Raw genomic sequence first — 56,308 nt, 5'->3', positions numbered from 1 at the left:
CGCGGATCCCGATGAGCTCCCGGGAACGTGCGACCGCATCGTCCGACTGTGCGCGGACCGCTTCGAGGAAGAACGTCAGCCAGCCCTCCACGTCGCCGGTCTCTCGGACGGCCTGCAAGCGCTCGTAGTACTCCTCGCGGTGGGTCTCGAAGAAGTGGGAGAGGTACAGGAGGGGCTGGGGAAGTCTCCTCCGTTCCATGAGGAGCAGGTTGATGAGCAGACGCCCGATCCGCCCGTTGCCGTCGAGAAAGGGGTGGATCGTCTCGAACTGATAATGCATGAGGCCCGCTTGGATCAAGGCAGGAAGGTGCCGTCCGTCGTCATTCACGAAACGCTCCCAGTCGCCAAGTAGATCACCCAGGTGGACAGGCAGTGGAGGAACGAAGGTCGCGATATCCGGCGTTGCGCCGGCGTGCCCGACCCAGACCGGGGACGTCCGGAACTCGCCCGGGTTCTTCTCCTCGCCTCGCACTCCTGTGAGGAGCGTCGCGTGTACGGCGAGGATCAGCCGCTGGGTGAGGGGAAGGGTCTTCGCCAGCTTGTACGCCTGGTGCGTCGCTTCGAGGTAGCGGTGGACCTCGGCCGTGTCGTCGTTCCGCGAGTCCTCATCGATTTCGGACTGGAAGACGTCCGAGAGGGACGCCTGGGTCCCCTCGATGCGGGAGCTCGCCAGGGCCTCCCTCCTCAGGTAGGGCCCGATGAGTTGCCCCGGATCGGTGATGAGCATCCCGAGGCCCTGAAGATGGCCCAGGGCTGCGTCAGCCTCCGAGAGGGCTGACACAACCTCCGCGGAGAGATCCATGGCGCGGGGCAGATGCTTCGGCAGGTAGTAGGTGAACGCCCACTTGTTCCCTGGTTCCTGAGTCGGGCTCCCGAAGGGCGAGTCGGCGAAACGATGCTGATCCATACGTCGACGCTACAACAGAACGGGCCCCGGAGTTGGAATTCTGGGGGACCGACCTAACCCAGTTGGACCGTCGGCGGCGCCCTCCAACTCAGCCCCTTGATCGTGGGACCGTCAGACCGCCGGGATGTCGGCGAAGCGGGAGAAGTGGCCGTGGAAGCCGACCGTCACCGTTCGGGTCGGACCGTTGCGGTGCTTCGCGACGATGAGGTCGGCCTCGCCCGCCCGCGGATTGTCCTTCTCGTACGCGCTCTCGCGGTGCAGGAGGATCACCATGTCGGCGTCCTGCTCGATCGAGCCCGACTCGCGCAGATCCGAGATCGCGGGCAGCTTGTCGGCGCGCTGCTCGGGGCCTCGGTTCAGCTGCGAGAGTGCGATGACCGGCACCTGCAGCTCCTTCGCGAGCAGCTTGAGCGCACGCGAGAACTCCGAGACCTCCTGCTGGCGACTCTCGACCTTCTTGCCGGAGGTCATCAGCTGGAGGTAATCGATGACGACCATCTTGAGGCCGACGCGCTGCTTGAGCCGGCGGCACTTCGCGCGGATCTCCACCAATGTCATGTTGGGCGAGTCGTCGATGTAGAGGGGCGCGTCGTTGATCCTTCCGCGGGTGGAGGCGATGGTCGTCCAGTCGCGCTGGTCGACCGTGCCCTTGCGCATGTGCTGCAACGGCACCGAGGCCTCGGCCGAGAGGAGGCGCATCGCGATCTCGCTGCGCCCCATCTCGAGCGAGAAGAAGATCGTGGCCATGTTGTGCTTGATCGCGGCGGCGCGGGCGAAGTCGAGCGCGAGAGTCGACTTTCCGAGCGCGGGTCGCGCGGCGACGATGATCATCTGCCCGGGGTGGAAGCCGTTGGTCAGGTCGTCGAGGTCGGCGAAGCCCGTGGGCACACCCGTGAAGGCACCGTCCTTGTGCGCGGCCGCCTCAATCTCATCGATCGCGACCGTCACGGCGTCGGTCAGCGGGACGTAGTCCTCCGCCGTCTCGGACCCCGTGACGTTGTAAATCTCGGCCTGCGCTGAATTGACGAGATCGAGCACCTCGCCCTCGCCCTGGTAGCCCATCTGCGCGATCCGGGTGCCCGCCTCGACGAGACGACGCAGCAGCGCCCGCTCGGCGACGATGGAGGCGTAGTAGCCCGCGTTCGCGGCGGTCGGCACCATCGAGGTGAGCGTGTGCAGGTAGTCGGCTCCGCCGGCCCGCTGAAGCTCGCCCTGCTTGGTGAGCTCGTCAGTGACCGCGATGACGTCGGTCGGCTCGCCGTGCGAGTAGAGGGCGAGGATCGCGTCGAACACGATCTCGTGCTTGGGGATGTAGAAGTCCGTGCCCTTGACGCTCTCGACGACGTCGGCGACCGCATCCTTCGAGAGCAGCATTCCGCCGAGAGCCGATTGCTCGGCGAGGAGGTCGTGTGGAGGAGTCCGCTCGTTGCCGCGGGACTCGCCGCGTCCGTCCGAGCCGGGTACCGCCAGGTGCGCGATCGTCATGCCTTCGCCTCCTCCTGTCGGTGCTGCGCATCCGGATGAACCGGTGTCGGGTCCGGTCTACCAGCGACCTCCGACAGCGGCGCACGGGCGCCTGCCCGCACCCCTCGCGGGGCGCTGCGCCACCCTACGGACCGCTACCCGCAGCACGCAAACCGCCCTGTGGAGAGAGCTGTGCAGAACCGAGGAGAAACGCCGTGCCCACTGTGGGCAACATGTGCACAACCCTGTGGGATTCGGCGCTGCCGGGAAGTATTTTCTCAGACCTGACCAGGCTTTTTCCGCTTTCCACAGCTGTGTGGGGAAAAGAGTCTCAAGACCACCGTGAAGGTTGGTCCCGCCGGAGGGTGTATGTGGATGGAGCTGTGGACAACGGTTACGACGGAGGGCGGTGCGAGGGGACCCGTGAGTCCTCTCGCACCGCCCTCCGCGGCGTTCTCGCGGCCTTACTTGGCCGCGACCACCTGCAGCTTCACGGTGGCCTGGATGTCGTCGCGCAGACGCACCACGGCCTCGTGCTCGCCGACATGCTTGATCGCGTTCGCGATCACGATCTTGCGCTTGTCGAGCTCACCGAATCCGGCTGCCGCCACCGCGTTCGCGATGTCGGAGGTCTTCACCGAGCCGAACAGGCGGCCGTCCTTGCCGGCCTTGACCGTCAGCTTCACGCGGTTGGCCTCGAGGACCTGCTTGGTGTGCTGAGCCTCTTCGATGGTCTTGTGCTCACGAGCGGCTCGCGCCGACTTGATCTGCTCGACCTGCTTCTCGCCACCGCGGGTCCACGCGACGCCGAAGCCCTGCGGGATGAGGTAGTTGCGGGCGAACCCGTTTTTCACGTCGACGACGTCGCCGGCGGAACCGAGCCCGTCGACCTCGTGGGTCAGGATGACCTTGGACATACCGTTACCTACCTTCCGCTGCCGGCGTAGGGCAGGAGCGCCATCTCGCGGGCGTTCTTGACGGCGCGGGCGATGAGGCGCTGCTCCTGGACGGAGACGCCGGTGATACGACGGGCGCGGATCTTCCCGCGCTCCGAGATGAACTTGCGGAGGGTCGCGACGTCTTTGTAGTCGATGACACCCACGCGGACCGACTTCGCGGGGGCCGCGTTCTTCGCGCCCTTGCCGCGGATCGGCTTGCGGCGGTCGCCGCTGCTCTTTCCAGCCATAGTGGTTTCCTTAGATTCTGGTTCGCCCCTGCCCCGTCGCGAGCGATCGCGGTGCGGGTGGGGCGGGATTCAGGTGAGGAGAGCGTCCAAGCCGAGGCTCAGAACGGCGTCTCGTCGTTGTAGCTGCCCGGCGTGCTCCACACGTCGCCACCGGCAGGAGCGCTCGGCGCCCACGGCTCCTCAGCCTGGCCGCCACGGTTGCCGCCGGTGGTGCCGGAGCCGCCCTGGTTGCCGCCGCCGAAGCCGCCCTGGCCACCGCCGATCTGACCGCCGTTGCCCTGGCCGCCACCGGCCTGGCCGCGTCCGCCTCCACCGGAGGCGCGCGTGACCTGCGCGGTCGCGTAGCGAAGCGACGGCCCGATCTCGTCGATCTCGAGCTCGATGCTGGTGCGCTTCTCGCCTTCCTTCGTCTCGTAGGAGCGCTGCTTCAGGCGGCCGGTCGCGACGACACGGCTCCCCTTGGTCAGCGTCCCCGCGACGTTCTCGGCGAACTCGCGCCAGACGGAGGCGCGGAGGAACAGCGCTTCGCCGTCCTTCCAGTCGTTCGCCTGACGGTCGAAGGTGCGCGGCGTGGAGGCGATGGTGAAGTTCGCGACCGCGAGCCCGCCCTGCGTGTAGCGCAGCTCGGGGTCAGCGGTGAGGTTCCCCACCACGGTGATGATCGTCTCGCCAGCCATGAGCGCTACGCCTTGGGAGCGGCCGAGGCCTTGGCCGCCTTGCGGGCGGCCTTCTCGTCGGCGAGCTTCGCGGCGGCCGCGACCTGGGCGATGCCCTCTTCGGCCCGCAGCACCTTGGTGCGCATGACGGCCTCGGACAGCTTCAGCTGACGGTCGAGCTCGTTCGCGGCGGCGGAGGTCGACGTGAAGTCGACGACGGCGTAGATGCCCTCGGACTTCTTGTTGATCTCGTACGCCAGACGACGGCGGCCCCAGACGTCGACCTTGTCGATGGATCCACCATCGGTGCGGATGACGTTGAGGAACTTGTCGAGACTCGGAGCGACGGTGCGCTCATCGATCTCGGGGTCCAGGATGACCATGATTTCGTACTGATGCGTCACTAACCCACCTCCTTCGGACTGAACGGCCACGGTATTTCCGTGACAGGAGGGTATGTAGCATCTGCCCACTCCCGCGGACGCGAGTGCGTCTGGTCGTGAACAACCTGGATAGACTACAGCAGGACCACCGCGACGCGCCGGGCAGGTCGCGGGCGGGCGGTGTCAGCGCCTCAGCGCGACGCCCACCACTCGCGGAGCCGCTGCGTCGCGATCTCCTCGCCGAGCGGACCCTCCTCCAGCCGCAGCTCGAGCAGGAACCGGTACGCCTGCCCCACCTCGGGCCCCGGAGCCAGGCCGAGGATCTCCATGATTCGGGTGCCGTCCAGGTCGGGCCGCTTCGAGGCCAGCTCCTCCTTCTCGGCGAGCTCGGCAATGCGCGCCTCGAGGTCGTCGTAGGCGTGTGAGAGTCGGTCGGCCTTGCGTCGGTTGCGCGTGGTCACGTCAGCGCGAGTGAGGATGTGCAGCCGCTCCAGCAGGGGCCCCGCGTCGGTCACGTAGCGGCGCACCGCGGAGTCGGTCCACGCGCCGTCCGTGTACCCGAAGAACCGCAGGTGCAGCTCGATCAGCCGGGCGACCTCGGTCATGGACTGCTTGTCGAACTTCAGCGCGCGCATCCGCTTGATCGCGAGCTTGGCGCCGACCAGGTCGTGGTGGTGGAAGCTCACCGCGCCGCCGGCCTCGAGACGTCGAGTGGCCGGCTTGCCGATGTCGTGCAGGAGTGCCGCGAGCCGCAGAACGACGTCAGGAGCGGCTCCGGGGTTCCGGGACTGCTCCAGCGAGATCGCCTGCTCCAGGACGGTGAGGCTGTGCGTGTAGACGTCCTTGTGGTGGTGGTGTTCGTCCTGCTCCAGGCGCAGGGCGGGCAGCTCCGGGAGGACGTGACCGGCTAGACCGGTGTCGACCAGCAGCTCCAGCCCGGCTCGCGGCGAGGGTGTCGCGAGGAGCTTGCGCAGCTCCTCCTGCACACGCTCCGCCGAGACGTCGCGGATCCGGCCGGCGAGCTCCGCCATCGCCCACTCCACCTCGTCGGTGGTGCGGAAGCCGAGCTGCGAGGTGAAGCGCGCCCCGCGGAGCATTCGGAGCGGGTCGTCGCCGAAGGAGAGGTCGGCCGGGGCGGGGGTGCGCAGCCGCTCGGCGAGCAGGTCCTCGACACCCCCGGACGGATCGATGAGGACCACCTCGGGGAGCCGGAGCGCCATCGCGTTCACCGTGAAGTCGCGCCGCACGAGATCCCCCTCGAGCGAATCGCCGAACTCGACCTCGGGCTTGCGGCTCACACCGTCATAGCTGTCGCTGCGATAGGTCGTGATCTCGACCGTCTCCCCCGACACGCGCGCGCCGATCGTGCCGAAGGCCCGACCGATGTCCCAGTGCGCCTCGGCGATCGGAGCGACGATCCGCACGATGTCGTCGGGACGAGCGGAGGTGGTGAAGTCCAGGTCGTGCACGCCGTGTCCGAGGAAGGCGTCACGGACCGGTCCCCCGACGAGGGCGAGCTCGTGCCCCTCCGCCGAGAACGCCTCCGCCAGCCGCGCCACGGTCGGCGTCTGCGCGAGTGCGCGGAGAGTCTCGAGAGCGGTCTGGACGCTGTGCATTCGCACGATCCTAGTCGTGGGGGGTGTCGCGACAGCGGATAACCGTGTCATACGGTTACCAGTCAGCACCGGGCACTCCGGGCGCGCGTCGCCTGCCCGGAGGAGGCCTGCCCGTAGAATCACCCGCATGGAGGCCGAGTGAGACCGATGCATCGGCGCGACCCCTCCCTCCGCTCGCGGGCGGCGCTTCTCCTTCTCCGTTCCACAGCTGCCGCCGCCCTCGCGCTCGGCCTCTCCGGCGTCGCCTCCCCCGCGCTCGCGGCCCCGAACGGCTCGACCGCCGTCACCGCGCCCGCCTCCGGCAGGGTCACCACGACGGCCGGAGCCGGCCAGGACGGAGTCCTGCGCCCCGGTGGAGACCTCCAGCTCTCGATCGCCGTACGTAACGACACCACCGAGGCGATCGACACCGCCGACGTCACCGTCGCCCTCTCCTACGCCACCCTCGATACCCGCGCCGAGCTGCACGACTGGCTCGACGCCGAGGCCGACAACGACACCGACCCCGTGCAGGCGGGCGCACAGCTCCGCCTCGCGCCCTCGAGTACCGCCGAGGTCGGTCTCACCGTTCCGGTCGATCAGATCCCCTTCTCGAAGGACCGCACCGCCCTCGGCACTCACGCCGTCCTGGTCACTGTCACCGGACCGGGCGGTGTCGTCTCGACCGCCCGGACGGCGGTGGAGCTCGCCGACGAGGCGGCCCCCGAGCGCGAGACCGGCGTCAGCGTCCTCGTGCCTCTCACCGTCCCGGACACCGCGGACGGCCTGCTCTCGGCCGAGACACTTGCCGACGACACGAACAGCACGGGAACCCTGACCCGCCAGCTCGACGAGGTCATCGGGAAAGGAGTGACGATCGGGGTCGACCCGCGCATCCTCGCCTCGATCCGGATCCTCGGCCGCTCCGCTCCGAAGTCGGCCCTCGACTGGCTCGACCGCCTGCAGACCGCGCCGAACGAGCGCTTCGCCCTGCCGTACGCCGATGCCGACGTCTCGGCGCAGGCGCAGGCCGGCCTCGCGACGCTCCTCTCTCCCGTCTCCTTCGAGTACGCGATCGACAACAAGCGGTTCGCCGCGGCGCCCGGCACCGCTACTCCCGCCCCCACCACAGCCGCCGACGCCGGCCAGCCCGCCGAGGATCTGCCGGCGCGACCGAGCGCCGAGTCGCTGGTCGCCTCGGACTGGAGCACCTCGCTCGGGAACGTCGCCTGGCCGGACGAGGGCACCCTCCGCGGCTCCGACCTCGACGTCTACGCGGCCAGCGGCGTGAACCGCACCATCGTCGCCTCCGACGGGCTCCTACTCCCGCAGGACGTCACCACGACCGCGCGGGCGAGCGTCGGCGCCTCCGACCTCGTCGTGGCCGACTCCCGGCTGACCGATGCCTTCAACGCGGCCGCGACCGCCACCGACGACACCGAGTGGCGTGCTCGTGTGTCCGTCATCGCCACCGATCTCGCCGAGGTGCAGGAGGAGGGCGAGGCACCAAGCGTGGTGCTCACCCTCGGCCGCGACTCCGCGCTCAGCGCCGAGCGCCTGTCCGAGACCCTCGACGCGATCGACTCGCTGCCGTGGTCCCGCGCCACCACCCTCTCCTCGGCCCTCGCCGTCCCCGCCACCCAGGGCGCGAGCGTCGTCGACTCGCCCGAGTCGACGCTCCGGGTCAATCAGGTTCGCGGCCTACTCGGCTCCGGCTCCAGGGTCGAGGCTTTCTCGTCAGTGCTGCAGAAGCCTGAACTGCTAACGGGCAAGAGCCGCAACGACGTCCTCGCGCTGCTCTCCGTGGGCTGGCGCGGCGACGGCAGCGCCTGGCGCGATGCCGTGACTACGGCTCGCGAGCAGGCCGACACTACGCTCTCGCTGGTCTCGATCGACGCGACCGACAGCATCCTGCAGGTCTCCCGAGACTCGAGCATCCCCGTTTACGTCCGCAATCAGCTCCCGTGGCCCGTCGCCGTCCGGATCCAGGCCTCCACCTCGAACGCCGTCCTCGACATCGATGAGGGCGCCATCGAGACCACCGCGATCGACGCCCGCTCACAGGGCCGCGTCCTCATTCCGGTGAAGGCCCGCGTCGGCAACGGCGAAACGAGCCTGGGCCTGCAACTCACCTCGTCCGACGGCGCTCCGATCGGCACTGCGACCGGGATGACAACCAGCGTTCGCGCCGACTGGGAGACGGTGGGCACGCTCGTCATCGGGATCGTGCTCGTCATCGTCTTCGGGCTCGGCATCATCCGCAACATCCTCCGTCGCCGTCGAGGCGACACCCCCGAGGAGGAGGACCCGAACGCCGTGCTCGCGGTCCAGCCCGGCCTCGACGACCAACGATCGGACCCGCGTGGCTAGCTTCTCCCTCGGACGCGCGAGCGCCGTCCTCGCCTCCGGCACGATGGTCTCGCGGATCCTCGGCTTCGTGATGTCGATCGTGATGGCGAACACGATCGGAGCCGCGGTGGCACCGGGCGCGGACGCCTTCACCACCGCGAACCTCCTGCCGAACACGATCTACTCGATCATCGCCGGCGGTGCGCTGAACGCTGTGCTCGTCCCGCAGATCGTCCGAGCGGGACTGGATGCGGACGGCGGACGCGGGTACATCAACCGACTGCTCACCCTGGCACTCGGACTCCTGCTGGTGACCACGGTCGCGGCGACCCTGCTCGCACCCCTGCTCGCGCGCCTCTACGCGCCCGGCTACGGGCCGGAGCAGTACCAGCTAGCCGTCGCCTTCGCCTTCTGGTGCCTGCCGCAGGTCTTCTTCTACGGTCTCTTCACGATCCTCGGCGAGGTCCTCAACGCGCGCGGCTCGTTCGGCCCCTTCACCTGGGCGCCGGTGCTGAACAATGTCGTCGTGATCGCCGGGCTCCTGGCGTTCATGCTGCTGTTCGGCGCCGATCCGGACGGAGATCGACCGGTCGAATCGTGGACGTCGGCGATGGTCTCCCTGCTCGCCGGCAGCGCGACGCTGGGCATCGTCGTGCAGTCGCTGTTCCTGATGCTCTTCTGGCGGAAAGTCGGCCTCAGCTATCGGCCGGACTTCCGCTTCCGCGGTGTCGGTCTCGGCACAGCGGGGCGGATGTCGCTGTGGTCGTTCGCGACGGTGCTGCTGACGATCGGCGCCGGGATCGTCGAGAGCCGGGTCTCCTCCATCGCCTCCGGTGAGGGCCCCTCGGCGGCGGCGCTGCAGAAGGCGTGGCTGATCTTCATGCTCCCGCACTCGGTGATCGCGATCTCGATCGCGATGGCGTACTTCACCAAGATGAGTGGGCACACCGCCCGGGGAGAAATGAAGGAATTCCGCTCCGACGTCTCCACCTCGCTCCGGCTCGTGCTGATGATGCTGGTCTTCGCCGCCGCAGCCATCGTCGTCGTCGCCGTGCCGTTCGGCTCCGTTTTCACTGACCGCTTCGCCGACGCGCAGGCCATCGGTGCCATCGCCACGGCCTACGTGATCGCCCTGCCGCTGTTCTCCTCTATCGCTATCGTGCAGCGCGCCTTCTATGCGTTGAGCGACGGACTGCGACCGTTCCTGTTCACTCTGGTGCAGGTCGTCGTCGCGGTCATCGGCTACCTCGTGGTGCTCCGCCTCCCCGTCGACCAGGTGGCTATCGGCATCGCCGCGGCCACCTCACTCGGCATCTGCGTGCAGGCCGTGGTGGCTGCCCTCCTCCTGCGGCGCCGGCTCGGGGGGACGGGAGGCAGGCGGATCCTGGTCCGGCTCGTGCAGTTCACCATCGCTGCGGTGCCCTCGGCGGCTGTCGGCTACGGCGTTCTCGTCGCTCTCGGAGGGACGCGGCCGGACGGTTTCGCCGTCTCGAACTACGTCGAACCGCTGCTCTCGATGGCGGTGATCGGTACGGCGATGGCGCTCGTCTACGTCGCGGTCCTCTGGTTCCTGCGGGTACCGGAGTTGCGTGCTCTGCTCGCGCCGGTCCTCCGCCGTCTGGGCCGCTGACTCGTCTCGCGATAATACCTGGTCAGGCGCGGTTTCCGAGGCGAGCCCCTGCCGGTTCAGAGAGCGGAGCCGCCGCCCTCAGCCCCGAGGAATAGCGCCCGCCTAGGATGTGTTGTAGCCCACGGAGCCGCGGAACGTTCGAGCGACCGGCTTCCGGTGCTCGGCCTTCGCCCCACCCGTCACCGCTCGACCACACCCGAGGAGTTGCCGTGCGCGACATCGTCATCATCGGATCCGGTCCAGCCGGCTGGACCGCCGCCATGTACGCGGCGCGCGCCGAACTGCACCCGGTGGTCGTGGCCTCGTCGGTCGAGATAGGCGGGGATCTGATGAACACCACCGACGTCGAAAATTTCCCCGGCTTCCCCGACGGCATCCTCGGCCCCGAGCTGATGACTGCGATGCAGGCGCAGGCCGAGAAGTTCGGCGCCGAGACGTTCTACGACGACGTCACCTCCCTCGATCTCGACGGTGAGGTGAAGACGGTCCACCTCGGCTCCGGCGAGAGCATCGAAGCGAAGACCGTCGTCGTCGCAACCGGCTCGGCCTACCGCAAGCTCGGACTCCACGACGAGGACCGCCTATCGGGACACGGTGTCTCGTGGTGCGCCACCTGCGACGGCTTTTTCTTCAAGGGGAAGACCATCGCGGTCGTCGGTGGAGGCGACTCCGCGATGGAGGAGGCGACCTTCCTCACCAAGCACGCGGCGAAGGTCTACCTCATCCACCGCAAGAACTCGCTCCGCGCATCGAAGGTCATGCAGAAACGCGCCTTCGACAACGACAAGATCGAGTTCATTTGGAACGCCGAGGTAACCGGGATCTCCGGCGAGAACCATGTCGACGGCGTACAGCTGCGCGACACGGTCGACGGCACCGAGTCCCACCTCGACCTCGACGGCCTGTTCATCGCGATCGGCAACGACCCGCGCACCCACATCGTGCACGGCAAGCTCGACCTCACCACCGAGGGCACCATTTCGGTGGTCGGCCGCTCTTCCCAGACCTCCGTTCCCGGCGTCTTCGCCGCTGGCGACGTGATCGACCCGACCTACCGTCAGGCCGTCACCGCCGCCGCATCCGGAACGGTCGCCGCGCTCGACGCGGAGCACTACCTTGCTTCGCTCGCCGACGGCGTCGCCCACACCGACGGCTCACCCCGGGCCGAGCTCATCACCCGCTGACCGTTCGGTCAGCTCACACCGGAGCCGGCGGCCGCCGACTCGTGAAGGAGAGAACACCATGTCCACCGCGAAGAGCGTCACCGACGCATCGTTCCAGTCCGACGTCCTCGACTCCGACAAGACCGTCCTGGTCGACTTCTGGGCCGAGTGGTGCGGCCCGTGCCGCATGGTCTCGCCGATCCTCGACCAGATCTCGGCCGAGCACGGCGACAAGATCGAGATCGTCAAGCTGAATGTCGACGAGAACCCGCAGACCGCTGCGAAGTACCAGATCACGTCCATCCCGGCGATGAAGGTCTACCAAAAGGGCGAGGTCGTCAAGACCGTCATCGGCGCCAAGCCGAAGCCCGCTCTTGAAGCCGATCTGGCCGCGTTCCTCTGAGTTCACGTCCCACTCGGCCCGTGTGGCCGCCGGAGAACCCTCGTCACGCTGTGGCGGGGGTTCTCCGTCTTTCACCGCTGTTTCACGTGAAACGGGGCAGGCCACGGTTCCCTCGGTGGCGCCCGACCTCCACGGCACAGCACAGGAGCGGCCGGTACTGTGGATCCACCCGGCCTCGGCACGGGCGACCCTGTCCACCGATCGAAGCGGAACAACCATCGTGACCAACCGCGGCACCAACCTCGACCCCTGGTATAACTCCTACGCGGAGCGCACGGCCGGTCTGGCCGCCAGCGAGGTCCGGGCTCTGTTCGCCGTCGCGTCGCGCCCCGAAGTGGTCTCGCTTGCCGGGGGAATGCCGTTCGTGTCCGCGCTCCCCCAGGATCTGGTGTCCGGCGCCATCGACACAGTGATGCGCGAACAAGGTCCCGTCGCGCTGCAGTACGGATCCGGTCAGGGTGTCCCCGTCCTCCGGGAGCAGATCCTGGACGTGATGGCCCTCGAAGGTATTTCCGCGAGCGCAGACGACATCGTCGTCACCACGGGCTCGCAACACGCCCTGGAGCTCGTCTCCAAGCTGTTCCTCGACCCCGGTGATGTCGTCCTCTCCGAGGGCCCCAGCTATGTCACGGCGATGGTTATCTTTCGCTCGTACCAGGCCGAGGTCGAGCACGTCCCGATGGACGAGCACGGTCTGATCCCTGCGGCACTGCGGGAACACATCGCCCGGGTCCGCGCCGCCGGAAAAAGGATCAAGTTCCTCTACACGATCCCCACCTTCCACAACCCGGCCGGAGTGACGCTGAGCTGGGAGCGCCGGGTCGAGATCCTCGAGATCTGCACGTCCGAGGGAATCCTCGTCCTGGAGGACAACCCGTACGGACTCCTCTACTTCGAGGACGTGCCGCCGAAGGCGATGCGCTCGCTCGAGGAAGACGGTGTCATCTATCTCGGCACCTTCTCCAAGACGCTCGCGCCCGGATTTCGGGTCGGTTGGGCGCTCGCGCCGCACGCGATTCGCGAGCGCCTCATCCTCGCCAATGAGGCGGCCGTCCTCAGTCCTTCGTCGTTCAGTCAGCTCGTGATCTCCCAGTACCTCACGACTGCCGACTGGAAGGCCCAGATCGACACCTTCCGCGGCGTCTACCGAGAGCGCAAGGAGGCCATGCTCCGGGGTTTGCAGAATCACCTCCCCGATCTGCGCTGGACGAACCCGAACGGCGGGTTCTACGTCTGGGTGACCTTGCCGGACGAGCTCGACTCGAAGGCGATGCTGCCGAGGGCAGTGAAAGAGCTGGTCGCCTATACGCCGGGCACCGCTTTTTACAGCAACGGAGACGGTCGGCAGAACATCCGCCTGTCCTTCTGCTATCCGACTCCAGAGCGGATCGGAGACGGGATCCGGCGGCTCGCGACGGTGATCAACGGCGAACTCGATCTACTCTCGACCTTCGCCGGTACCGGTCGGTTGACCAGCGCCGAGACGAGCAGGCGCGACGCCGGGCTGCCGCCCAACATCTCCTGACGCCGCTCCGACGATAAGAAAGGCCTGGTCATGACCGGTTTCTCTGTGCTCGACCGTCCGCTCGACATTGTCGTCATCAGTGGCGGCATCAGCCACGAACGCGACGTCTCGCTCCGCTCCGGCCGAAGGGTCGCTGACCGACTGTCGGCGATGGGCCACCGCATCACCCTGCACGAGCCTGACGGAAACCTCCTCACAACGCTTCTCCAGATGCGCCCGGACGTCGTCTGGCCGGCCGTGCACGGTGCCAGCGGCGAGGACGGTGCGCTCCTCGGTCTCCTCGAGGCCGCGGGTTTCGCTTACGTCGGTTCTCGGACGGATGCTGCGCGGCTCGCCTGGTTCAAGCCGACGGCCAAGACCCTCGTCGCTCGCGCCGGCTTCTCGACTCCCCGCTCCGTGACCCTCCCCCGCGAGACGTTCCGTGAACTTGGCGCCGCCGGCATCCTCGAGCAGGTCGAAGCACACCTTCCCGGTCCGCTCGTCGTGAAGCCCGCCCAGGGCGGATCCGCTCAGGGCGTCAGCATTGTCTCGGACTCGTCCCAGCTGCCCCGCGCGATGGTCGAGGCGTACACCTACGGCGACGTCGTCCTCATCGAGCAGCAGATCCTCGGCACGGAGGTCTCCGTCGGAGTCCTCGACCTCGGCGACGGCCCATTCGCTCTGCCGCCGGTCGAGATCGCACCCGTCGCCGGCCGCTACACCTTCGAGGCCCGCTACAACGCGGGGGAGACCCGCTTCTACACGCCGGCTCGCATTGCACCGGAGGTATCGGACGACGTTTCCCGCGCGGCCGTCGCCATCCACGAAATCCTCGGGCTCCGGCATCTCTCCCGCCTCGACTTTATTCTCGACGAAACAGGCTCCCCCTGGTTCTTCGACGCCAACGTCCTCCCCGGCATGACGGAGACCTCACTCGTCCCCCAGGCCATCGAGGCCTCTGGTCGCTACCTCGGCGACGTCTACTCGACACTCGCCAGGCTTGCCGCCTCCGCGTAGGCCGTTTCACGTGAAACGGCGGTCCTCCTCCTCGTGCTAACGTTCCCCTCGTCCGAACGACCTCACTGCTGGCAGCCTTCGTCTTTCGTACCTCTCTAGGAAGGCCAGAAGGACAGCCACCCGGCGCGGGGCATGACGCTCTGCGGCGGGCATCTGACACTCCTTGAGGATCCGCCTCAGCGGCGTGTCGAGACCTAGCTACTTAGACCATCTGAGGACGAACGTCACCGCCGCTGGGATCGCCAGCAGAGATCTGGCGGCTCAGCATTCTGACGAGGGACGCGGTCCCTACACAGCGCGCCGCGCCTCTTTGACCACCGAGAACCTGCCGAGCCGCAGCCACCGTTTCACGTGAAACGCTCTACGGTGCGAGCGACACCTCAGACGGCTCGCCGATCTCCGCGAGGATCCGATTGAGGTCCTGAATCGTCGCGAAATCGATGACCATCTGTCCCTTGCGGGCCCCCAACGTCACCTTCACCCGTGTGTTCAACCGATCACCGAGGTGATCCGCAATCGACGCGAGGTGACCGGAGTGTCCACCCTGCTCCTGTGCTGCAACACGGGTGGTCGCTCGTGGTGCCTTCAGCTGGGCAGCCGCTGCTTCCGCAGCTCGAACCGACAGATCCTCCCTGACGATCTTGTCCGCGAGCCGACGCATGAGCTCGACATCGTCGAGAGACAGGACCGCGCGAGCGTGTCCAGCCGACAGAACGCCGGCCGCCACCCGGGCCTGCACCTCCGCGGGCAGGCGCAGGAGCCGCAACGTATTCGATATCTGCGGTCGGGACCGACCGAGCCGAGTAGCGAGCGCCTCCTGGGTAATACCGAAGTCGCTCAAGAGCTGCTGGTAGGCGGATGCCTCCTCGAGCGGATTGAGATCAGCCCTATGCAGGTTCTCCAGCAGCGCGTCCCGCAGCATATTCTCGTCTGCGGTGTCCTTCACCACGGCCGGAATGGTCGTGAGGCCGGCCGCCTTGGACGCGCGGAACCGGCGTTCCCCCATCACGAGTTCGTACGTCGACTTTCCGCGGGCCGTGATCGGACGGACGACGATCGGCTGCAGGACGCCGAATTCCCGGATGCTGTGCACCAGTTCGGCGAGATCGTCCTCATCGAAGACAGACCGCGGCTGTGCCGTGTTCGGCACGATGTCGGCCAGGGGGAGTCGTGCCAGCCGAGCGCCTGGCACCTCGAGCAGCTCCTCGGCCCGAGCCGAATCGCCGACCTGATCAGGGAAGAAGACATCGACCGGTCGCGATCGCGTCTCGTCGCTGGTCGGGATGAGCGAGCCGATCCCCCGGCCGAGTCCTGTGCGCTTGGTCGCCATCAGCGTGCCTCTCCTTCGTCTGCCATCTCCGCCGGCCTGCGCGCACCCCGGCGTGCAATCTCGGCCGCAGCCTCTAGATAGGCCAGCGACCCGGACGACTGAGGGTCGTAGCTGATCACGCTCTGGCCGTAACTCGGAGCCTCGGAGATACGGACGTTGCGCGGAATGACAGCACGCAGTACCTCCTTCGGGAAGTGCTCGCGGACATCCGCGGCTACCTGCTGCGACAGATTCGTGCGGCCGTCGTACATCGTCAGCAGGATCGTTGACACGCCGAGGTTCGGATTCAGGTGCCGCTCAATCAGGTCGATGTTCTTCAGGAGCTGGCTGAGCCCCTCGAGCGCGTAGTACTCGCACTGGATCGGGATGAGCACCTCACGGGCTGCCACGAAGGCATTGATGGTCAGCAACCCGAGCGAGGGCGGGCAGTCGATGAAGACGTAATCGAACGGCTCGTCCATCCCGTCCAGCATCCGATCGAGAGCTCGACGGAGCCGCTGCTCCCGCGCGACGAGGGACACCAACTCGATCTCCGCGCCGGCCAGATGGATCGTCGCCGGGACGCCGTAGAGGGACGCGAACTCTGGGCTCTTCTGCACGACGTCGGCCAGGGGAGTGTCGTTGACGATGACGTCGTAGACGCTCGCGGTGTCCGCGCGATGCTCAATACCCAGAGCGGTCGACGCGTTGCCCTGCGGGTCCAGGTCGATGACGAGCACCTTCGCCTCACCGCGAGCGAGACCGGCCGCAAGATTCACCGTCGTCGTAGTTTTGCCGACCCCGCCCTTCTGGTTCGAGATCGTGATGACCCTCGTCGATTCCGGCTTGGGCAGCGGCTGAGCGTTCAACAGTGCCCGTCGCCGCGTCATGTCGGCGATCTCCCGGGCAAGAGGCGTCGACGAGTCGAAGCCTCCGGACAGACCGGCGGAATCGGATTGTTTCACGTGAAACCTTCGCTCAGCGAATGGGACAGATGCCAACACCGCGAAGTCGGCGCTCGATGAGCCAAGAACTCACTGCGGCGCCGTGGCGATCACCCCACTGTAGCCCGGACGACCCGCGTCACCTCGGAGAGCACGCCGTCGCCGAGTATGACGACCTCGGGCGGGGACACTCGCCAACGCCGGATCTGCTTCGCCGCCGCCTCGATCTCCTTCTCGGCGTTGATCCCCTTCAGGAGGACCAACTCGCCACCCGGACGCAGCAGGGGCGCAGTCAGCGGGATCAGCTTCGACAACGCGCTGACCGCTCGTGCCGTCACCTGGTCGAGCGGTTCAGGGAGCCGAATCTCCTCCGCTCGCGCCCGCATAACCGAGATATTATCGAGTTCGAGCTGCTCGACCTGCTCTCGGAGCCACACAATGCGGCGTTCCATCGGCTCGATAAGCACGAAGCGGACATCGGGCCGCACGATGCCCAGTACGAGCCCTGGAAGGCCAGCACCACTGCCAACATCACCCACCAGCCCCGGACGAAGGAGAGGCGCCACCAGGGCACTGTTGAGCACGTGCCGCGTCCAGAGCCGGGGAAGCTCCAGCGGTCCAATCAGACCGCGCTCCTCACCCTGCTCCGCCAGCGCCTGCGTGAAACGCCGCAGCACGGGCAGACGATCGCCGGCGATCGCCACAGCAGCCGCGGGTTCGGCCTCGAGCGTCGACTCCACGCCGCTCAGCCGCGGGTGATGACGGTGTGACGCTCGCGGGCCTCGCCGCGCGACTCCGACACGAATCCGCGCTCGCTCACCATGTCGTGCACCAGCTTGCGCTCGTACGACGACATCGGCGGCAGCGACGCCGACGTAGCGCCGTCCTCGATGCGCTCGACGGCCCGGTCGACGAGCTGCGCCAGCTCGGCCTCGCGCGCATCGCGGGAACCCCCGATGTCGAGGATGAGGCGCGAGAAGGCCCCCGTCTTCGTCTGCACCGCGAGCCTGGTCAGCTCCTGCAGTGCCTGGACCGCGTCGGGACGGGAGAGCACGCGGAGGTTGGTGTCACCGGAGGCCGTCACCGAGAGGTACGCGCGACCGTTGCGGACCTCGATGTCGATATCGCCGTCGAGGTCGCAGACATCGAGAAACTCCTCGATGTAGTCGGCGGCGACGTCGCCCTCGTCCTCGAGCTGCGACAGCGTCGACTCCGACGCCTCGTCGCCGGCGGGCGCGTCGGCATCCACAGTCGTCGCGGGTGCGTCGTCAGAAATGGTCTGCATCGGATCGGTCATGGCGGCTCTACTTCTTTCCGGCTTGCTTCTTGGAGCGGTTCTTGCTCACGGGCTGCGTGCGCTGGACCACCTTCTTCTCGACGAGAGTGACATCGCCCGCGGCCGTCGTCTCCTCGACCAGCTTGCCCTTGCGGCGCAGGCGCTCCTCGCGGGCCTTCGCGGCCTCACTGCCCGGCGTCGGCATGTTCCGGATGACGATGAACTGCTGGATCATCGTCCAGATGTTCGAGGTCAGCCAGTAGAACATGACGCCGAGAGGGAAGGCGAAGCCCGAGAAAGCAAAGACGAGCGGGAGGATGTAGAGCAGGATCCGCTGCTGCTTGAACGTCGGCGAGGCCTTGGCCTCGGGGGACATGTTCTTCGACACGATCTGCAGCTGGGTAATGAACTGCGAGGCGGTCATCAGGACCACCATGATCACCGCGATGACGATGACCGGCTCCTGGCCGCCCTGAGCGAGCGCGCCCTGGATCGACTGGTGCAACGGAGCAACGCCGAACAGGTTCGCCTCGCCGAACTGGCGGGCGAGTGTCTCATCGAGCGGACCGACGCCCTTTTGGCTGTGCTGCGCCGCGTTCAGGACCGAGAACAGACTGAAGAAGATCGGCATCTGGATCAGCAGTGGCAGACAGGAGGCGAGCGGATTGGTGCCCGTCTTCTTGTAGAGCTCCATCGTCTCGCGAGACATCGCCTCGCGGGACAGCTGGTCGCGCTTGCCCTTGTACTTGTCCTGGATCTTTTTGAGCTGAGGTGCGACCTCCAGCATCCGGCGCTGGCTCTTGATCTGCTTGACGAAGATCGGAATAAGCGCGGCGCGGATGACGATGACCAGGCCGACGATCGAGAGGACCCAGGTGATTCCTGCGGCCGCCTCCATGCCGGTGAACGTCAGCAGCTGGTGGAAGGCGACGAGGAGCAGCTCGACCACCCACTTGAGGGGCCAGAGGATCGTGCCGAGGAGGTCCATGAAGTGAGGTCAGTCCTTTCGAGGGCCCACGACGAACCCGGCTCGCGTCACAGCGAAGCGGGTCCGGCCGGAAGCCGGTCGGTGCAGGGGGATCGAGGTCGGGACGTCGTCGACGCCGCCGGCCGCCCACGGGTGGCAGCGGAGCAGACGGCGGGCCGCGAGGACGGAGCCGAGGACGAGCCCGTGGAACTGGACCGCCTGGAGCGCGTACGCGGAGCACGAGGGGTAGTAGCGGCAGACGTCCCCGTAGAGCGGAGAGACGACGGACCGGTAGGCAATCAGAAGCAGGACGCCGAGATTCCTCGGGAGCAGGAGCACCGTCCAGCCGAGCAGGGCGGGCCAGGACTCGCAGCGGGGGAGTACTGCCGTCATGAGGGGGCACCGCTCTTGCGCAGGGCCCGCGCCATCGCGGTAGCGACTTCGGCCCGCAAATCCGACCACGCAGCGTCGGCACTGCCCGGCAGTGCACGGACGACCACCTGGGTGCCCGGGTCGATCTCGCGGACAAGCTCGAACGCGACAGCCTTGAGGCGGCGGCGGACGGTGTTGCGCGTCACCGCGGTGCCGACCGTCTTGGCGACGATGAACCCGAACCGCGCAGGAGCGGCCGCGGAGGACCGGCGGACATACGTGACGGTGTGCGGTCCCGTGGACCGCACACCGCGACGGACGACTGTCCGGTACTCGCCTCCGTGGACGATGCGATTGGCTCTGGCCAGCACCGCTGGTCGGTACCGGTCGCTACTAGGCGGAGAGCTCGGTGCGCCCCTTGGCGCGGCGAGCGCTCAGGATGGCGCGGCCGGCGCGGGTGCGCATGCGCAGACGGAAGCCGTGCACCTTGGCGCGACGACGGTTGTTCGGCTGGAAGGTTCGCTTGCTCATGATTCAGATCTCCACGTACGTGTTCCGCGGCGCGAACCGGCGCCACCCGCTCGGGCGGCGACTCGGATCCTCCGGGAAGGAAGGGGTGCCCGGCTGCGGCTCCGTGAAACCTGCGAGGGCCGCACGGACGACACCGGGCAGGCGTCAACTGATTAAAGCTACGGCCTGCACCGTCGCCGGTCAAATGTGGACCGGGCGAATCCTCGATCATGCACGGAGGACGAGGGCTTCCGCTCATTGACACGCGGGAGTCGCTGTGGTGGATTTGTCTCCTGTCGGCTCGGTTGGTTACGGTGTTGAGCCGCAGTTATCCACAGGTGGGATCCGCGTCCTCCCGCTCCCGCACAGGCATCACTCGAGGCCGGTGGACAACCCTGTGGAGAAGCGGCACTCGAGACCGCGGCTCGGTTCGCGGCCCACCACCGCGCCGCGACGACCTCCGACAGGCCTCCGGACCGGACGACTCCCGCAGCGACTTCACAGCGACACCACTCAGGACCGGAGACAGATGACAGACGACACGTCGATGGTCGACGCGTGGAACGTGATCCTCGGCGCACTGTCCCAGGACGAGCGGATCACCGCTCCCCTCTACGGGTTCGTCTCGCTGGTGGAGCCCAAGGGCATCATGGCGGGCACCTTCTACCTTGAGGTCCCGAACGAGTTCACCCGCGGGATGCTCGAGCAGCGGGTGCGGGTGCCCCTGCTCAGTGCGATCGGGACGCTCGATGACTCCTTCGGCGTCTCGACGTTCGCCTTCGTGGTGAACCCCGACATCGAGCACGAGCCGCTCAGCTCCCCGTCGCCGGCGGAGTCGATGAACCCGTTCGAGCCCATCACCGCATCCTCGGCCACGGTCGCGCCGACCCGTGTCGTCGAGGAGCTGCGAACCGTGCCGGCCACGGACACCCGGTTGAACCCCAAGTACAGCTTCGACAACTTCGTCATCGGAGGATCCAATCGGTTCGCCCACGCGGCGGCCGTCGCCGTCGCCGAGGCTCCCGCCAAGGCCTACAACCCGCTCTTCGTCTACGGCGACTCCGGGCTCGGCAAGACACACCTGCTCCACGCCATCGGTCACTACGCGATGAGCCTCTATCCGGGGATCCGCGTGCGGTACGTCTCGAGCGAGGAGTTCACCAACGACTTCATCAACTCGATCGCGAACAACCGGGGCAACGCCTTCCACGGCCGCTACCGCAACGTCGACATCCTCCTGATCGACGACATCCAGTTCTTGCAGGGGAAGGCGGAGACGCAGGAGGCGTTCTTCCATACCTTCAACCAGCTGCACGACCACAACAAGCAGGTCGTGATCACCTCCGATCTGCCGCCGAAAGCACTGACCGGCTTCGAGGACCGGATGCGCTCGCGCTTCGAGTGGGGCCTGATCACCGATGTACAGGCTCCCGACCTCGAAACGCGCATCGCGATCCTCCGCAAGAAGGCGGTGAGCGAGAAGCTGCTCGTTCCGGACGACATCCTCGAGTTCATGGCGTCGAAGGTGTCGAGCAACATCCGTGAACTCGAGGGGACGCTCATCCGCGTCACCGCGTTCGCGAGTCTGAACCGCACTCCGGTCGACATGTCGCTCGTGCAGACCGTGCTCAAGGACCTGATCACGCTCGACGAGGACAACGTCATCTCGCCGGTCGACATCATCAATCACACTGCGGACTACTTCAAGCTCACGGTCGATGACCTCTACGGATCGTCACGCTCTCAAGCCGTCGCCACCGCACGCCAGATCGCGATGTACCTCTGCCGCGAGCTGACAAATCTCTCGCTGCCCAAGATCGGCCAGCTGTTCGGCAACCGCGACCACACCACCGTCATGTACGCGAACAAGAAGATCTCGGAGCTCATGAAGGAGCGCCGCAGCATCTATAACCAGGTCACCGAGCTGACCACCCGCATCAAGACCAACCGCTGACGCGGGGCTTCGGGCCGTCCCTCGGGCGAGTGCCCGTCTCGATCCTCCGTCGCCCGAGGTCGATCCGCCACTTCCCGGTGTACTCGATGGTCGAGTAGCACCCATCGACCTCTCGCATCGAGTCGCCTGTGCGCCTGACGCGCCGTCTCACGCGCCACAGCCGACGATTTCCACAGTGTGAGGAACCTGTGGATAACTGTGGACAACCGCCTCGGAATTGTGGGCCAGAAGCGCCCACCTGTGGAGGGCGGCGCATCGCCCCGAATCGCTCCACAGGGCGTCCACGGCCGCGCTCACACTCCCTCCACAGGGTCGCGTAGCTCCGATCCCTCTGAGCAGTAGGGTCCCGGAGCGCTTTCCACAGTTTCCACACGTGTTAACACTGTTAACGCAGTTCTCTCTTTAACCAGGCCTCGACCAGCAACCTCTTCACAGCGGCTCGGGAGCGCTCGACGGGCGACCCCCTTCCGAGCGCGCCGAGCCCGACGGGTACGATGGGCGACGGTCTTCGTCCGCGACTCGTCAGGGGTGTACTCGTGAGGTTCCAAGCCAACCGCGATGTCTTCAGCGAGGCGGTGTCCTTCGCGGTCAAGCTGCTCCCGCAGCGCACGACCCTGCCGATCCTCTCCGGAGTCCTCATCGAGGCGACCGCTGAGGGTCTGACACTGTCCTCCTTCGACTACGAGGTGTCCGCACAGACGCAGATCGCAGCCGACGTCGAGGAGACGGGGACCGTGCTGGTCTCGGGCCGCCTTCTCGCCGACATTGCGAACCGCCTGCCCAACGCACCCGTGCGGATCGCCACGGAGGAGTCGCGCGTCTCGGTCTCGGCCGGCTCGGCGCACTTCACGCTGCTGCAGATGCCCGTGGAGGAGTACCCGAGCATCCCCGAGATCGACGCCTCCACCGGTCTCGTCCCGGCGGACGCCTTCGCGGCAGCTGTCTCGCAGGTGGCGGTCGCCGCCTCGCGCGACGACGTGACTCCGGTCATCACGGGCGTGCAGCTCGAGATCACCGAGAACACGATCGGACTCGTCGCGACCGACCGCTACCGGGTCGCCGTCCGCGAAATCGACTGGGACAACGGCGACAACCCGGCGCCGGCTCAGCCGCTCACCGCTCTGGTGCCGGCGCGGACGCTCCAGGAGGTCGGTAAGACCTTCGGCCACTCCGGCACCGTCTCGATTGCCATCACGAACCGCGACGAACGCGAGCTGATCGCGTTCACCGCCGATCGCAAGACCGTCACCTCGCTGCTGATCAAGGGCAACTTTCCGCCCGTGAAGCGCCTCTTCCCCGCCTCCGTGGAGAACTTTGCGGTCATGTCGACCAGCGACCTCATCGAGGCCGTCCGCCGCGTTTCGCTCGTGCTCGAACGCGAGGCCGCCCTCCGCTTCAGCTTCAGCAGCGATGGGCTCACTCTCGAGGCCATCGGCTCCGAGCAGGCGCAGGCGTCCGAGAGCATCGATGCGATCGTGACCGGCGACGACGTGGTCGTCTCGCTCAAACCCCAGTTCTTGCTGGACGGGCTCGCCGCCGTCCACTCCGAATTCGTACGCATCGCGTTCACGAAGACCGAGAACCCCAACAAGCCCGGCCCCGTCCTGATCACCGCGCAGACCTCGCGCGAGCAGCCCGGCAGCGACAGCTACCGCTACCTGCTCCAGCCCAACCTGCTCCTGCGCTGACCACCACCCCGGATCGCAGAGCCGCGACCGCCCCGCTCCCGACGAGCGCCCGCCCGCCGGACAACGAATCCAGGAAGGTTCACCATGCACATCGGACTCGTCGGCCTCGGCAAGATGGGCGACAACATGCGCTCCCGCCTCCGCTCGAAGGGCCTCGAGGTCACCGGTTACGACCGGAACCCGGACGTCTCGGACGCCGCCTCGCTCGACGAGATGATCGCCGCGCTTCCCTCGCCCCGGATCGTCTGGGTGATGGTCCCAGCCGGCGAGATCACCGACGCGGTCGTGAAGGATCTGTCGGAGAAGCTCACCGAGGGGGACCTCGTCATCGACGGCGGCAACTCCCGCTTCACCGAGGACTTCAAGCACGACGCGCTGCTGAAGCCGAAGGGCATCCACTACATCGACGCGGGAGTCTCCGGCGGCGTGTGGGGATTGCAGAACGGCTACGGCCTGATGGTCGGCGGCCCGAAGGAGCTCGTCGAGTACGCGATGCCCGTCTTCGACGCGCTGCGTCCGGAGGGCCCCCGCGAGGAGGGCTTCGTCCACGTCGGCGAGGTCGGCGCGGGCCACTACGCGAAAATGGTGCACAACGGCATCGAATACGCTCTGATGCAGGCGTTCGCGGAGGGTTACGAGCTCCTCGAGACCCGCAGCGACATCATCAAGGACGTCACCGGCACCTTCAAGGCGTGGCAGCGCGGCACGGTCGTTCGGTCCTGGCTGCTCGAGCTCCTCGTCCGCGCCCTCGAGCAGGACCCGGACTTCAAGAACATCGAGGGCTACGTGCAGGACTCGGGCGAGGGCCGCTGGACCATCGAGGAGGCCATCAACAATGCCGTCCCCGTGCCGACGATCAGCGCCTCGATCTTCGCGCGCTTCGTCTCCCGCCAGGAGGACTCCCCCGCGATGAAGGCCGTCGCGGCGCTGCGCAACCAGTTCGGCGGGCATAGCGTCAAAGCCGTTGATTGAGCGGAGCTCACTCCACGGGCTCGGCCGGTCCCTGCCCGGCCTCACAGCGGTCGGCTTTCAGGGGTGGTGGCGTTGTGCAGGGCCGGTGACGGACGGCGGACTGCGGCCCGCCGCCCCCGTGAGGCAGGGATGCTCTCACGGAGGCGGCGGGCCTTCGGCCGCCTCCACATTGCGGGGGACGATGGTCTGTTAGGGGGGCGGAGGAGAGGAGCGCGACGTGCAGGTGACGCAGTTGGCGCTCAGTGACTTCCGCAACTACGAATCCGTCGATGTTGCGCTCGTCCCGGGGCCGAATCTTTTTGTCGGGCGGAACGGACAGGGTAAGACGAACCTGGTCGAATCGCTCGGCTACCTCTCCACCCTCGGCTCGCACCGCGTATCAAGCGACCAGGCGCTCATCCGCGCCGGCCGCGACAGCGCCGTCGTTCGTGCCCGCCTGCGCAACGGGGAGCGCGAGCTGCTGGCCGAGGTCCAGATCAACCGCTCCTCGCCCAACCGCGCGCAGATCAACCGCGGCGGGATCAAGCCGCGCGAGCTTCCCCGCTTCTTCTCGAGCGTGCTCTTCGCACCGGAGGATCTTCTGCTGATCCGGGGCGATCCGTCCGCGCGGCGACGCTTCCTGGACCAGCTGGTGGTCCTCCGCTCCCCCCGGATGAGCGCGGTCCAGTCGGACTACGAGCGCGTGCTGCGCCAGCGCAACTCCCTGCTGAAGTCGGCGCGGGCGAGCGGGGTCCGCGACGCGTCGAAGCTCGGCACCCTCGACATCTGGGACGAGCGCCTGATCGCGCTCGGGACCGAGATCATGCAGTCCCGCCTCACTCTGGTGGAGGAGCTGAGCGGGCCGGTGCGCGCAGCCTACGAGGCGGTCGCCGGCGCCGACCAGCGCCCGGTGCTCCGCTCGCGCCTGAGTATCGAGGGCGCGGTCGACGACGACGGCGAGCCGGTGGAGCAGCCGGGCTCTGCCTCGCCGGCGGCGGGCGAGAGTCTGGCGCCGTCGTTCGCCACGGCGCTGACCGGGGTGCGGCGTCGCGAGCTCGACCGGGGTGTGTCCCTCATCGGCCCGCACCGCGACGACGTGCAGTTCGAACTCAATGCGCTGCCGGCGAAGGGATACGCCAGCCACGGCGAGAGCTGGTCGTTCGCACTGGCGCTGAAGCTGGGGGCGGCGGAGTTGCTGCGCCGCGACTCCCCGATGGGCGACCCCGTGCTCATGCTCGACGACGTCTTCGCCGAACTGGATGCGCGGCGACGCGAGCGGCTCGCCTCCGTCGTCGCCGACTACGAGCAGGTGCTGATCACCGCAGCCGTCTTCGACGATGTGCCGGAGGCGCTGGCCGCGCACACTGTGCGGATCGAGGCGGGGCGTATCGTCGGCACGGAGCCAGCCGATGGCTGACGCGCCCCGTCGCGGCGCCCCCGACTCCGAAGCCGCCCGCGTCTACCGCCACCTCAAAGAGGTATTCGGTGCGGACGGCCCGCGCCGCATCCGGAAGACCGTGGAGCGCGCAGAGCCCCGCGGTGACGCGATCCCGTTCGGCAAGGGCCGCGACCCGCACGACCTCGGCGACGTCCTCGACTCCCTGACCGTGACGCTCGGCTGGACGGCGCCACTTGCCCAGGGTGACCTGATGTCGTCGTGGACGGCGATCGCCGGAGAGGAGACAGCTAAGCACTCGAGTCCGGTGGGTGTCGTCGACGGCGTCCTGACCGTCGCCTGCGAGTCGACGGCGTGGTCGACGCAGTTGCGGCTGATGCGGATCGAGATCATGAACCACATCGCCGTGAACTTCCCCGAGGCGGGCATCGCGTCGATCCGTTTCCTGGGCCCCGACGTCCCGAACTGGAAAAAGGGTCCCAGGTCCATTCCAGGGCGTGGTCCGCGCGACACCTACGGCTGACAACGCATTTTCGGTCGACCGCCGAAGTTTCGCGCCGCAGATCGCCGTCCAGCGCTTCGGATCGAGCCCGCACGCGGTAGAATGGAGGGCCGCCGAACCGCAATGACGACGCCGTGCGGGCGATCTCCAGATCCCCGTGCGCGTTACGACGGACCGTCAGAGGAGAACTCCACAGCTATGACACAAGAGCCGAACGACTCCACGTCACCCGAAGCGAACGACCTGGACGCGAACGGCTCCGCCGGACCCTCCGCTGCGCACGAGAGCATGTCGACCAAGTCCTCCGGCGACTACGGTGCTAACCAGATCCAGGTCCTCGAGGGACTTGAAGCGGTCCGCAAGCGCCCCGGCATGTACATCGGGTCCACGGGTCCGCGCGGTCTGCACCACCTGGTCTACGAGATCGTCGACAACGCCGTCGACGAGGCGCTCGCGGGCTACTGCGACAACATCGACATCGTGATGCGCGCCGACGGAGGCGTCACCGTCGCCGACAACGGCCGCGGCATCCCGGTCGACATGCATCCGACGGAGGGCATCTCCACAGTCGAGTTGGTGCTGACCGTCCTGCACGCCGGCGGCAAGTTCGGCGGAGGCGGCTACGCGGTCTCCGGTGGTCTGCACGGCGTCGGCTCCTCCGTGGTCAACGCGCTCTCGACGCGCCTCGAGGTCGAGGTGAAGCGCCAGGGTGCCGTGTACCGGATGAGCTTCACCGACGGCGTGCCGGACGCCCCGCTCGCCCAGGGCGAGGCCAGCGACGAGACCGGCACGACGATCACCTTCTGGCCCAACGCGGGGATCTTCGAAACGGTCGACTTCGACTACGAGACCCTGCGCGCCCGCTTCCAGCAGATGGCATTCCTCAACAAGGGTCTGCGCATCGCACTGACCGATCAGAACGAGGTCGAGTTCGAGGGGGAGGGTGAGGACGAGACCGAGGGCGACCGCACCGACGTCTTCCACTACGAGAAGGGGCTCGTCGACTACGTCGAGTACATCAACTCGCTGAAGAAATCAGACCTGGTGCACTCCGAGATCATCGACTTCGAGTCGGAGGATACCGAGCGCCGCATCTCGCTCGAAGTCGCGATGCAGTGGACGACGGCCTACACCGAGAGCGTCCACACCTATGCGAACACGATCAACACGCACGAGGGCGGTACCCACGAAGAGGGCTTCCGCGCCGCGCTGACGTCCCTGGTCAATCGCTATGCGCGCGCGAACAACCTGCTCAAGGAGAAGGACGAGAACCTTTCGGGCGACGACATCCGCGAAGGCCTCACCGCCGTCGTCTCGATCAAGCTCGGCGAGCCGCAGTTCGAGGGCCAGACGAAGACCAAGCTCGGCAACACCGAGGCGAAGGCATTCGTGCAACGGGTGGCCGGTGAGCAGCTCGCCGACTGGTTCGATCGCAACCCGAGCCAGGCGAAGGACATCATCCGCAAGGCGATCCAGGCAGCGTCGGCCCGCATGGCGGCGCGAAAGGCGCGCGAGACGGCCCGTCGCAAGGGCCTGCTTGAGGGCGGCGGTATGCCGGGCAAGCTCAAGGACTGCCAGTCGAAGGACCCGTCGATCTCCGAGATCTTCATCGTCGAGGGCGATTCGGCGGGCGGATCCGCGGTGCAGGGCCGGAACCCCGAAACTCAGGCGATCCTCCCCCTGCGCGGCAAGATCCTCAATGTCGAGAAAGCCCGGCTCGACCGCGCCCTTGGCAACAACGAGGTCCAGGCGATGATCACGGCGTTCGGGGCCGGCATCGGCGAGGACTTCAACCCCGATAAGGCCCGGTATCACAAGATCATTTTGATGGCCGACGCCGACGTAGACGGGCAGCACATCACGACGCTCCTGCTGACGCTCCTGTTCCGCTACATGCGTCCGCTGATCGACCTCGGCTACGTCTACCTCGCGCAGCCGCCGCTGTACCGCCTCAAGTGGTCGAATTCGCCGCACGAGTACGTCTACAGCGACCGCGAGCGCGACGCGCTGATCGCTCACGGCTCGGCGACCAACAAGCGCATGCCCAAGGAGAACGGTATCCAGCGCTACAAGGGCCTCGGCGAGATGGACTACAAGGAGCTGTGGGAGACGACGATGGACCCCGCCACGCGGACCCTCCTCCAGGTCACCCTCGATGACGCGGCCGCGGCCGACGAGATCTTCTCGACCCTGATGGGCGAGGACGTCGAGTCCCGCCGCTCCTTCATTCAGAAGAATGCGAAGGACGTGAGGTTCCTCGACATCTAAATGTCGAGGAACCTCACGTCCTTTGAAAGGCGGCAGCCCCGCGATCGCACCGCGATCCGAAAGGCGGCAGCCCCGCGGCACACGGCCGCGGACCCGGCCACGTGGAGAAGGTGACGGCGGCCCTCAATGGGCCGCACGACCACCGCCGAACCGCCACCCACCGACAACCGACCCCCTGACACCCAGCGCGACCGCCGCCCTCGCACCTCGGGGACACGGACCCACCTGAGAGACCAGAGACCATGGCAGACGAAGCAGACACCCCCACCGGACCGGACGAGAGTGACGACATTGTCACCGAGACCGGTGTCGTGATCCACGGGCACGACAAGATCGAGCCGGTGGATCTGCAGCTCGAGATGCAGCGCTCCTACCTCGACTACGCGATGAGCGTCATTGTGGGCCGTGCTCTGCCGGAGGTCCGCGATGGCCTCAAGCCGGTGCACCGTCGCGTCATCTACGCCATGTACGACGGCGGCTACCGCCCGGACAAGGCGTTCTCGAAGTGCTCCCGCGTCGTCGGCGACGTGATGGGCCAGTTTCATCCGCACGGCGACTCCGCGATCTACGACGCCCTTGTCCGCCTGGTGCAGCCGTGGAGCCTCCGCTACCCGCTCGCGCTCGGGCAGGGCAACTTCGGCTCCCCCGGCAACGACGGCGCGGCCGCTCCGCGGTACACCGAGACCAAGATGGCGCCGCTCGCGCTCGAGATGGTCCGCGACATCGACAAGAACACCGTCGACTTCCAGGACAACTACGACGGCCGCACCCGCGAGCCGGCGATCCTCCCGGCCCGTTTCCCGAACCTCCTGGTCAACGGCTCCGTCGGTATCGCGGTCGGTATGGCGACCAACATCCCGCCGCACAACCTGCGCGAGGTCGCCGCCGGCGCGAAGTGGGCGCTCGAGAACCCGGATGCAACGCGCGAGGAACTCCTCGAGGCGCTGCTGCAGCGGATCAAGGGCCCCGACTTCCCCACCGGTGCGCAGATCCTCGGCGTCCGCGGTATCCAGGACGCGTATCGCACCGGTCGCGGCTCGATCACGATGCGCGCCGTCGTCTCGATCGAGGAGATCCAGGGCCGCACCTGCCTCGTCGTCACCGAGCTGCCGTACCAGGTGAACCCGGACAATCTGGCGATCAAGATCGCCGAATTGGTCAAGGACGGGCGTGTCTCCGGCATTGCGGACATCCGCGACGAGACCTCCGGCCGCACCGGTCAGCGCCTCGTGGTCGTCCTCAAGCGCGATGCCGTGGCGAAGGTGGTGCTGAACAACCTCTACAAGCACACGCCGCTGCAGGAGAACTTCGGCGCCAACATGCTCGCGATCGTCGACGGCATCCCGCGCACGCTCTCGCTGGACGGCTTCATCCGCGCCTGGGTCGACCACCAGGTAGAGGTCATCGTGCGCCGCACCCAGTACCTCCTCGACGAGGCGGAGGCGCGGATCCACATCCTGCGCGGCTACCTCAAGGCGCTCGACGCGCTCGACGAGGTCATCGCGCTGATCCGCCGATCCCCCACGGTGGAGGAGGCGCGCGACGGCCTGATGGAGCTTCTCGACATCGACGAGGTGCAGTCCCGCGCCATCCTCGACATGCAGCTGCGCCGACTCGCGGCCCTCGAGCGTCAGAAGATCGTCGACGAGCACGACCGGATCCAGGCCGAGATCGAGGACTACAAGTCGATCCTCGCGAGCCCCGAGCGTCAGCGCACGATCATCTCGGACGAGCTCGAGGAGATCGTCGATCGCTTCGGCGACGACCGCCGCACCGAGATCCTCTTCGGTTTCGACGGCGACATGAGCGTCGAGGATCTGATTCCCGAGGAGGAGATGGTCGTCACCGTGACCCGCGGCGGCTACCTCAAGCGCACTCGGAGCGACTCCTACCGCGCGCAGCACCGGGGCGGCCGCGGTGTGCGCGGCGCGCAGTTGAAGGCCGACGACATCGTCGAGCACTTCTTCGTCACCACCACGCACCACTGGCTCCTGTTCTTCACGAACACCGGGCGGGTCTACCGCGCGAAGACCTACGAACTGCAGGAGGCGGGCCGCGACGCGAAGGGGCAGCACATCGCGAATCTGCTCGCGCTCGAGCCGGGCGAGCAGATCGCGCAGATCCTCGACATCCGCGACTACGAGGTGGCGCGCTATCTCGTGCTCGCGACGCGCGACGGGCTGGTGAAAAAGACGGCTCTCGCCGAGTACGACACCAACCGGTCCGGGGGGATCATCGCGATCAAGCTGCGCGACGGCGACGAGCTGGTCTCGGCGTTGCTGGTGGAGGAAGACAGCGACGTGCTGCTCGTCTCGCGCAAGGGAATGTCCATCCGTTTCACCGCCTCCGATGAGGCGCTGCGCCCGATGGGCCGCTCCACCTCGGGCGTGCGGGGGATGTCGTTCCGTGGGGAGGACCGTCTGCTCGACGCCAATGTCGTCAGTGACGAAGGCTTCGTGTTCGTGGTCACCGAGGGCGGATATGCGAAGCGCACCGCGGTCGATCAGTACCGGCTCCAGGGACGCGGCGGTCTGGGCATCAAAGTGGCCAAGCTGGAGGACAAGCGCGGTGACCTGGTCGGCGCGATCATCACCGGCGAGGACGACGAGGTGCTCGTCGTGCTCGCCAGTGGCAAGGTGGTACGCTCTGCCGTGGCCGAGGTACCGGCCAAGGGTCGCGACACCATGGGAGTCGTCTTCGCACGATTCGCTGAGGATGACCGCATCATCGCACTCGCCAAGAACACCGAACGTAATCTCGACGCCCAGGACGAGGATCCCGACGCCGCGGCGGCGGCCGAGTCCGGCCCGGTGTCGGAGGAGGATGGGTCCGTAGATGAGTAGCACCGTCGCCGAGAAGCTCGCCAAGAAGTCTGCGAAGAGTCCGGCGGCGAAGCAGGTTCGCTTGAAGCTCGTCTACGTCGACTTCTGGTCGGCCGTCAAGCTCTCGTTCCTGCTGGGTCTGACGCTCGCGATCATCACGATCGTCGTCGTCTACCTGGTCTACACGGTCCTCTCCCAGACGGGTGTGTTCGAGAAGGTCAACGGCCTGGTGCAGGAGGTCGCGGGCGCTGAGACGTTCGACCTCAACACGTTCCTCTCGCTACCGCAGGTCATGGGCTTCGCGATCGTCGTCGCGGTGCTGAACACGATCGTCACCACGGCCCTCGGCGCGATCGTCGCGATGCTGTACAACCTCAGCGTCAAGATCACCGGCGGGCTGCTGGTCGGCTTCACCAACCAGTAGGCGGCGGCGGCCGATTGGGATTCTGGCGGCAGGTCCGGTAGAGTCTCCTCTGGTCAATCCGGGGGTATAGCTCAGGCGGTTAGAGCGCTTCACTGATAATGAAGAGGTCCCAGGTTCAAGTCCTGGTACCCCCACCCGTGCCGGACGGCTCACCACCTCGCAGTGGCGGGCCGTTCGACTCTCGGAGGCGGATCGCCCCGTCCCCAGCCCGGGGCCTTAGCTCAGTTGGTAGAGCGCCTGCTTTGCAAGCAGGATGTCAGGAGTTCGAATCTCCTAGGCTCCACAGTCTTCCGGCCGCTCCGGTTTTTCTCGTCGTATCGGAGTGATGAGCACCGCGCAGCGGTCGACCGCCGCGCGGAACGGGTCGGCCGGAGAGCCGCGTCCTGACGGTCAGCGCGGTCGGCAGGCGACGCCGAGGAACTCCTGCACGGAGAGGGTCTTGGATGTGCCGTCGCGGACATCGCCGACGATGATCTCGCCGACGGAGAGAGTGTCGAACTGCTCGGCCGTGAACACGACGGGGCGGGAGAGCACGGAGCGATCGGTCGCATAGGCACCGAGCGCGAAGTCGACGCCCGGCGGGAACCGCTCGACCTCCCTGTCGGCGGGCCAGATCGTCCGTCCGGAGAGGTCGGTCGCACCCAGCTGCGTGACTGGTGACGGCGAGACCCAGCGGGTGATCCTCTGCAGAGTGTCGCCGATGGCCGCAGGAGCGGAGTCGGAGGCGGCCAGATCGAGGCCGTCGATGGATCCGGAGCAGACGACGACCACGCCGAGGACCTCGGCCCGTTCGCCACCGCGGCCCAGCCCGACCGTCGCTGTCGTCGCGGGCTCGTCCGCCGTGCACCCGGAGAGGGCGAGTGCGCCGAGCGTCGCGACGGTGCACACGAATGCGGTACGACGGTGCATGGAGCCTCCCCCGGCCACCCTACGCGGGGAGCGCCAGCGCGAGGGCGGCGAGAGCCTGGGGGAGGGAGGGCGCACCCTCTGCGCGGAACACGATGTCCCCCGTGCTGTCACGCACGACGACCGTCGGTGTGGAGCGGATATCGGCGGCCTCGGCCTCGACGGGATGGAAGGCCACATCGTGTTCACGGATCTCGGCGGCGGGACCAGCTCCGCTGCCCGCTCGAGCACCGAGCGCGCCGCGTGACAGGCCCCGCAGAAGGCTGAGGTGTAGAGCTCGACGATCACGACAGGGAGAACACGGAGGGGAGACGGGGGATTCCCGGGCGCCGTCAGCGCAGGAGCCAGGTCTCGTTCATGGTGAGCGCCGCGTCGATGAGTTCGACGCGCTCCAGCTCCTCGACTTCACCGAGCGAAAACCAGGCGGCAGCGTCCGTGGACCCGTCGACCTCGTGGGTGAGCTCGCCAGCCACGACGCGCGCGCGGTACACAATGCGGATGGCGTGCAGTGGACCAGCGTCGGGCTCACCGCGACGGTGCGCGGGGATGACATGCGAGTCGACTCCGATGAGGGCCTCGAGCTCAGCGCGGTAGCCCGTCTCCTCGAAGATCTCGCGGATCGCAGCATCCGCGGGCGACTCGCCCTCCTCGATCCCGCCGCCGGGGAGGGTCCATGCCGACCAGGGGCCCTGGCTCCAGTGCGCGAGCAGCATCCGCTCGCCGTCGATGATCACGCCGTACGCGGCGACCCGGATATCCATCGGAGAAGCGTAACCCGGGCACTCGAACGAGCCGGACCCCTCGGGGGGGCCCGGCTCGTCCAACGGAAGCGTCAGGAAGCGGTCGATGCCGCGTTCTGCGCGGCGCTCTTCGGCACCGTGAGCATTACCGGTTGGCCTGCACTTAAGGATTATCCGAAAAGGGGCATTCAATTGTCGTCCCGAAGAATCGGTATTTTAGGAGCTGCCTTGCTCGCGAATCCAACCATACGAACAATGCACTCAGGTGCACATTCTTTCTCGATACTCAAGGAGCCGAAGGCCACGCTATCGCCGAGGAATTACGCTCGGCTGGCCGCGATCGCCTCGTTCGCAGTGGCGAGTGCGCCGGGAAGGTTGAAACCGCTGGTGGTAGTCTTGCGATTGTCGGCGCGGGGCGTCTCTACTGGCGGGGCGAACGCTACGTTTGGACGCTTCAACAGCACCTCACGCCAGTGGTTTATTACCGCATTCTCGGCCGGGAACACGTCTGCGAGCACGATGGGAAGATTGGTAATCTGCAGCATCATCAGTGCCGGCGATTCGGCTCGGCCCTGTGCCAGGCGCATGACCGTGTCAAGCGTCGCGGGGAAGACTATAATGCACTCCGAGTTCCCGCTTCGACCGTCTCGCCACGAGTGCGGCAGGCCTGGGGTGTCCCAGTCGTCGAGCCAGACTTCGCCGTTGGCGAGTCCTTGAAGTGCCCCGACGGTCACGAAGGACGTCGCCCGCGACGAAACGGATAGGTTAATCACGACATCCGGTGTCGTGAAGCGGATCCAGTTGATCCACCAGGGAACGAGGGACGCTGAGATTGATCCGGACACGTGCAGATGAAGTTCGGAACCCTGGAAGGTTGCGGGCGGTTGTGGAGCGGTCATGAGCGTGCTCCAGGCCACACACTTTCCCACCTAGAGATGAGGACCGGCTGCATTCGCTGTCCCTCGGGTGCAACCGGGAAGTAGTTCATTAGCAGGAACTGGAACCGGTCGGTCTTTCGATCTGGCAGCAGGCCGCGGGCAGCATCGGTCACGAGTTCGTAGGCGGTGCTCGAGGTGATCCAGTCGAATCGCGCGTAGTTCGACCTCATCACCGAGAGTTGCTGCATGGCGTCGAATAGGGCCTTCGGTCCGCGACTGCGCGGATTCAGAACCACGTTGAGTGCGCGGTGATCGATTATCGGCGTGACGTCCTGCCACAGCGACGTTGCAGTGGGAGAGATGCCGTCTCCCGTCCGAACTAGTAGATGCACGTTCTGTACGCCGGGATTCGGGGCGAAGAAACGCCAACCAGGGATTGTCCAACCGCCGACGTACCGACGGAGGTCCAGGTTGAAGGAGTCTGGGGTGTTGAACAACGTAGTCGCGATGAGGTGCGCGGTGAGGGCGCCGACCGCGGCCACTCCGACGGCTTGGCTGAGGTCAGGACGCGCCATCGACTGCCCCATCAATGACCAAGGCGACCTGCTGGGCGTTCTCACGAAATCCGATGATTGATCGGTGTGACGAGTCGGGAACCAAAGTATATTCAGCACCGAGTTTCATCGCGAGTTCCGCCTGTTGAGCGGCGTTCTCCTGAGATGCGACGAGGTATCGATTCGGAATAGATCGCAAAATATCGAGGACCTGATCGGTCTCGAATTCGAAGTATTCACCGATCGCGCGGTAGATGTTTCGCGGGCCGAAAACGAACTGAACGATGCCGTTTTGCTGGTCCGGCTCGTACCGGGACTGTCGCCCGACCGCGTGGGGCGCGAAGTTGTAGATTCCGGTCAGTGCGGCGAACATGGTTCGCAGTTGCGCCTGCAGATAGGTGCCAACGCGGCGGCGGTCCTTCCGATCCGCGGCGAGGAGGTCGGGATCGGTTCCGTCCACGATGACCGCAGCGGCGATTCGGCGTCCGGCGATGTCACGGTCGGCGTAGCCGGCCAGAGCTAGAAGGCCGATGGAGTGCGTGACCCCGATGAGAGGGCCGGAGGATCGGGTCTTTCGCACCAGTGCATCGACGACGGTGTGCGGCAGCGCAGATGAAGTGGTTTGTCCGTACCCCCGCCGGTGGTACGCAATGACGTGGCAGTCCGGTCGGGAGAAGGCGGAGACCCAGGTCCAGGCGTCGAGGGGATTCCCGAGGCCGGCTTCGAGGATCACGACCGGTGCGGTGGAGGCGTCCGTGTCGGCTACGGTCGGAGCGCGGTGGACGTACTCGATGTCGCCGTCATTCATGGGCCACAGTTCAGTGCCCTTGAGGCCGCGACGGCGCTCGATGTCGAGGGCGCGCTGGGCCGCTGCGTAGGTGGCGGAGGTCGCGGTGACCGCCGCCGCTACCGTTAGCACGACCCGCTCGAGCTGTGAAGATGGCAGGACGTGGCGTCGGATGACGTAATCGACGGCACCGTGGGAGCCTGTGAAGCCCCAGATGAAGCGGGGAAGCTCCATGACCGCGGCGACTGCGACGTGGAATCCCTTCACCCCCACCAGCGCTAGTCGACCGCAGCGCTTCGGCAGCATGTAGACGATGGGAAAGGAAAGCTCCCAGATAGGCGTGGCCCACGTGAGTAGGCGGGCGAGCCAGGGTCGGGATCGAAGAACTTCCGCGGCCGGGCCGCTTCCGTAGGCCTGGGTTTGCACGATTTCGCCCAGCGCGTCGCCCTGCACCCAGCTCGACCCGAAGAGCTTCGAGAGGCCCGAGACAAAGTAGCTGAGCCCGGACTGAAAGTTCACGGCACGCAGAAAGAGGTCGTCGGATCGGTCCGCACCAGGGATAAGGGCGGATATCGCGCGGTACTGTGTGATCACGGCCGTCATCTGGTCGGCGCCGTCCCTGCCATAGGGGGTGCGTATCTCGTTGAGCCGGTTACAAGCGCCGATTATGGCGGACGCCCAGATCTGTACTGGCCTTCGGTTGTTTCCGAGCAGTAGCGCAACCGAGGCTGCGAGGTTCACCGATGCGAGGATCCTTGGGGTGACCGGCGAGTCGAGCACAGTCCTGAGCCGACGGCGGAAGGTGCCCGGCGGCATAGTGCGTGCAGAAACACCGCGGAGCAGTCCGTCGCGTCGATAGAGGCCCCCGATGCTCAGAGCCTCGACGGACGCAAGAATTTGGCCGAACGCGATCGGTGCCATCGTGGCGTTGACGGCGTGTTGCCGTGGGGTGCTGGTGATTTGCTGAGAGAGCTGGAGGCGTTGCAGTAACATGTGACCCGCCTTGGGCGTGAGTGGAATACGGAGCGATGAGGCTCTCCACTGTGTCGCTGAGCGGAGAGCCGCTCGCCCTAGCAGATGAGGCAGACGGTGCTGCCCGCGACGACGTACTCGGTGGCGACGACGACGGTCGGTGTCGTCATTGCCGGGATGGACCCGTCTGTGCGGGCGCCGGCCTCAACGGACGACAGCGCCGCGTTGGCGAATGTCTGCACTTCGAGCACTTCACTGTTCATCTGGATTCCCTTTCTCGTGTTCCGGAACAATCGCTCCGGTGTGGTGTACCTCGTCGAGGAGGTGGCTGACGAGCTCCAGCAGGCGCAACGAAGAATAAAGGCGCCAGAGACACAAGATCGTGCCACTGGCACTGCTGTTTGCCCGCGAAAAGTATCGGTCGAAAACTCCGGTAGTAACCGGAGCTGACCGATGGGACGTGACGGTTTGGAGAGAGCGATGGCAAGCTCGCGAGCGACGTTGTCACGTGTGACGCTCACGAGTGCGTCGCACTTCTCAGGCAATGAAACGCGCACTCTCCCGGCCGCGTGGCGCAAACCTTAGCCGAGGTAGGGCTCCTTGTCTACCCCTTGCGGTTGGTCGGTTCGCGTTTGTCCGGTCCGGCTCAGGCCCGACGCAGCCACCGAACGAGCAAAGAGAGAGCGATAATGACGGACACAGTGACCAAGCCACCCACGCCTAGCAGCCCCGGTGTCACCGCGATGCCAGCCACGACAGCGAAGAGCGGAGCGTCGAGAGCCCACAGCACTCGAATCACGGGCATGGGGTCACCGAGGGCCGACGGTACCGGCACCAGGAGGAAGATGGGCGATGGTCCGCGCAGCGCGTTGCTGATTCGGGCGGCGAGAACCACGACCGGCAGAGTGGCGGAGCTCCACAGGAGGGACGTCACCGCGCTGGGCACAAGCACGAGACTGATGCTGATCGTCGACGTCACCATGATGACTACCGAGATGAGTACCGGGAAGATGGTGTGCAAGACGAGGAGCACGCCGTCGCTCATGCCGTACAGAGGCTGGGCGCGGGCGACCTGGCTGATGTGCTGGAGGCCGCGGCTGAATGCGCCGGACCCGATGTAGAGCAACGCCGCGGCAAGCGCTCCAAGCAGCGGAGCTGCGCTAGGAGCCGCCGCCGCTGCAGCGAGGAGGACGGCCGATCCGACGATCGTCAGGGCACCACTCAGTGCACGCAGGGGTGTGCGCAGGGCACCGATCGTGTCACGGACGACCACGAGGCTGACCGGATTCGCACCGCGGACCACTGCGCGGAAATGACGCCCTCTGGAGGGCCGGGCCTGGTACGACTCCGATACAGCTGTGAAGTCGAGACTCACCGCATGCGCGATCGCGACGTTCCAGCGGGCGGACTGCACCGTGAGCGTTCGTTCGCTGATCCGGTCGAGCAGTGTTGGCGCCGCGCCGAGACCGACCGCGGAGAGCGCGGCGAGGACGGCGATCGCGGGTACGTCGGCGGTGGCCGACGCCCAGGCCCAGCTCGACAGCTGGGCGACGACAGCTCCGGAATCCATGCCGACGATTCCGAGTGTGGCGGCGGCGATCAAGACGCCGGCGAAGACCGCGGATGCCTTCGGGGCGGCCTCTCCGCCCAGCCAGCACACCGCACTGATCGTCCCAATGAGCATGCCGCGGATGGTGAATCCGATGACGCTCGGTGGAGTCAGGAGGCCGGCCGTGCCGAGTGCCGCGCCGAAGAAGACGGCGATGCCTCCGCTCGCGACGGTTGCGACGACGACCGCCACCACGACGCGCGAACGGAAGACCTCGCGCTGTGGCAGGTCGCTCTCCGTCAGGGCGTAGGTGAAGAAAGGAGGTGCGACGGCTGGCCCGCGGCTTCGTCCGGTGACAAGCGCTGCGGCCCACAGTGCGAGGACGGCGATAGCGGCGATCGCCGTCGCACCCGAGCCGGTCAGCGTGCTGGCAGTTTCTGGTGTCGTCACGGAAAGCCACGCGGCGCGCACCACGGGCATCACGACGACGAGCACGAGCAGCACCAGCGAATACGCGATATACGCACGATCACCGGCCACCCGAGATTGCCGCCCGCGCCAGATGCCGGTTGCCGAGACGAGGCGGGAGGTCACTGCGGGTGATCCAGGTCGAGGACGCGGTCCGCGAGACGATCCGTGAGCGCGGCACTGTGGGTTGCTATGACGATGGCCACGCCGTCAGATCGACGCTTGTCGAGCAGATCCCCCACGAGCGCGAGGCGCTCATCGTCGAGACGCTGTTCCGGTTCGTCGAGCACAAGCACCTCGAATGGCCGCGCGACCGCGAGCGCGAGGGCGAAGAGCTGCTGTTGCCCCGAGGACAGCTCGTGCGGAAACCTGTGGAGCAATCCATCGAGAGCGAGCGCGCCTAGCGCCTCCGACGCGCAACGCTCTGCACCGTCAGACTCGTTGAACCATGTTGCGGCGACAAGCCTGACGTGGTCCTCCACTGTGAGGTCTGATGCCAGTGGTGGGAGAGAGATGAGGGAGGCGACCCGACGTCGAAACGCTGGGTTGCGGCGGGAAACCGGCTCACCACCGATGGTCACGGTTCCGCCGGTGGGTGAGCGCACACCGGCGAGCACCTTGAGCAGCGTCGACTTACCCGCGCCGTTCCTACCCCGAACGACCACGATTTCACCTGCCTCGACTCGCACGCTCGTGGGAGGGAGCAGTGTCACCATGTCCACGGCGACGACCACGTGCTGCACGTCGATCATGAATTCCCCCTCACTGCCAGCCATACCGCGGCCAGGCGTCGTGCGCGTCAGTCGTTCCGATGAGCCGCTCATGACGGCGATCCGGCGAGGATGAACAGCCCCGTGATACGGCCGTCGTCACGAAAAACAACGCGTGCGGTGCAGTCGTCGTGCTCGAAGACGAGTCGTGTATTCGTGATGATCAGCCGTGAAGCCCGGACCGCCTCGGTCCCCGCTCTCCGATCGAACGTCCCCGCTGCGGAGATGATCTTCGACCACGCCGCCGCTAATCCGTCCGCAGTGACGCTCTCGCGCAGAGCGTCATCAAATTCCTCTACGACGGCTTGCCACTCTCCACGAACGAGGTGATCGATGGCCGTCGTTGCGCGCTCGATGACGGCTGGTTCGACCCGTGCTTCCGAGGCGCGCGTCTCGCTCGGGACATTCGACGTGGCGGGGATGGAGTGGCTGAAGCGTTGAAAGGCCGCCTGCCTGCTGACGCCGAGCACTTCCCCAATCTGCTGCCACGTGAGGCCATCACGACGCGCGGCGTCGACGGCGGCGGTCAAGAGTCCGCCAGCCTGCTCACTGATCTCCTGCGCGGCCGCGACGGTGTCGAGCGGCCGCTCGGTCTCCTGGAGCACCGGTGAAGCGAGTACCTCTCCGACGCTTCGGTAGAGCTGACGCGCCTGCTGAGCAACCGTCTTGGACATGTGTCAAGACTACCTTGACACAGGCGGAGAATCTTGGTGCGTGTGAGATTCCGCGCCTACTGCTCGGACGCCTGCTTGAGCATCGAGCGGAGGCGCCGGGCTTCGTCCGTGGGTCCGTTGATCTCGTGGGCGAGCTGGCCCCGACCGTGCGGCGTGGAACAGCACGTGAATGGCGCGCAGGGCGCCGGTTGAGGGACAGGCGCAGCGGTGGCCCGTCTCCACGGGCATGCGGAAGAGCCGGGCCCCGCTGGGGGCCCGGCTCGTCCAACGGAAGCGTCAGGAAGCGGTCGATGCCGCGTTCTGCGCGGCGCTCTGCGGCTCGTCGTCGGCGACCCACAGCTCGTCGTCGGCGCGGAAGGTCTGCCAGACGGCGTAGCCGATACCGCCGACGGCGACGAGAGCGGCACCGATCGCGAAGACAGTGCCAACCCTGTTCTTCTTCTTCGGAGGAGTGGTGAGCTCCTGCCAGCGCGCCTTCGAGATCTCGCCGAGCTTCGCGCGGTTCTTCGAGTCCTTCGCGGCCTCGAATGCGGCCGCGGCAGTGCCCCCGACAGCAGCGAACGTGGGGAGGACCTTGTGCTTGTAAGCATCGCGGGCCGAGGAGTACGTACCCTCGACGGCGGAGAGGCCGTTGTCGTAGACAGGCTTGACGCGGGAGTTGTACGTGCCCTTGACCAGGGGCACGACCTCCTTCTTCGCGTACTGAGCCGCCTGACGGCGGCTCTTCTCGAGAACGGAGGCCGCGTGCGACAGCACTTCCTGCTGCTCGCTCCACACCGCCTCAGCGTTCTTGCGAAGACGCTTGAGGTCCTTCTTGTGCTTACGTGACAGACCCATGTTGGTCCTCCATCGGCTACGAGCAGCGAACGCGTCAATACTGCCACTCATCGATCCGCGTCCGCACCGCGCACCCAGCGCATTGACACCCTGCGTTGCAGGGGCCTACAGACGCGCTGTGCGAGAATCCGAGCATGCCTTTGCACACCGCAGTCGCGACGTTCCACACCAACAAGGGCGACATCGTCGTCAACCTCTATGGGAACCACGCTCCCCAGACGGTCCGCAACTTCGTCGGTCTTGCGACCGGTGACATCGAGTGGACCCACCCCGCCACAGGCGCGAAGACAAAGGAGCCGCTCTACAACGGCACGGTCTTCCACCGCATCATCCCCGACTTCATGCTCCAGGGTGGTGACCCGCTCGGTCAGGGCATCGGCGGCCCGGGCTACCAGTTCGACGACGAGATCAACCCCGAGCTCGACTTCACCCAGCCCTACATCCTCGCGATGGCGAACGCCGGCAAGCAGGCGGGCCGTGGCACGAACGGCTCGCAGTTCTTCATCACCGTAGCGCCGACTACGTGGCTGCAGGGCAAGCACACCATCTTCGGTGCCGTCGTCGACGAGGAGTCGAAGAAGCTCGTTCAGGCGCTCTCGGCGGTCCCCACGGACGGCCGTGACAAGCCGCTCGACGACGTCGTGATCGAGACCGTCGAGATCACCGAGGTCTGATCGCCTCGTCCCACACTCATTCGAGGGCCGGGTCCGTCAGGGCCCGGCCCTTTCTCTCCCCGGAGGCACGTCCGTGACCCAGGTCCCGCCGAGCAGCAGCTACTCCTGCTATCGCCACCCCGATCGGCAGAGCTTCGTGCGCTGCCAGCGTTGCGGACGCACGATCTGCGGTGAATGCCAGACCCCCGCTCCCGTCGGCGTGATCTGCCCGGACGACATGGCGCAGCAGCGCGCCACCGCCCCGCGCACCCGCAGTCCGCTCGTCTCGCGCGTGCGGGCGATGACCCGGGCCGACCAGCCGACGGTGACCTACGCGATCATCGCGCTCTGCGTCGTGCTGTGGATCGTCGAGATCCTCCCCGTCGTCGGCGAACCCGCGATCAATGCCCTGCTGTATGCCCCCGCCTACACGCTGTCCGACTTCGGGGCCGGCTTCGAGCCGTGGCGGATGCTCACCTCGGTGTTCCTGCACAGCACATCGCTCTTCTTCGTCATCCCGTTCCACCTGGTGCTGAACATGTACACGCTGTGGGTGTTCGGCATGGTGCTCGAGCGGATGCTGGGCCGCGGGCGCTACCTGACCCTCTTCCTCCTCAGCGGATTCGCCGGCTCGGTCGGTGTGCTCCTCCTCGCAGACCCGTTGACTCCGGTGATCGGCGCATCCGGCGCGATCTTCGGGCTGATGGGCGCATATCTGGTGATCCTGCGGCATCTGGGCGGTCAAGCCCAGCAGCTGCTGGTCCTGGTCGGGCTCAATCTCGTCATCGGCTTCCTGCCGGGAATGAACGTGGCCTGGCAGGCACACGTCGGCGGGTTGGTCGCGGGTGCCCTGATCGGGCTCGTGTTCACGCGGACGCGGCAGCGCACGCAGCGGAGCACGCAGAATCTGCTCGTCGGGCTGATCGGGGTCGGACTCATCGCGATCACCGCAGGGGCGTACGTTCTGGGCTGAGTCGGTCGCGACCCGCGGTGGCGGGCTCGGGGGTGCCTTCGGCGCGTTCGGGCCCGCCCTGTCGTTCCGCGCTGAGTGGTTCTCGCCGCCGCTCCTCCCTGTCCTGTCTCCACCGCTCTCAACAGCTGGGGAGGAAGTTATCCACAGAGTTGTTAACACTGGGGACAACGCCTCGAGTGTCCTCCCCGGGAGGACCTGGCAGGAGCAGAGATGTGCGTGATCGCCACCGCACTGGTGCGGATCCCTGCCGTCCACCCCTTGAGGACGCCCGTCGGCGGCAGTCTGCGCAGTTCTCCACAGGAGATTCCACAGCTGGGGATAATTACAGCGGTGTAGTTCGGCTCCGGACGGCAACGAGTGCTGTCGCATCCCGGTCCCCATCGCGGCGCAGGGACGTGGCGAAGCCCCCCGCTCGGAACGCGGATGCGCTCGCGGCGGCCTGGTCTGCTCCCACTTCGATCACGACGACGCCGTGGGGTGTGAGCCAGGGACCCGCCTCCTGCGCGATGCGCCGGTGCAGCGCGAGCCCGTCCTGCCCGCCGTCGAGAGTGAGCCGCGGCTCGTGCACGCGAGCCTCGGGCGGCATCAGGGCGATCGCGGCGGTGGGGACGTAGGGGGCGTTCACGACCACCACGTCGATCCGTCCGCGCTCTGGCGGGGGAAGAGCATCGAAGAGGTCGCCCTCGAGGACGGCAGCGCGTCCTGCGAGTGTGCGGCGGGCGCACGCGACCGCGGCGGGAGAGAGGTCCGCGGCGAGCAGGCGCACGTCGGGGCGCTCCTCGGCGATCGAACGCGCGAGAGCGCCGGAGCCGCAGCAGAGGTCGAGGACGACGGCACCGGCCGGGAGGAGTTCGAGGGCGCAGTCGACCAGCCATTCGGTCCGCACCCGGGGTACGAAGACGCCCGGTTCGACGGGGATGCGCAGACCGCGGAAGGCGACCCAGCCGAGGATCTGCTCGAGGGGCTCACCCGTCTCGCGGCGACGCAGCAGCAGTTCGAGGGCGGCGGAGGAATCGGCGGCCTCCTCGAGCAGGCCGGCCTCCTCTTCGGCGAAGACGCAGCCGACAGCGCGCAGCCGCTCCACGGACGACGAACGCCCCGTCGGCGGACCGGACGGGGCGTCGTTCACTGCTCGGGGGCTAGCGCCAGCGCGTGGTCATCAGGAAGCCGATGAACGCGATGCCGAAGCCGATCAGGATGTTGAGGTTGCCGAGATCAGGGACCGGCAGAGTGCCCTGGCTCACGTAGAAGACGATGATCCAGGCGAGTCCGATCAGCATGAACCCGAACATCACCGGCTTGAACCAGACCGGATTCGGTGCGTTCTCGCCGGTCCGAGTCTCGTCGCGCTCGGCCTTCGGGCTCTTCGTCGCTCGTGCCATGCCGACCACTGTACCGGGCGGAGGCTCCCGGCCGGGAGCGCCGTGGCGCTGTGCCGACTCGCGGCGTGGTCGGTCGGCCGCTTCGAGGCGTGATCCTTCCCTCCCCAAGCGGCGGTTCGAGAGGTTCTCCCCAGCTCGCGAGGGAGCGCCGCAGCCCGCCGCGGCTCGCGCCTAGACTCGTCGCATGACCGCCCAGAACCCCGACGCGACGGCTCTGCGGCCGCGAGGGAAGCGACGACGGGCCCGCCCGGGCCGACGCCTCTCGTTCTTCGGAGTCGTCGGCGAGCTCCTGATGACCGCCGGCGTCCTGGTCCTGCTCTTCCTTGCCTGGCAGCTGTGGTGGAACGACGCGGTGATCGCCGGTCAGCAGACGACTCAGGCGGCGGAGCTCCGTGAGAGCTGGGGCGACTCCGCTCCTGCACCGCAGGCGACCGAGGCCGCCTCCGCGGAGCCGGTCGTCGCGACGGCCGCCGCCCTCGACACCTCCTTCGGCAACCTCTACATCCCGCGCTATGGCGAGGGCTGGGTGCGCACGATCGCCGAGGGTATCGACGCCGAGAACGTGCTCGACGAGGGCAGCATCGGCCACTACCCCGGGACGCAGATGCCCGGCCAGGCCGGCAACTTCGCGCTCGCCGCTCACCGCAGCGCCTACGGCGGCGGCATGCACCTGATCGACGAGCTCCAGCTCGGCGACCCGATCTACATCGAGACGGCGGACGGCTGGTACACCTACCGCTTCCGCAACCTCGAGTACGTCCAGCCCTCCGACGTCCAGGTGATCGACCCCGTCCCGTGGACCCCGGACGCGGCCCCGACCGACCGCCTGATCACGCTGACGAGCTGTAATCCGCTCTACTCGACGGCCGAGCGCATCATCGCGTACGGCGTGTTCGATTCGTTCCAGCCGCGCTCCGCGGGCGCCCCCGCCGAGATCGCCGGCTCGCTGGCGCAGGAGGGCTGATCGTGTACGCAGCGCTGTGGCGTCTCCTGCCCGGGCCCTGGTGGGTCCGGCTCCTGATCGTTCTCGTCCTCGTCACGGCGGTGCTGGCCGCGCTCGATGAGTGGGTGTTCCCGTGGGTGCAGTCGCTGGTGCTCGACCGGAACGTGACCGTCGGATCGTGAGCGTCGGCGCGGCCCCGCGGATCCTCGTCGTGGACCACCACGACAGCTTCGTCTTCACGCTGGTCGCCTACCTCCGCGAGCTCGGGGCACAGGTCGACGTGGTCGAGGGCGACGAACTCGGCACTGAGGCGCTGCTCGCACGCGCGGAGCAGGCGGACGGGGTTGTGGTCTCGCCGGGCCCGGGCCGCCCCGAGGACGTCCCTGCGTCGGCGGCGCTTGTGCACCGCTCGACCGAGTCGTGGCGGCCCCTGCTCGGTGTCTGCCTCGGCCACCAGGTGCTCGCGCATGCTCTCGGCGCGCGGGTCGTGGCGGCGCCGGAGCTGGTCCACGGCCGGACCTCGGACGTCCTGCACGACGGCGACCCGCTCTTCGACGGCCTGCCATCCGGCTTCGCCGCGATGCGGTACCACTCGCTCGCGGTCGACGACGACAGCCTGCCGGGGGAGCTGCGGGTGACGGCTCGGACACCGGAGGGAGTGGTCATGGCGCTCCGGCACCGGACGGCTCCGCTCGTCGGGGTGCAGTTCCATCCGGAGTCGGTTCTCACCGAGGGCGGACGACGCCTAGTGAAGAACTGGCTGCGCGAGGTCGGCACGTCCGCTTTTCCCGAGTTCCGGTCAACACTCCCGGCAGTGGCGCGTTAAGGCGGAATATGGCGCGTTAACGCGTCGATCTCTTCGCGGGTCGGAGGGGAGGGAGGCGGCGCCTTCGACCCCCGAACGGGGCCGCGGGTATGACCGCGTTTTCACCGCGTGAACCGCCGCCCGACGGGTGGATCGCGGGGTGCCTCCGAGCAAGTCGGGGCCATGCCAGCGGTCGGTCATGTCCACCCCCCTGTGGCCCCCCTCGGTAAGGTGACGCGATCTGACGGACTCGCGGCGGAGGATGCGGCGCTTCTTCCCTGCATAATCAGAGGGCGTCGGCAGGGGGTCGGCGCCGAAGAAGAGAAGTCCGGGGGACCACATGGTCGAATCGATCTCTTGGGCTTTCTCGGGAATTCGCGAGCTCGAGAATCTCGGTCCTCGCATCGTTGTGAAGCCGGGAACAGTTCCGAGCATTACCGGCTCGGGATTCGGCACTGGTGATCTGAGCGTCGTGCTGATGACCGTCTCGCCGTTACGCGTTCTTCGGGGAACCTGGTCGTCGGACGACACCGCTTTTCTCACCTTCACCTTCCTGATCGACGGCTTCGTGCGCATGGTCGCGCCGGACCGCACGGTGCTGCTCCGTCCCGGCTCCATCTCGTACCAGGCGGGGACGACAACGTTCACGACCGAGTCGACGACTCCGGCGACGATCCTCCAACTCTCCCTCCGCGCCGACGAAATGCGCCGCTACGGCTTCGATACGTCGGCCCTGGTCTACGCGCTCGATCCCGACGCCCGCTCCACCCGTGCCGCCTATGCCTTCACGACCGCCTTCGCACTCGCGGCGGAGTCCGGGACGGGCCTGCCCGGAGAGGGCGAGGTCACCGGCTTCGCGCACGTGGTCAAGCAGCTCCTCACCAGCGCTTTCCTCGCGGCGGTGAGCGCGCAGCCGGGCGCCACCAGTGTGCGAGCCGCGACCCTCGGGCGCGCCCGCACGGTCATCGACCGCACGCACCGCACCCCGCGCTGCACTCCGGAGGCGGTCGCGGACGCGGTGAACGTGTCCACTCGCTCCCTGCAGCGGCTCTTCGAGGACGCCGGGACGACGGTCGCGAGTGAGATCGAGCGTTCCCGGGTCGCGAGCGCCGTCGAGCTGCTGCGCCGCCGCCCGCGGGAGGTCCCGCTCGAGGCGATCGCGGCCGCCTCCGGCTTCTCCTCGGCGGACCACCTCCGCCGGGCGCTCAGGCGGCGCGAAGGGCTCACGCCCAGTGACATCCGCGGCAGGATCGGACGGCCGGTGGACGACTCCACCGTCGGCGAGGTCGTGCGCCTCCAGCCTCCGCTCGCGGGCGCGCGCCGGGCATAGCCGTCGCTCGCCTCGGCGGCCACGCAGGAGGCGCTTCGGGCAACCCCGCCGTCAGGAGCACCCGTCGCCACCGAGGCCGCCTTCTCGCCCCGAGCGGGTCGCGGCGAGAGCCGTCAGCCTGCGCAGTAGCCGAGCCGGACGGTCGACCCCTGCGGGACGTCGCCCGGAGCCAGGGACTGCGTCGTGATGGGCGGGTTCGCCCGGGTCGCGTCGCAGGTCCTGTCGGGGACCTCGACTCCGACCAGCTGCAGCTTCTCGGACGCGAGAGTGGCCAGCGCACTGCTGAGCGACGTTCCCACGAGGTCGGGGAGGGTGACCTGGCCGGAGGAGACGGTGAGATCGACCGGCGTGCCCGGTACAACCTGCTGACCCGCTCCAGGGGAGGTGGAGAGGACGACGTCGCCGGGGACGGTCGGCGAGTTCTCGCGGGTTTGCGAGCCCTCAATGAAGCCGCCGGCGGTCAGCGCGTCGATGGCTTGAGCGAGGGTGCGGCCGACCGTGTCCGGCACGGCAACGGGCTGCGGGCCCTGCGAGACGACGACGCGGATGACCGTCTCGGGCGCGACGATCGTGCCCGAGCCCGGATCCGTCCGGATCACCTCGCCCTCGGGGACGGTCGAGTTGTACTCCGCGACCTGGCTCGGCACGAGGTCGAGCTCCGTCAGGGTCGACTGGGCACTGTCGTAGGTCGTCTCGGTGAGGCTCGGGACCTCGCGCGACTGCGAGGGCAGCGTCGACGCGGGCTGGAGCGTCAGAACCCAGATCACCAGAGCAGCGACGATCACGGCGAGCACGACGATGGAGGACCAGATCCAGAGGACCGGAGGGCGGCGCTGGGTGCGAACGAAGGAGTTGTCTTCGGCCAGCTGGCGCAGGGCGAACTCCGAGTCGTTCACTCCGCCCTGGTTGCGGGCAGCGAAGAGCGAGGTGGTCAACTCGTCGATCGGGCGGTGATCGGGCAGGCGTCCGGCGGCGGCGTCGCGCAGGTCGTCGCGGAACTCCGCCGCGCCCTGGAAGCGCTCGTAGCGGTCCTTCGACAGCGCGCGCGCCACGACGGCGTCCAGTGCCGGTGTGACGGCGGGGTTGATCGAACTCGGCGCCGGCGGCGTCTCGCTGACGTGCTGGTAGGCGACGGCGACGGGGGTGTCGCCGCGGAAGGGGGCCCGGCCGGTGAGCAGCTCGAAGAGCACGATGCCGGCGGAGTAGAGGTCGCTGCGGGCGTCGACCTGCTCGCCTTTCGCCTGCTCGGGGGAGAAGTAGGCCGCGGTGCCGAGGATCGCCGTCGTCTGCGCAACGGTCGCGGCGGAGTCGGAGACGGCGCGAGCGATGCCGAAGTCCATCACCTTCACCTGGCCCGACGGGGTCAGCATGATGTTGCCGGGCTTGATGTCGCGGTGGACGACGCCCGCGCGGTGCGAGTACTCCAGGGCGGTGAGGATGCCCTCCGCGATGCGGACGGCCTCATCGACGTCGAGAGGGCCCTCGGCGATGAGGTCCTTCAGCAGGCGGCCCTCGATGTGCTCCATGACGATGAAGGGGCGACGCGACTCGCCGCCGGTGTCGTCGACGGTGACCTCCTCGCCGGCATCGAAGACACGGACGATCGTGGGATGCGACATCCGCGATGCGGACTGCGCCTCCTGACGGAACCGCAGCCGGAAGGCGGAGTCGGAGGAGAGGGAGAGCTTCAGCTCCTTGATCGCGACGGTGCGCCCGAGCCGGGTGTCCGTGCCGAGATACACCTCGGACATCCCGCCGCGGCCGAGCCGGGGCCCGACCTGGTACCGTCCCGCGATCAGGCGACCCTCATCCGTCACGCGCACGCTCCCGCCCTGTACTTCCGTGTGGTGCGGCCCCGAGGAGCCAGGGCAAGTGTACCTATGGGCTTCTGGTGTTCCGGGCGGGGCGCCCTCTGCTACCTCGTTGGTGACGGTGTGCTCGTCGTCGCGGCCGGTGTCGGCGTGTCGGAGGGAGCGGGCTGCTCGACGGTGACGGAGAGGGTGGGCGATGCCGCCGACTCCGACCCTCCGCAGGTGACGGTGTAGGTGATCGAGATCGTTCCGGCCGTCGGTCCGGCCTGGATCGTCGCCTTCGTCCCGTCGGTGGAGATCACGCTCGCGCCCTCGCCCGCCGCGGTCGCCGTGTACTTCGACACCGTGGTTCCGCTCGGGCACTGGTTGTAATTGCTCCAAGAGACGTCGAACGTCGCGCCCGCCTTGACGCTGGAGGCGGCCGGCGTGACCGACGGCACGGCCGTGGGGGCGCTGGGAACCGCAACCTCGGTGTAGACGGAGACCTCGATGGTCGTACCCCTGACCACGTTCGCGGTGGGGTTCACGTCCTCGACGAGTCCGACCTGATCAGCGGTGGGGGCGCTCGGCCCGTCGGCGCGCCGCACGCCCATGCCCAGCGCGTCGAGTGCGGTCTCGACTTCGTCGAATGGTCGCCCGATGTAGTCGTTCTTGTTGATCACGACCGTGGTGGACGTCGGGGTCGCCGAGGGAGTCGGGGTCGCCGACGGTGTCGGTGACGGCGCCGTGCTGGTCGGAGCGGACGGGCTCGGCGCGGGTTCGGCGGCGCCGCCGGTGGTCAGCGCGAAGATCGTGCCGGCGATGACGACGGCGAGGATCACGATGAGCGCGACCAGCGGCCAGGTCCACGGGCTGCGCTTGCGCGGCTCCTCGAACGGAACCGCGGGCTCCTCCACCGGGAAGAACGGAGCGGCGGCTGCGGCCGCACCCGAGGGCAGAACCGTGGTCGCCTGCGTCGCCCCCTGGTTCGAGGGGAGGACCGTGGTGGCCTGCGTGGCCGGGAGATCGCTCAGGACAGCGGGGACGGCGAGGGCCGCTCCGCGCACGTCGCCCGAGCGCAGCGCCTGAGCCGCCCGCGCGAGGTGGGCGGCGGTCGCCGGGCGGTCGGCGGGCTTCTTGGCGATGCAGGAGTAGACGAGGTTCCGAACCGGCTCGGCGACCGTGACCGGCAGCTCGGGCGGGGTGTCGTTGATCTGCGCCATTGCAATCGCGACCTGCGACTCGCCGGTGAACGGCCGGCGCCCGGCCAGGCACTCGTACGCCACGATGCCCAGCGAGTAGATGTCGGTCGCGGGGGAGGCGGGCTGCCCGCTCGCCTGCTCCGGGGACAGGTACTGGACCGTGCCCATGACCTGGCCGGTCGCCGTCAGCGGGACCTGGTCCGCGATGCGGGCAATGCCGAAGTCGGTGATCTTGACGCGTCCGTCAGGAGTGATCAGCAGGTTGCCGGGCTTCACGTCGCGGTGCACGAGACCCGCGGCGTGCGCGGCGTGCAGGGCAAGCGCGGTCTGCGCGACGATGTCGAGGACCTTGTCGGTCGAGAGGACCCGCTCGCGCTCGAGGACGGTCGAGAGCGCCTCGCCGGGGACGAGCTCCATGACCAGGTAGGCCGAGCCGTCCTCCTCGCCGTAGTCGTACACGTTGGCGATGCCCTCGTGGTTGACCAGCGCCGCGTGGCGGGCCTCGGCGCGGAAGCGCTCGAGGAAGCCGGGGTCGCCGAGGTACTCGTCCTTCAGGATCTTGATCGCGATGGTGCGGCCGATGACCAGATCGGTCGCCTGCCATACCTCTCCCATGCCGCCGATGGCGATCCGGGACTGCAATTCGTAACGTCCCCCGAAGGTGAGGCCTGTCGTGGGTCTCATTTGTTCAGCACCGCCTCTAGTACCTGTTGTCCGATGGGTGCGGCGATCAGGTTGCCGTACCCGGTCTGGCCGAGCCCGCCACCGTTCTCCACGAGCACGGTGATGGCGTACTGCGGGTCGTTCGCAGGCGCGAAGCCGGTGAACCAGAGGGTGTACGGGTCGTCTGCGCCGTTCTCGGCGGTACCGGTCTTACCGGCCACAGTGACGCCCCCTATTGTTGCATTCGTCGCCGCGCCGCCCTGGACGCTGGCGACCATCATCGCCTTGATGGCGTCCGCGGTCTGCGTGCTCACCGCCCGGCCGAGCGACTTCTCCTGGAACTTCTGCAGAACGCTGAGGTCCTGCGAGCGGATCGAATCGACCAGGTTCGGCTGCATCACCTCGCCGCCGTTCGCGATCGCCGCCGAGACCATCGCGATCTGCAGCGGCGTCGCCTTGACCTCGAACTGACCGAAGGCGGTGAGGGCGGTCTGCGCGTCATCCGTCTTCGCGGGGTACACGCTGGCCTCGACGGACATGGGGATCTCCAGCTTCGTGTCGAAGCCGAACTTCTCGGCCTGCGAGCGGATCGCGTCCGCGCCCAGCTGCACGCCCATCTCGGCCATCGGGACATTGCACGAGAGCGAGACGGCGGTGGCCAGCGTGACCGTGTCTCCGGAGCCGCAGAGACCGCCTCCGGAGTTGATCACCCGCGAGGAGGAGCCGGGCAGCGTGTAGGCCTCGACGTTGGGGAAGCTCGAGTCGGCGGTGAAGCGGCCGGACTCGAGGGCGGCCGAAGCGACGACGAGCTTGAAGACGGACCCGGGCGGGTTGAGCGAGCCGCCGATCGCGCGGTTCACGAGCGGCTGCGAGGAGTCGTCGTCGAGCGCCCGGTAGGCGGCGAGCACGTCGTCGGTGTCGCGGGAGGCGAGGGCGGCGGGGTCGAAGGCGGGCTTGGAGACCATCGCGAGGATGCGGCCGGTCGCTGGTTCTGTCACGACGACTGCTCCGGTGTCGTCGCCGAGGGCGTCGAAGGCGGCCTGCTGCGCGACCGGGTCGATCGAGAGTTCGACCGAGGCACCCTTCGGATCCTGACCCGTCACGAGGTTGTTGATCTCGTCGAAGAACTGCGAGTTCGAGGTGCCGGAGAGGTAGTCGTTGAGCGAGCGCTCGATGCCGGTCGTGCCCTGGTTCAGGGTGAAGTAGCCGGACACGGCGGAGTAGAGCGGACCGTTCGCGTACTGCCGTTGGAACTTGTAGAGGTCGTTCGAGGGCGTCGAGGAGGCGATCGGCTGACCGGCGGCGAGGATCGCGCCGCGCTCGGTCGAGAAGCTCTCGTAAAGGGTTCGCGTGTTACGGCCGTCCTCGTCGAGGGAATCGGCCTGGATCATTTGGATGGAGGTCGTGGAGACGAAGAGGGCCACGAACATCGTCAGCACGACGAGGCTCACCCGTTTGAGTTCTCGGTTCATCGACGGATCACACCACCAGACGAGGCTGACTGCGGACTGTGTCGGACAGGCGCAACAGCACCGCCACGATCATCCAGTTCGCCACGAGGGAGGAGCCGCCGGCGGCCAGGAACGGTGTGGTCAGGCCGGTTAACGGGATCACGCGGGTGACGCCTCCGATGACGATGAAGCACTGGAGAGCGATCACGAACGAGAGGCCGACTCCCAGCAAGCGCCCGAAGTCGTCCTGGCCGGCGAAGCCGATCCGGAACCCGCGCGAGACCAGCAGAAGGTAGAGGCCGAAGATCGCGAAGAGCCCGGCGAGGCCCAGCTCCTCGCCGAGGCTCGCGATGATGTAGTCGGACTGCGGGACCGGCGTGAGATCCGGCATCCCCTGACCGAGGCCCGTCCCGAGCAGGCCGCCGTGCGCGAGGCCGAAGAGGCCCTGCACGAGCTGGTAGCTGCCGCCCGGATCCGCCCCGTAGCGCTCGGCGCTCAAGGGCTCGAGCCAGTTCGCGAAGCGGTTACCGACGTAGCTGAGCGTCTGGCTCGCCAGGAGTGCACCGCCGAGGAACAGTCCGACGCCGATGAGGACCCAGCCGGTACGGCCGGTCGCGACGTACAGCATCACCAGGAACAGGCCGAAGTAGAGCAGCGCCGTGCCCAGGTCGCGCTGGAAGACGATGACCCCCATCGTGACGGCCCAGACCACCAGGATCGGGCCGAGATCGCGCAGGCGGGGGAAGCGCATTCCGAGGACGGTGCGGCCCACCATCGAGAGGGAGTCGCGGTTGCGCACGAGATAGCCGGCGAAAAAGACGCCCAGGGCGATCTTGGCGATTTCGCCGGGCTGGAAGCTCGCGACGTCGCCGATGCCGATCCAGACCCGCGCCCCGCTGACCTCGCGGCCGATGAAGGGGAGGAGCGGCAGAAGCAGCAGCACGATCGCCGCGAATCCGGCGACGTAGGTGTACCGGAACAGCACGCGGTGGTTGCGGATCACCAGCAGGACCACGATGGCGGCGACCACCGCGAGTCCGCTCCAGAAGAGCTGCCGCACGGCCACGGAGTCCCAGCCGGTGACTCCGTCGGCGATGTCGATGCGGTAGATCTCGGCCACGCCCAGGCCGTTCAGGACCGTCGCGATGGGCAGCAGGAACGGATCCGCGGCCGGGGCGGCGAAGCGCAACACCACGTGGACGGCGAGCACGAGGGCCGAGAGGCCGGCGCCGAGCGAGACGAGGGTGGTGTCGACCGCGCCGAGCGCGCCGAGCTGCACGAGGATGATCGCGCCCGCGTCGATGACGCAGGCGACAACCAGCAGAAGCAGCTCGAGGTTGCGCAGCTTCTGCCGGAAGAAGCCCTGCCGCTCGGAGGCGGGGCGGGAGGTGGCCGTGGCGGCGTCCGTCATGGTGCTCCGTTCGCGTCCGTGAGGCGTTCGACGATGTCGACCGCGCCGGCGTAGGAGTCGGCGCTGATCGTCTGCTCCACTTGCTCGACGTCGTAGGCGCGGAGGGAGTCGAGCGGGATGCCCGTGTCCTCCTTCACCTCCGAGAGCGAGAGCGGGCCAACCGACTGCTGGATGCCCTGGTAGATGATCACCGTGGTCCCGTCGGTACCGACGTAGAAGCGCGACTGCGTCCAGTCGTAGGCGAAGAGGATCCCGAGGAAGCCGATGATGAGCACGAGGGAGAGGCCGACGAGCCAGGTGATGCGGCGGCGCAGATGCCGGCGGCGGTCCTCCTCGATCAGCTCGTCGAGGTAGTCCTCGGACGCGGGCTCGAAGTGCGTGGGGCCCTGAGCGGCCGGTGCGCGGGTATGCAGGCGGAGGCCGGGGATGCGGACGCGGTTCTGCGAGTCATCCGTGGTGAGCGGAGTGGACGAGGCGGCGGAGCCGACGATCACCGGGTCCTCCGCGGGCGCGAGGATCTGCGCGGTGTCGCCCGCCCCGGGGATGTCGAGGATGACGACGGTGACGTTGTCGGGGGCGCCGTGCGAGAGGCTGTCGCGGATCAGGCGGTCGGCCACCTGCTGAGCGCTCTCGTCGCGGCTGAGCTCCTTGAGGATCTCGTCGTGCGGGACGACGCCGGAGAGGCCGTCCGAGCAGATCAGCCAGCGGTCGTGCGGCTCGGTCTCGAGCGTCAGCGTGTCGATCTCGGGGTTGGTGTGTACGTCGCCGAGCACCCGCATCAGGACGGAGCGGCGCGGATGCGTCATCGCCTCCTCCTCCGTGATGCGGCCGGAGTCGACCAGGCGCTGCACGAAGGTGTGGTCGGTCGTGACCTGCTCGAGCCGGCCGTCGCGGAGGACGTAGATGCGGGAGTCGCCGATGTGCGCGATCGCCACCGAGTCGCCGACCCGGGCGATCGCACTGACGGTGGTGCCCATGCCGGTGAGCTCGGGGTGATCGACCACGGCGTCGGCCAGCAAGGTGTTCGCGGCCAGTAGCGTGCGCTTGAGCTCGTCCTCGGCCTCGTACGTGGAGGCGTAGGCGCGGTCCGCCTCCACGATGCGCTTGATGGCGATGGAGGAGGCGACGTCTCCGCCGGCGTGTCCGCCCATCCCGTCGGCGACGACGAAGAGCTGCCGACCCGCATAGCCGGAGTCCTGGTTGTTGGAGCGGATCCGGCCGACATGCGAGACGGCGGCGCTCTCGCGCACCGCGCTGTGGCCGGAGCCGCTCTCCGGAGTGAGGGCCACGCGCTACGACCGCCGCAATTCGAAGGTGGTGGTGCCGACCTTCACGGGCGTGTTCAGCGGCACCTTGGTGGGGGCGCCGACGCGGCGGCCGTCGAGGAAGGTGCCGTTGGTCGAGTCGAGGTCCTGGATCATCCACTCGTCGTTCCACAGGAGCAGGCGCGCGTGGTGGGTCGAGGTGTAGTCGTCGCGGATAACCAGCGTCGACTCGGCGGAGCGGCCGATGGTCAGCGGGTCCCCGGTCAGTTCGAGCTCGGTGCCGCGCTTGGGGCCGGAGGTGATGACGAGGCGCTGCGCCGTGTGGACCGTCGCTGCCCCGCCCTGATCGGCGCCCGAGCGCTCGGCGGCCGACTCATGGGTCCGCCGGGCGGTCGGAGCGGCGGGCGGGGCGGCGGCGGGCTGGGCGGCCGCGGCGACGACAGGCTGGGCCGCCGTGACGAACGGAGCCTCGGGTGCGGCCTGAGCTCCGGACGGCAGCTTACGGACGCGCTGACCGAAGAGATCGGAGCGCAGCGCATAGACGATGCCGAACACGAAGAACCACAGCAGCGCGAGGAACGCGATGCGCAGGAGAAACAGAGTGAGCTCGCTCATAGCCGGTCGTCCCAGAACCCTTCGGAGCTGCGTCCGGCTGCTCGGCCGGACGACGGGCGGTCGGCGCGCGCGGGAGCGGAGCCCTGCACGACGCGGTAGACGATCGAGGTGCGTCCGATCGTGATGGTCTGCTCGGGGGCGAGCGGAGCCTGCGTCACGGGCCGACCGTCGAGCCTCGAGCCGTTCGTGGAGCCGAGGTCGTGCACCTGGGCGCGCGAGCCGTCCCAGAGGATCTCGACGTGCTTGCGCGAGGTGCCGGAGTCGTCCACGGTGATATCGGCGTCGCTCCCGCGCCCGATGACGGTGCGCGCCTTCGTGATCGGGTGGCGGCGGCCGTCGATGTCGAGGACGGGCGTGTAGGCGACGGTGCCCTTGACGCTGCGGGAGCCGACCTCGACCATGCCGTCGCTGAGCGCCGCATCGACGGCGAGCGAGATGTCGATCGGGCCGGGGAAGCGGTAGCCCTGCTTGGTGGCGTGCTCGGTGGCGACGGTGGTGAGCTCGTCGATCAACGTGGCGCCGATGCGCTGCATCCGGTCGAGGTCGGTCGCGGACATCCTCAGCACGAGGCTGTTGGGCACGAGGATGCGATCCCGGCTGACGACGGCGGCGGTGGTGTCGAGCTCTCGGCGGAGGGCGGAAGCGAGCTCGACCGGCTGCAGACCCGACTTGAAGGTCCGCGCGAACGCGCCGTTGACGACGCGCTCGAGTCCCTTCTCGAAGTTGTCCAGTATGCCCACAGTCTTCCGATCTTCCGGTTCTACACCTTCTCGGCGGTCGCGCACGGATCGAGATGTCTGCGCCCGTCGCTGCTTCCTTTTCTTGGTGTGCGCCGCGCACGGCTACGGGCATGTTACTGGGATGGTCTGGATGTGCGATCCTCCGCGGTGGTTTCGCGGGCGGAGGGCGGCGCGCGGGGGGTGGTGCCGGGCTCGTGCGGCCGGGCTCGTGGAGTCGGCCTCGGCTCGTGGGAATCGGGGAGTTCTGCGAGCCGAAGCGGGTTCTGCGAGCCGAAGGTGGCGGGGTGGGGTTGTTCGGCTCCCAGCGCCC

General features: G+C 67.6%; 55 protein-coding genes and 2 tRNA genes (1 of these 57 cut by a window edge). 22 read left to right on the top strand and 35 right to left on the bottom strand.

Going from position 1 to position 56,308, the window contains the following annotated elements; genetic code table 11:
* The 7 genes from C5D07_RS03420 to C5D07_RS03390 form a co-directional block, all read right to left on the bottom strand.
* Positions 1-907, bottom strand: partial view of a Fic family protein gene (locus C5D07_RS03420; RefSeq protein ID WP_068256704.1) — the 5' portion only. Its footprint begins 293 nt before the window's first position; 907 of the gene's 1,200 nt are visible here — the first part of the coding sequence; the start codon lies at positions 905-907; the stop codon falls past the left edge of the window.
* A 111-nt stretch (positions 908-1,018) separates the two neighbouring features.
* Positions 1,019-2,392, bottom strand: coding sequence for a replicative DNA helicase (dnaB, locus tag C5D07_RS03415; protein WP_068256707.1), 1,374 nt, complete (start codon positions 2,390-2,392; stop codon positions 1,019-1,021).
* 443 nt (positions 2,393-2,835) lie between these two features.
* Positions 2,836-3,288, bottom strand: a complete 453-nt coding sequence (gene rplI / locus C5D07_RS03410) for a 50S ribosomal protein L9 (RefSeq protein ID WP_068256710.1) — start codon at positions 3,286-3,288, stop codon at positions 2,836-2,838.
* A gap of 8 nt (positions 3,289-3,296) precedes the next feature.
* Positions 3,297-3,557 (bottom strand): 30S ribosomal protein S18, encoded by a 261-nt coding sequence (gene rpsR, locus C5D07_RS03405; RefSeq protein ID WP_055784551.1) that lies wholly within the window; start codon positions 3,555-3,557, stop codon positions 3,297-3,299.
* Positions 3,558-3,655: 98 nt separating this feature from the next.
* Positions 3,656-4,234 (bottom strand): single-stranded DNA-binding protein, encoded by a 579-nt coding sequence (locus C5D07_RS03400; RefSeq protein WP_068256713.1) that lies wholly within the window; start codon positions 4,232-4,234, stop codon positions 3,656-3,658.
* Positions 4,235-4,239: 5 nt separating this feature from the next.
* Positions 4,240-4,617, bottom strand: coding sequence for a 30S ribosomal protein S6 (rpsF, locus tag C5D07_RS03395; RefSeq protein ID WP_068207796.1), 378 nt, complete (start codon positions 4,615-4,617; stop codon positions 4,240-4,242).
* Between the two features lie 170 nt (positions 4,618-4,787).
* The gene (locus tag C5D07_RS03390) at positions 4,788-6,212 is read right to left on the bottom strand and encodes a CCA tRNA nucleotidyltransferase (RefSeq protein ID WP_104258677.1); all 1,425 of its coding nucleotides are present in this window, start codon (positions 6,210-6,212) and stop codon (positions 4,788-4,790) included.
* Positions 6,213-6,359: 147 nt separating this feature from the next.
* Here C5D07_RS03390 and C5D07_RS03385 point away from each other — a divergent pair, with 147 nt between their 5' ends.
* The 6 genes from C5D07_RS03385 to C5D07_RS03360 all read left to right on the top strand — a co-directional run bounded on the left by C5D07_RS03385 (position 6,360) and on the right by C5D07_RS03360 (position 14,257).
* The gene (locus C5D07_RS03385; RefSeq protein WP_104258676.1) at positions 6,360-8,561 is read left to right on the top strand and encodes a DUF6049 family protein; all 2,202 of its coding nucleotides are present in this window, start codon (positions 6,360-6,362) and stop codon (positions 8,559-8,561) included.
* Complete coding sequence (gene murJ, locus C5D07_RS03380; protein ID WP_104258675.1) at positions 8,554-10,170, top strand: murein biosynthesis integral membrane protein MurJ; 1,617 nt, start codon at positions 8,554-8,556, stop codon at positions 10,168-10,170. The genes C5D07_RS03385 and murJ overlap by 8 nt, the downstream gene beginning before the upstream one ends.
* Before the next feature lie 209 nt (positions 10,171-10,379).
* Entirely contained in the window at positions 10,380-11,354 is a 975-nt protein-coding gene (gene trxB / locus C5D07_RS03375) for a thioredoxin-disulfide reductase (protein ID WP_068256719.1), read from the top strand.
* A 58-nt stretch (positions 11,355-11,412) separates the two neighbouring features.
* A complete protein-coding gene (gene trxA, locus C5D07_RS03370; RefSeq protein ID WP_068256722.1) occupies positions 11,413-11,736 on the top strand; it encodes a thioredoxin in 324 nt (107 codons plus the stop codon).
* 217 nt (positions 11,737-11,953) lie between these two features.
* Complete coding sequence (locus C5D07_RS03365; protein WP_428839187.1) at positions 11,954-13,261, top strand: aminotransferase-like domain-containing protein; 1,308 nt, start codon at positions 11,954-11,956, stop codon at positions 13,259-13,261.
* Positions 13,262-13,291: 30 nt separating this feature from the next.
* Positions 13,292-14,257: a D-alanine--D-alanine ligase family protein gene (locus C5D07_RS03360; RefSeq protein WP_104258673.1), complete on the top strand. Its 966-nt coding sequence runs from the start codon at positions 13,292-13,294 to the stop codon at positions 14,255-14,257.
* A gap of 361 nt (positions 14,258-14,618) precedes the next feature.
* On the opposite strand, the gene C5D07_RS03355 is transcribed toward C5D07_RS03360, so the two are convergent.
* The 8 genes from C5D07_RS03355 to rpmH form a co-directional block, all read right to left on the bottom strand.
* A complete protein-coding gene (locus C5D07_RS03355) occupies positions 14,619-15,587 on the bottom strand; it encodes a ParB/RepB/Spo0J family partition protein (RefSeq protein ID WP_104258672.1) in 969 nt (322 codons plus the stop codon).
* Complete coding sequence (locus C5D07_RS03350; protein WP_084416218.1) at positions 15,587-16,456, bottom strand: ParA family protein; 870 nt, start codon at positions 16,454-16,456, stop codon at positions 15,587-15,589. Before C5D07_RS03350 ends, C5D07_RS03355 begins: the two co-directional genes overlap by 1 nt.
* 164 nt (positions 16,457-16,620) lie before the next feature.
* Entirely contained in the window at positions 16,621-17,250 is a 630-nt protein-coding gene (gene rsmG, locus C5D07_RS03345; RefSeq protein WP_104258671.1) for a 16S rRNA (guanine(527)-N(7))-methyltransferase RsmG, read from the bottom strand.
* A 5-nt stretch (positions 17,251-17,255) separates the two neighbouring features.
* Positions 17,256-17,807: a Jag family protein gene (locus C5D07_RS03340; protein ID WP_249028161.1), complete on the bottom strand. Its 552-nt coding sequence runs from the start codon at positions 17,805-17,807 to the stop codon at positions 17,256-17,258.
* A gap of 7 nt (positions 17,808-17,814) precedes the next feature.
* Positions 17,815-18,774, bottom strand: a complete 960-nt coding sequence (gene yidC / locus C5D07_RS03335) for a membrane protein insertase YidC (RefSeq protein ID WP_104258670.1) — start codon at positions 18,772-18,774, stop codon at positions 17,815-17,817.
* Between the two features lie 9 nt (positions 18,775-18,783).
* Positions 18,784-19,146 carry a membrane protein insertion efficiency factor YidD gene (yidD, locus tag C5D07_RS03330; protein ID WP_104258669.1) on the bottom strand — a complete coding sequence of 121 codons (363 nt, stop codon included), beginning with the start codon at positions 19,144-19,146 and terminating at the stop codon, positions 18,784-18,786.
* Entirely contained in the window at positions 19,143-19,496 is a 354-nt protein-coding gene (gene rnpA / locus C5D07_RS03325; RefSeq protein ID WP_068256742.1) for a ribonuclease P protein component, read from the bottom strand. The genes yidD and rnpA overlap by 4 nt, the downstream gene beginning before the upstream one ends.
* A 22-nt stretch (positions 19,497-19,518) precedes the next feature.
* The gene (gene rpmH / locus C5D07_RS03320) at positions 19,519-19,656 is read right to left on the bottom strand and encodes a 50S ribosomal protein L34 (protein ID WP_027692766.1); all 138 of its coding nucleotides are present in this window, start codon (positions 19,654-19,656) and stop codon (positions 19,519-19,521) included.
* Between the two features lie 508 nt (positions 19,657-20,164).
* Between rpmH and dnaA the strand changes: the two genes are divergently transcribed.
* The 10 genes from dnaA to C5D07_RS03270 all read left to right on the top strand — a co-directional run bounded on the left by dnaA (position 20,165) and on the right by C5D07_RS03270 (position 31,923).
* On the top strand, positions 20,165-21,589 hold the full coding sequence (dnaA, locus tag C5D07_RS03315; protein ID WP_104258668.1) for a chromosomal replication initiator protein DnaA: 1,425 nt from the start codon (positions 20,165-20,167) through the stop codon (positions 21,587-21,589).
* 536 nt (positions 21,590-22,125) lie between these two features.
* A complete protein-coding gene (gene dnaN / locus C5D07_RS03310; RefSeq protein ID WP_068256744.1) occupies positions 22,126-23,277 on the top strand; it encodes a DNA polymerase III subunit beta in 1,152 nt (383 codons plus the stop codon).
* A gap of 84 nt (positions 23,278-23,361) precedes the next feature.
* On the top strand, positions 23,362-24,249 hold the full coding sequence (gene gnd / locus C5D07_RS03305; RefSeq protein ID WP_068250035.1) for a phosphogluconate dehydrogenase (NAD(+)-dependent, decarboxylating): 888 nt from the start codon (positions 23,362-23,364) through the stop codon (positions 24,247-24,249).
* Between the two features lie 217 nt (positions 24,250-24,466).
* The gene (gene recF / locus C5D07_RS03300; RefSeq protein ID WP_068250038.1) at positions 24,467-25,645 is read left to right on the top strand and encodes a DNA replication/repair protein RecF; all 1,179 of its coding nucleotides are present in this window, start codon (positions 24,467-24,469) and stop codon (positions 25,643-25,645) included.
* The gene (locus tag C5D07_RS03295) at positions 25,638-26,147 is read left to right on the top strand and encodes a DciA family protein (RefSeq protein ID WP_068250042.1); all 510 of its coding nucleotides are present in this window, start codon (positions 25,638-25,640) and stop codon (positions 26,145-26,147) included. Before recF ends, C5D07_RS03295 begins: the two co-directional genes overlap by 8 nt.
* A gap of 267 nt (positions 26,148-26,414) precedes the next feature.
* A complete protein-coding gene (gene gyrB, locus C5D07_RS03290) occupies positions 26,415-28,394 on the top strand; it encodes a DNA topoisomerase (ATP-hydrolyzing) subunit B (RefSeq protein WP_249028163.1) in 1,980 nt (659 codons plus the stop codon).
* Positions 28,395-28,636: 242 nt separating this feature from the next.
* Positions 28,637-31,237, top strand: a complete 2,601-nt coding sequence (gene gyrA / locus C5D07_RS03285; protein ID WP_068250044.1) for a DNA gyrase subunit A — start codon at positions 28,637-28,639, stop codon at positions 31,235-31,237.
* Positions 31,230-31,640, top strand: a complete 411-nt coding sequence (locus C5D07_RS03280; protein WP_068250046.1) for a DUF3566 domain-containing protein — start codon at positions 31,230-31,232, stop codon at positions 31,638-31,640. Before gyrA ends, C5D07_RS03280 begins: the two co-directional genes overlap by 8 nt.
* Positions 31,641-31,700: 60 nt before the next feature.
* Positions 31,701-31,774: transfer RNA gene (locus C5D07_RS03275), tRNA-Ile, on the top strand.
* A gap of 76 nt (positions 31,775-31,850) precedes the next feature.
* A tRNA-Ala gene (locus tag C5D07_RS03270) sits at positions 31,851-31,923 on the top strand.
* A 107-nt stretch (positions 31,924-32,030) separates the two neighbouring features.
* Here the strand turns inward: C5D07_RS03270 and C5D07_RS03265 are convergent.
* The 11 genes from C5D07_RS03265 to C5D07_RS03220 form a co-directional block, all read right to left on the bottom strand.
* Positions 32,031-32,549, bottom strand: coding sequence for a hypothetical protein (locus C5D07_RS03265; RefSeq protein WP_104258666.1), 519 nt, complete (start codon positions 32,547-32,549; stop codon positions 32,031-32,033).
* A gap of 19 nt (positions 32,550-32,568) precedes the next feature.
* Positions 32,569-32,724 carry a hypothetical protein gene (locus C5D07_RS16020; protein ID WP_249028160.1) on the bottom strand — a complete coding sequence of 52 codons (156 nt, stop codon included), beginning with the start codon at positions 32,722-32,724 and terminating at the stop codon, positions 32,569-32,571.
* A gap of 154 nt (positions 32,725-32,878) precedes the next feature.
* A complete protein-coding gene (locus tag C5D07_RS03255; RefSeq protein ID WP_068250056.1) occupies positions 32,879-33,307 on the bottom strand; it encodes an NUDIX hydrolase in 429 nt (142 codons plus the stop codon).
* Positions 33,308-33,606: 299 nt separating this feature from the next.
* Entirely contained in the window at positions 33,607-34,185 is a 579-nt protein-coding gene (locus tag C5D07_RS03250; RefSeq protein WP_104258665.1) for a CypD family RiPP peptide-cysteine decarboxylase, read from the bottom strand.
* Positions 34,182-34,739 (bottom strand): hypothetical protein, encoded by a 558-nt coding sequence (locus tag C5D07_RS03245; protein WP_104258664.1) that lies wholly within the window; start codon positions 34,737-34,739, stop codon positions 34,182-34,184. The genes C5D07_RS03250 and C5D07_RS03245 overlap by 4 nt, the downstream gene beginning before the upstream one ends.
* Complete coding sequence (locus C5D07_RS03240) at positions 34,726-36,498, bottom strand: alpha/beta fold hydrolase (RefSeq protein WP_211286314.1); 1,773 nt, start codon at positions 36,496-36,498, stop codon at positions 34,726-34,728. The genes C5D07_RS03245 and C5D07_RS03240 overlap by 14 nt, the downstream gene beginning before the upstream one ends.
* 77 nt (positions 36,499-36,575) lie before the next feature.
* Positions 36,576-36,740 (bottom strand): cypemycin family RiPP, encoded by a 165-nt coding sequence (locus C5D07_RS15195; protein ID WP_146076708.1) that lies wholly within the window; start codon positions 36,738-36,740, stop codon positions 36,576-36,578.
* A 383-nt stretch (positions 36,741-37,123) separates the two neighbouring features.
* Positions 37,124-38,620 carry a hypothetical protein gene (locus C5D07_RS03235; protein WP_104258663.1) on the bottom strand — a complete coding sequence of 499 codons (1,497 nt, stop codon included), beginning with the start codon at positions 38,618-38,620 and terminating at the stop codon, positions 37,124-37,126.
* Positions 38,617-39,246: an ABC transporter ATP-binding protein gene (locus C5D07_RS03230; protein ID WP_104258702.1), complete on the bottom strand. Its 630-nt coding sequence runs from the start codon at positions 39,244-39,246 to the stop codon at positions 38,617-38,619. Before C5D07_RS03230 ends, C5D07_RS03235 begins: the two co-directional genes overlap by 4 nt.
* A gap of 68 nt (positions 39,247-39,314) precedes the next feature.
* Positions 39,315-39,938 (bottom strand): DUF3887 domain-containing protein, encoded by a 624-nt coding sequence (locus tag C5D07_RS03225; RefSeq protein WP_104258662.1) that lies wholly within the window; start codon positions 39,936-39,938, stop codon positions 39,315-39,317.
* Positions 39,939-40,214: 276 nt separating this feature from the next.
* Entirely contained in the window at positions 40,215-40,775 is a 561-nt protein-coding gene (locus C5D07_RS03220; RefSeq protein ID WP_068250059.1) for a hypothetical protein, read from the bottom strand.
* A 134-nt stretch (positions 40,776-40,909) separates the two neighbouring features.
* Between C5D07_RS03220 and C5D07_RS03215 the strand changes: the two genes are divergently transcribed.
* Positions 40,910-41,449: a peptidylprolyl isomerase gene (locus C5D07_RS03215; RefSeq protein ID WP_068250062.1), complete on the top strand. Its 540-nt coding sequence runs from the start codon at positions 40,910-40,912 to the stop codon at positions 41,447-41,449.
* Positions 41,450-41,522: 73 nt separating this feature from the next.
* Entirely contained in the window at positions 41,523-42,401 is an 879-nt protein-coding gene (locus tag C5D07_RS03210) for a rhomboid family intramembrane serine protease (protein WP_068250064.1), read from the top strand.
* A 322-nt stretch (positions 42,402-42,723) separates the two neighbouring features.
* On the opposite strand, the gene C5D07_RS03205 is transcribed toward C5D07_RS03210, so the two are convergent.
* The gene (locus C5D07_RS03205) at positions 42,724-43,530 is read right to left on the bottom strand and encodes a putative protein N(5)-glutamine methyltransferase (protein ID WP_181134350.1); all 807 of its coding nucleotides are present in this window, start codon (positions 43,528-43,530) and stop codon (positions 42,724-42,726) included.
* A 10-nt stretch (positions 43,531-43,540) separates the two neighbouring features.
* Positions 43,541-43,783 carry a cell division protein CrgA gene (locus tag C5D07_RS03200; RefSeq protein ID WP_068256749.1) on the bottom strand — a complete coding sequence of 81 codons (243 nt, stop codon included), beginning with the start codon at positions 43,781-43,783 and terminating at the stop codon, positions 43,541-43,543.
* A 184-nt stretch (positions 43,784-43,967) separates the two neighbouring features.
* Between C5D07_RS03200 and C5D07_RS03195 the strand changes: the two genes are divergently transcribed.
* The 4 genes from C5D07_RS03195 (at position 43,968) to C5D07_RS03185 (ending at position 46,861) form a co-directional block, all read left to right on the top strand.
* Positions 43,968-44,747, top strand: coding sequence for a class E sortase (locus tag C5D07_RS03195; protein WP_068250071.1), 780 nt, complete (start codon positions 43,968-43,970; stop codon positions 44,745-44,747).
* Between the two features lie 2 nt (positions 44,748-44,749).
* Positions 44,750-44,908 (top strand): hypothetical protein, encoded by a 159-nt coding sequence (locus C5D07_RS15645; protein ID WP_167542316.1) that lies wholly within the window; start codon positions 44,750-44,752, stop codon positions 44,906-44,908.
* Positions 44,905-45,552, top strand: a complete 648-nt coding sequence (locus tag C5D07_RS03190) for an anthranilate synthase component II (protein ID WP_104258661.1) — start codon at positions 44,905-44,907, stop codon at positions 45,550-45,552. Before C5D07_RS15645 ends, C5D07_RS03190 begins: the two co-directional genes overlap by 4 nt.
* A 388-nt stretch (positions 45,553-45,940) precedes the next feature.
* Positions 45,941-46,861 carry a helix-turn-helix domain-containing protein gene (locus C5D07_RS03185; protein WP_170063497.1) on the top strand — a complete coding sequence of 307 codons (921 nt, stop codon included), beginning with the start codon at positions 45,941-45,943 and terminating at the stop codon, positions 46,859-46,861.
* Between the two features lie 113 nt (positions 46,862-46,974).
* On the opposite strand, the gene pknB is transcribed toward C5D07_RS03185, so the two are convergent.
* From pknB to C5D07_RS03150, 7 genes are all read right to left on the bottom strand, one after another.
* A complete protein-coding gene (pknB, locus tag C5D07_RS03180) occupies positions 46,975-48,684 on the bottom strand; it encodes a Stk1 family PASTA domain-containing Ser/Thr kinase (protein WP_428839185.1) in 1,710 nt (569 codons plus the stop codon).
* 92 nt (positions 48,685-48,776) lie between these two features.
* A complete protein-coding gene (locus tag C5D07_RS03175) occupies positions 48,777-50,537 on the bottom strand; it encodes a protein kinase domain-containing protein (protein WP_068250080.1) in 1,761 nt (586 codons plus the stop codon).
* Complete coding sequence (locus C5D07_RS03170) at positions 50,534-51,988, bottom strand: peptidoglycan D,D-transpeptidase FtsI family protein (protein WP_104258659.1); 1,455 nt, start codon at positions 51,986-51,988, stop codon at positions 50,534-50,536. The genes C5D07_RS03175 and C5D07_RS03170 overlap by 4 nt, the downstream gene beginning before the upstream one ends.
* A gap of 7 nt (positions 51,989-51,995) precedes the next feature.
* Entirely contained in the window at positions 51,996-53,378 is a 1,383-nt protein-coding gene (locus tag C5D07_RS03165; protein WP_104258658.1) for an FtsW/RodA/SpoVE family cell cycle protein, read from the bottom strand.
* Positions 53,375-54,667 carry a Stp1/IreP family PP2C-type Ser/Thr phosphatase gene (locus C5D07_RS03160; protein ID WP_237358211.1) on the bottom strand — a complete coding sequence of 431 codons (1,293 nt, stop codon included), beginning with the start codon at positions 54,665-54,667 and terminating at the stop codon, positions 53,375-53,377. Before C5D07_RS03160 ends, C5D07_RS03165 begins: the two co-directional genes overlap by 4 nt.
* Positions 54,668-54,670: 3 nt before the next feature.
* Entirely contained in the window at positions 54,671-55,258 is a 588-nt protein-coding gene (locus C5D07_RS03155; protein ID WP_068250089.1) for an FHA domain-containing protein FhaB/FipA, read from the bottom strand.
* Entirely contained in the window at positions 55,255-55,998 is a 744-nt protein-coding gene (locus C5D07_RS03150) for an FHA domain-containing protein (RefSeq protein WP_068250091.1), read from the bottom strand. Before C5D07_RS03150 ends, C5D07_RS03155 begins: the two co-directional genes overlap by 4 nt.
* Positions 55,999-56,308: the final 310 nt, after the last annotated feature.

Source organism: Rathayibacter tritici (genome assembly GCF_002932875.1).
GTDB lineage: Bacteria > Actinomycetota > Actinomycetes > Actinomycetales > Microbacteriaceae > Rathayibacter > Rathayibacter tritici.
This window is presented reverse-complemented; position numbering and strand designations above follow the sequence as displayed.

What these genes read in the sequence shown, in the direction of transcription:
- dnaB (WP_068256707.1), bottom strand. Translation starts at nt 2,392, where the DNA reads ATGACGATCGCGCACCTGGCGGTACCCGGCTCGGACGGACGCGGCGAG.
- rplI (WP_068256710.1), bottom strand. Translation starts at nt 3,288, where the DNA reads ATGTCCAAGGTCATCCTGACCCACGAGGTCGACGGGCTCGGTTCCGCC.
- rpsR (WP_055784551.1), bottom strand. Translation starts at nt 3,557, where the DNA reads ATGGCTGGAAAGAGCAGCGGCGACCGCCGCAAGCCGATCCGCGGCAAG.
- C5D07_RS03400 (WP_068256713.1), bottom strand. Translation starts at nt 4,234, where the DNA reads ATGGCTGGCGAGACGATCATCACCGTGGTGGGGAACCTCACCGCTGAC.
- C5D07_RS03390 (WP_104258677.1), bottom strand. Translation starts at nt 6,212, where the DNA reads ATGCACAGCGTCCAGACCGCTCTCGAGACTCTCCGCGCACTCGCGCAG.
- C5D07_RS03385 (WP_104258676.1), top strand. Translation starts at nt 6,360, where the DNA reads ATGCATCGGCGCGACCCCTCCCTCCGCTCGCGGGCGGCGCTTCTCCTT.
- trxA (WP_068256722.1), top strand. Translation starts at nt 11,413, where the DNA reads ATGTCCACCGCGAAGAGCGTCACCGACGCATCGTTCCAGTCCGACGTC.
- C5D07_RS03360 (WP_104258673.1), top strand. Translation starts at nt 13,292, where the DNA reads ATGACCGGTTTCTCTGTGCTCGACCGTCCGCTCGACATTGTCGTCATC.
- C5D07_RS03355 (WP_104258672.1), bottom strand. Translation starts at nt 15,587, where the DNA reads ATGGCGACCAAGCGCACAGGACTCGGCCGGGGGATCGGCTCGCTCATC.
- C5D07_RS03350 (WP_084416218.1), bottom strand. Translation starts at nt 16,456, where the DNA reads ATGACGCGGCGACGGGCACTGTTGAACGCTCAGCCGCTGCCCAAGCCG.
- C5D07_RS03340 (WP_249028161.1), bottom strand. Translation starts at nt 17,807, where the DNA reads ATGACCGATCCGATGCAGACCATTTCTGACGACGCACCCGCGACGACT.
- yidC (WP_104258670.1), bottom strand. Translation starts at nt 18,774, where the DNA reads ATGGACCTCCTCGGCACGATCCTCTGGCCCCTCAAGTGGGTGGTCGAG.
- yidD (WP_104258669.1), bottom strand. Translation starts at nt 19,146, where the DNA reads ATGACGGCAGTACTCCCCCGCTGCGAGTCCTGGCCCGCCCTGCTCGGC.
- rpmH (WP_027692766.1), bottom strand. Translation starts at nt 19,656, where the DNA reads ATGAGCAAGCGAACCTTCCAGCCGAACAACCGTCGTCGCGCCAAGGTG.
- dnaA (WP_104258668.1), top strand. Translation starts at nt 20,165, where the DNA reads ATGACAGACGACACGTCGATGGTCGACGCGTGGAACGTGATCCTCGGC.
- gnd (WP_068250035.1), top strand. Translation starts at nt 23,362, where the DNA reads ATGCACATCGGACTCGTCGGCCTCGGCAAGATGGGCGACAACATGCGC.
- C5D07_RS03295 (WP_068250042.1), top strand. Translation starts at nt 25,638, where the DNA reads ATGGCTGACGCGCCCCGTCGCGGCGCCCCCGACTCCGAAGCCGCCCGC.
- gyrB (WP_249028163.1), top strand. Translation starts at nt 26,415, where the DNA reads ATGTCGACCAAGTCCTCCGGCGACTACGGTGCTAACCAGATCCAGGTC.
- gyrA (WP_068250044.1), top strand. Translation starts at nt 28,637, where the DNA reads ATGGCAGACGAAGCAGACACCCCCACCGGACCGGACGAGAGTGACGAC.
- C5D07_RS03280 (WP_068250046.1), top strand. Translation starts at nt 31,230, where the DNA reads ATGAGTAGCACCGTCGCCGAGAAGCTCGCCAAGAAGTCTGCGAAGAGT.
- C5D07_RS03265 (WP_104258666.1), bottom strand. Translation starts at nt 32,549, where the DNA reads ATGCACCGTCGTACCGCATTCGTGTGCACCGTCGCGACGCTCGGCGCA.
- C5D07_RS03255 (WP_068250056.1), bottom strand. Translation starts at nt 33,307, where the DNA reads ATGGATATCCGGGTCGCCGCGTACGGCGTGATCATCGACGGCGAGCGG.
- C5D07_RS03250 (WP_104258665.1), bottom strand. Translation starts at nt 34,185, where the DNA reads ATGACCGCTCCACAACCGCCCGCAACCTTCCAGGGTTCCGAACTTCAT.
- C5D07_RS03245 (WP_104258664.1), bottom strand. Translation starts at nt 34,739, where the DNA reads ATGGCGCGTCCTGACCTCAGCCAAGCCGTCGGAGTGGCCGCGGTCGGC.
- C5D07_RS03240 (WP_211286314.1), bottom strand. Translation starts at nt 36,498, where the DNA reads ATGTTACTGCAACGCCTCCAGCTCTCTCAGCAAATCACCAGCACCCCA.
- C5D07_RS15195 (WP_146076708.1), bottom strand. Translation starts at nt 36,740, where the DNA reads ATGAACAGTGAAGTGCTCGAAGTGCAGACATTCGCCAACGCGGCGCTG.
- C5D07_RS03230 (WP_104258702.1), bottom strand. Translation starts at nt 39,246, where the DNA reads ATGATCGACGTGCAGCACGTGGTCGTCGCCGTGGACATGGTGACACTG.
- C5D07_RS03225 (WP_104258662.1), bottom strand. Translation starts at nt 39,938, where the DNA reads ATGTCCAAGACGGTTGCTCAGCAGGCGCGTCAGCTCTACCGAAGCGTC.
- C5D07_RS03220 (WP_068250059.1), bottom strand. Translation starts at nt 40,775, where the DNA reads ATGGGTCTGTCACGTAAGCACAAGAAGGACCTCAAGCGTCTTCGCAAG.
- C5D07_RS03215 (WP_068250062.1), top strand. Translation starts at nt 40,910, where the DNA reads ATGCCTTTGCACACCGCAGTCGCGACGTTCCACACCAACAAGGGCGAC.
- C5D07_RS03200 (WP_068256749.1), bottom strand. Translation starts at nt 43,783, where the DNA reads ATGGCACGAGCGACGAAGAGCCCGAAGGCCGAGCGCGACGAGACTCGG.
- C5D07_RS03195 (WP_068250071.1), top strand. Translation starts at nt 43,968, where the DNA reads ATGACCGCCCAGAACCCCGACGCGACGGCTCTGCGGCCGCGAGGGAAG.
- C5D07_RS03175 (WP_068250080.1), bottom strand. Translation starts at nt 50,537, where the DNA reads ATGAGACCCACGACAGGCCTCACCTTCGGGGGACGTTACGAATTGCAG.
- C5D07_RS03170 (WP_104258659.1), bottom strand. Translation starts at nt 51,988, where the DNA reads ATGAACCGAGAACTCAAACGGGTGAGCCTCGTCGTGCTGACGATGTTC.
- C5D07_RS03165 (WP_104258658.1), bottom strand. Translation starts at nt 53,378, where the DNA reads ATGACGGACGCCGCCACGGCCACCTCCCGCCCCGCCTCCGAGCGGCAG.
- C5D07_RS03155 (WP_068250089.1), bottom strand. Translation starts at nt 55,258, where the DNA reads ATGAGCGAGCTCACTCTGTTTCTCCTGCGCATCGCGTTCCTCGCGCTG.